Here is a 55,518-nt window from a genome sequence, read left to right on the forward strand (position 1 = left end):
CGCTCCAGTGCGGCCTTGTCCATGCCGGAGGAGAGAGGCTATAGGAAAGAGAGTGTTCGGATTCGGAGCGCGGCGGAAGGGGAAATTCTACTCGACGGTTATGGGACCGGCGACGTCGAGGCTCACGCCCTCGCGGCGCGCGCGCTCTGCGACCGCGGCCAGCGCGGGACGGACCTTCGACTCGTCGCCCACGCTGTCGAACTCCACCGTCACGGTACTCACGCCGAGGAACGCGGCGGCCCGCACGTACTCGCGCACGCGGTCGGCCTCCTCTTGGGTGGCGAACGAGCAGTCCTCGCCGAAGCAGGCGTCCACGACCACGCGGGCGGCCACGAAGTCGTCGGCGTCGAGTTCGCGCTTGAGTTCGCGGAGGTCGGGGCGGGCGGTCGAGGGGATGGCGTCGGCGTCGAGCGTGACGGGGGTGGCGTCTTCGACGCGACAGCGTTCGATAGCGGTTCGGACGTCGGCGGAACGGGTGGCGCTCATCGTTACCAGCACATACCCGTTACTCATACAAAAAGGTTAGGTAGATGTACCAGAGTAATATTTCGGTGAGAGAGTCGTTTCAGTCTTCTAAAAGTATTTACCGAAACCGACAGCAACGACGGGTATGAACCGCAGACAGGTCCTCGCTCTCCTCGGAAGCGCCGCGGCAGGTGGCTGTCTCGGTGGGTCCGAGTCGCCCCCCGCGACGACGAGTCGGAGTACGTCCAGCGTCGGAACGACCGGACAGACCACGGAGTCAGAACCGGAAACGCGGACCGAGACACCCGACCAGCCGGAACTCGGTGTCCGGAATCCCGAGGGGTGTCCGCCGTTCGACTCGGACGTGAAGCGCGTCGTCTGCGCTTCCGCAGTCGGCGACGACGCGCCGATGACGCTCGGACCCGCCGGACAATCGGGGTCGCTCCCGCGCGCCGAGTTCTCGTTCACGCTGACCAACGGGACCGACGCCGTCTTCACCGTGAACTACCACGCGTGGGAGATTTGGAAGCGAGTGGACGGCGAGTGGTTCCGCATCGCGCCGCGGAGTTGGCCCCAACCCGCGATGTTCTTGCGACCCGGTGGCGCTCACACGTGGCACCTGACCGTGGACAACACCGACCTCGACCGGCCGATACCCCACTCGGGAGGCACCGAGAGCGTCACCGTCGCGGGACTCGGCCCCGGAACCTACGCCTTCGGCACGGACGGGTGGTTCCGAGGGCAGAGTTACGAGAACGCGACCGGGTTCGCCGCGCGATTCGAACTGACTGGTGAATCGCTCGAACTCGCGCCGACCGGAATCGACCGCACGGAGCGCGACGGGGACACGGTGGTCCTCCACGATGACCCGGAGGAGAACGAAGACCGTGCCGCCTACGTCGTCACCCGCGTCGAAAGCGCGCCCGAGGAGTCGCGGCGGATGATAACCGAGCAGGTAATCCGACGGACGCCGCTTCGGAACGCGCTGGCCCATTTCGAGTCTGGCGTCCGGACCGTCCGACTGGAAGCCGGAACGGGCACGTCCCCGGCCTTCGGCGTCAGCGAGGCGCGTTACGTCGAGTACGAGGGGCAGACGTATCGGATAGAAACGGAGAAGTTGGAGGCGAAGACGACCGACTCGTGACTACCACGTGCCGTGGAACGTGTCGAAGCTGAGTTCGTCGAGGGGCTTGTTGCCCACTGCGATTTCGTACTCGCCGGGCGTCAGCATCGGCTTGTGGAACTGCGGGCCGTCGTCGGTCGTGATGCGCGGGCACCCGGTGTTGACGAAGGCGTCCATGTCGAAGTTGCGCAGTCGGTCGGGCGTGACCTCGTCCATCGTGATGAGGTAGGCGTTCTCGTTGTCGTCGAGAATCTCTTGGGCCTGCTCCCAGCGACCCTGTCCGATTTTAGTGCAGAAGATGACGCCCCACTTCTCGGCGTCCATCGCCTTGTGGACCGAGGCGTAGCGCTGTTTCAGGAACTTCTCGGTGTCGGCGACCGTGACGACGTTGTTCACGGGGTCGGCGATGACGACGTTCTTGTCGGGGTGCTCCATGGCGAGACCGAGCGGGTGGAACTTCCCGCCGCCGACGTAGAGGACTTGGTCGGCGTCGATGTCGGCGCTGGCGTAGTTACAGCCCAGCACCTGCCCCTCGTGGGTGAGTCGGTCGTCGCCCCGGCGGGTGTGGACCTCGTAGCCGCGCTCGTCCAACCACGACTTCATCTCCTCGAAGCGGTTCATGTGCTGGGCGGTCGTGACCAGACCGACGTTGGGGTCCTCCTCGGGGTCGGCGAGTTCGTCCAGCGACTCCTCCATGATGGGGAAGACGTCCACGTTCGAGAACAGCGGGACGTAGATGACCTTGTCCGTGTTCTTCATCGGCGAGTGGCCGAAGTGGACGAACACGTCGGTGCGCTTCATCAGGAAGGTGTCGAGGTCGCAGGCCCCGTAACAGGGCTGGCCCGACAGCATCACGGTCACGTCGTCGGGGACGAGTTCGCGGATGTCGTCGGCGACCTTCGGGCCACGTCGCTTCAGTCCCTCGGGGAACTGGAGGCCGACCTTGGTGGCGTCGCGCTCCTCGACCGCCTCCACGATGCGGTCGAGTTCGTAGTCCCACTCCCGGTCGTGCTTGAGGGACATGCCGGTGTTTCGGAGGTCTCCCTCGCTGTACTCGCTGTCTTGACTCATTGGAACTGGTTTGTCGGTCAGGACGTTTAAGGACGGTGTTCTGGGGTGGGTGGATTCGTCGGTGCCACCGCGAGTATTCGGCAGGTCTAAAACGCCACAGTTCCAACCCCGTACGTATGAGCGTCGAAACCGACGTCGACGGTGAGCCGACCGAACTCTCGCGCGTCGAAGAACTCGCAGGCGAACTCGGCGAGGCCATCGCCCAGACGCCGGAGTACCAGCGGTTCGAGGAGACCAAGGAGGCCGTCGAGCAGGACGACGAGGCCCAAGAGAAGGTCCAAGAGTTCGAGCAGTTGCGCCAGGAGTTCATGCTGGCGCGCCAGACCGGCGAGGCGACTCAGGAGGACGTACAGAAGGTCCGCGAGGCCCAGCAAGAGCTTCACTCTCTGCCGGTGATGGACGAGTACCTGCAGGCCCAAGAGGACCTCGAAGCGAAGCTAGAGAACGTCAACAAAGTCATCTCGGAACCGCTGGCCGTTGACTTCAGCGACCAGTCGAGCGGTTGCTGCGAGGACTGACGAACTCGCCTTTCTCCGGTTCATTTTCGAAATCTGGCAAGGACGCCTAAGTCTCCAGAAATTCATTTCTATCACAGTGGGGGAACTATGGTAGACGAAAACCGAACCGAGACAGCCGAGGGCGTAGCACGGGGGAACCAGACCAACATCACGACCGACCGCGAGACGATGCGAACGTGGTTCGAAGAGAGCGGCGTCGAACCCGGTTTCCGACCCACCGAGTCCGGCGAGCGGGAAGTACACGTTCACCATCCCGACGATGAGGTCGAGGACGTCGAGACGGTCTCGTGGGACGAGTTCCACGAACACCTCACCGACAACGAACTCGCGCTCGTTCGACACGCCGACCGGTCGGGCAGCGAGCAGTTCGAACTCATCGACCGGACCGAGGCCGTCGAGCGCGCCACGCTCGACGACGAGGAGGTCGAGAAGGCCCTGATGGAGGGCGAGACGGTCGAGACTCAAATCACCGAGACGAAGGTCATCGAGCGGACCGTCCGGGAGACCGAGACCATCGAGAGCAAAGTTGTCGATAGCGAAATCGTCCGCGACGAGGTCGTCGATAGCGAACTCGTCCGGCGCGAGATATCGAACATCCACCTCGGCGAACGCGAGTCGGGCGTGGCCATCGTCTCGGACTACGAGGCCACGGCGTGGGAGGAGGACGTCGAGGAAATCGAACTCGCCGAACAGGAGGTCATCACGGTGGACGTGGACGAGACTCGGGACGTGACCCGCGAAATCATCGAGCGCAAGCGGGTCGAGAGCCGAGTCGTGGACCGCGACGTGGAGGGGACCGAGACCGTCGAGTCCGACACGTTGGAGAGTCGCGTGGACCTCGAAGGCGTCCAGCGGACCATCCTCGAAAGCGACCTCCTCGGCGGACAGGTCGCCACCGAGGACGTCATCGAGGGCGGACACGTCGAGAGCGAGTTCACCGACGAGGGCGTCATCGAGACCGACCTCTACGAGCGCCGCATCGTCGAGGACGAGGTCGTGGACCGCAAGCGACTCACCTTCGAACTCGTGGACGAGGAACTCGTCAGTAGCGAGACCGTCGAGTCCATCATTGTCGAGACCATGCTCGTCGGGTCCGACGCCACCGTCGAAGCCGTCGAGGGCGAACGCCTCGACGCGGAGGGCGTCCCCGTCGAACACGAGGAGACAGTAGTGAGCGAAGAGGTCACGACCGGCGCGGAGACCGAGACCACCACCGGAACCGTCGAAGAGTCCATTGCGAGGGACGATACCGCGACCGAAGAGGAGATGACGGCCGCCGAGGGAGAGACCGTCACGGACGACGACACCGCCACCGCGAGCGCCGAAACTACGGCCGCCGAGGACGAGACGGCGATGGGCGACACGCCGGACGAAGACGAGACGGTGGCGGACGCGAGCGAGACGATGGTCGAGGACGAGACGGTGGCCGAGGACGAGATGGTCGTACTGGACGACGACGACGTCGGCAAAGACGTGATGGACGCCAACGACGAGAAGGTCGGCGTCGTCACGGAGGTGGACGAAGCCGAGAACGTGATGTACGTGGACCCGCACCCGGGTCTCGCCCAGCGCGTCAAGACTCGGCTCGGGTGGGAGGGTCACGACGACGACGCCTACACCGTCGAACCCGACCGCATCTCCGAAATCGACGACGACCGCATCCGACTCCGCAGCATGTAGTCGCCGCGAAGAACAACACTTACCTCTTTTGTCGGTCCACTGGGCCACATGGCAATCCACAGCGACTGGGGAGACTGGCTCCCGCGCGCGGTCGAAGACGCCGACCCCGAGGGCATCGCGGTCTGGTACCTCGGCTGTAACGGCTTCGTGCTGAAGGCCGCGAACACGACGCTCTACATCGACCCGTACCTCGGCACCGGCGACCCGCCGCGGACGGTCCGGATGGTGCCGGTACCGTTCGACCCCGCCGACGTGGACGAGGCGGACGCGATTCTGGCGACGCACGAGCACACCGACCACGTTCACGGTCCGAGCCAGGCCCCGATTCTCGAATCGACGGACGCCACCTTCCACGCGCCCGACGATAGCCTCGAAGTGGCGCGCGAGGAGGAGAACTGGACCGACGAGTGGGACGTGCGCGACGACCAACTCGAAGCAGTCGCGGAGGGCGACACCTTCGAGGTCGGCGCGTTCACGGTCCACGTCGAACCCGCCCACGACCCCGACGCGACCCACCCTGTCAGCTACGTCGTGGAGTACGACGGCCGGACCTTCTTCCACGGCGGCGACACCAAACCGAGCGACGAGTTCGCCCGCGTCGGCGAGGAGTACGACATCGACCTCGGCGTGCTGGCGTTCGGGAGCGTCGGTCGGATTCCGGACAAGGAGACCGGCGAACCCCAGCGCACGCGGTGGTACAACGACGAGAATCAGGCGGTCGAAGCCGCCAGCGACCTCCGGTTCGACCGCTTCCTGCCCAGCCACTGGGACATGTGGAAGGGGCTGACCGCCGACCCGACCGCGCTCCACGACCACGCGCGGAGTTTCGATTACCCCCAGCAGTTGGAAGTCGTGGAGATTGGCGACCGCGTGGACGTCTGAAATCCGATTTTCGACCCGTTTTATTCTCCTCCGGACTGCAACCCTTCCCGTCCTGCTCTTTCCCGACGAAGGTTCAAATACGAGGACGGGACGAAACCCGCCCGGACGCCTCGTGCGGTCGCCCGGAAGTCGGGGCCGGGGACCGCCAGTCCGACTACCTCGAAAGAGCTGAGCCAATTGAACGAGAGAGCGTCCGCTACACCCAACAGAGCGACGCCACGCCCGCGGGCAGTTCACCCGCCTCGACCCACTCGCCAGAGGCCCGGAGAATCACGCTCCCGCCGTTCGTGCCAGCGAAGACTCGCCCGTCGGCGTCGGCGGTCCACGATAGCACGACTTCCTCGGGCTGGCCCGGATAGGGGACCGATTCGAGGGTGTCGCCGTCGTTCTCGGACTCGAACAGCGCCGCGTCCGCACCGCGCGCGCCCTCCCACGTCCCCGGCGAGGACTGCGCCGCCGCGGCGTAGAGCGTCCCGTCGTGCGCGAAGGCCTCCCGGAAGTACGTTTGGTCCACGTCCGAATCGAGCCGAAGCCACATCTCGCCCGCGTCTCCTGTCCGGTAGAGACCGCCGCCGCAGGAGGCGACGTAGTGGTCCGGCCCGCGCACGAGGACGTGGTGTACGTCGTCGTGGACCCCGGACCGGCGCTCCGCCCAACGCTCGCCGCGGTCCTCACTGACGTGGACGCCGCCGACTTCCACGCCCGCGACCACGCGGTCGGGGGTCTCGGGATGCGCGCCGAGACTCCGGACGTGGGCCTCGTCGCGGTGGCGCGGCGTGTGCCACCGGTCGCGCGACGGGAGGTCCTGAAAGCCCGATAGCTCCCGCCACGTCTCACCCTCGTCTTCCGAGACATACAGATGAGCGGGGTGCGTCCCGGCGTACAGGCGCTTTCCGTCGAGCGAATCTCGACGATGTTCGTCGTCCCCGCGGGATGACTCACCGCCAACAGGGTCGCCGAGAACCGAGTAGACTTCCTCGCGCGGGACCTCCAAGTCCGTCCACGAGTCACCGCCGTCGGTCGAACGGTACAACCCGGACTTCGTCGCGGCGAACACGCCGTCCCAGCCGTCGAATCGGCGGACGCGCACGACGCGCCCGGCGTCCAGCACCCGCTCTGCCGAGTCGAATCGCGGACCGTCGGCGCGGTAGACCCCGTCGTAGGTTCCAGCGAGCAGCATAGCTGTGGGTACGTTCGTCACACGCAAATAGATGCGTACTGTCGGCCATCGTTCGCCTGGAACACGCGGTAAAAGAGTTCTACCGTGGTTTTTGGACACTTCTTCTCGGAACGATTCCGTGCGCCAGACGACGACCAACCGCGTACTCCGCCCGAATTCGGGGAGACTCGGGACTGTTTCGCTCGGTGCGGGCGTGTGATTTATATGGCCGTTCTGGGATGTGAACCGTATGAGTGACAGTATGACCGAGGTGGTGACGACGAACGAGAGTGGCGTCGTCGTAGAGAAGTCGTTCGAGGGGGAGGAGTTCGCGGTCCCCGCTATCAAGTTTGTCGTTCGCTCCGAACGTGACGAGCGCGCGGCCCTCCGACTCGCAGACAGCGTCCCGGAGGAGTTCCCGATGGACAACGTCGGCTTCCACCCCGACTACGAGAACGACAACTGGACCGCGTACAAGGACCACCGCGTGGAGTTCGAGCGCGAACTCGACCCCGGCGAGGAACTGGTCACGGTGTACGGCGTCCGACTCGCCGAGGACGACGACCCGTCGATGTTCCTCGGCGCGCCGACCATCGAGGAAATCGCGCCCGTCACGCTCGACTCCGCGACGACCGACGCGGACGACGCTTTAGATGCCGAACCCGAGGCGGACGCCGCCGGCCCGGACCTCGACGGCGAAGTCGGCGGCCCGGACGGGAACACCATCACCGACATCGTCTCGGAGAAGGACAGCCAACTCGTCCGCGACGTGGTCGCGGGCGACGAGGAACTCGGACTGGACGAGGACGCCGAGGACCCGCTCGCCGGAGATGCCGAGGACCCGCTTGCGGGCGAGAGCGAGGACGACCCGCTGGCCGTGGACGGAGACGCCGACCCCCTTGCCGAGGAGAGCGAAAGCCCGCTCGCGGAGGAGGGAGACGACCTGCTCGGTGGCTCGGAGGACCCGCTCGGCGAACCGACCGACGCCGAGGAAGGCGACCCGTTAGCCGACGACTCGGAGAGCTTCCTCGAACCCGAAGACGAACGCGCCGACGGGACGGCGGCGGGCGAATCGGAGGCGGCCGAACTCGACGACGAGCAAGCCGACGCCGAAGGGACCGACTCGGACGCCGAGGAACCGGCAGTCGCCGACCCCGACGACGAGGAGGACGCGACGGCGCCGTCGGGGACCGCCGACGAGACGGCGACCGCGGACCCCGAGACCTCGCCGCCCAGTCCCGGAAGCGTGGCGGCCGCGCTGGCCGACGAGATTCGCGCGGGCGAGGTGTCCGACGACGACATGCGGGCCATCCAGCGCGAGTTGGACGTGGAGACGCCCGAGAGTACGAACGTGCGCATCCGCCACCTCCAGTCGCGAGTCGAGGACCTCTCGGCGTACACCGAGGCGCTGGAGGAGTTCATCGACGAGAACGGCGTCGCCGAGGACATCTTCGGTGACTTCGAGGACGACATCGCGCAGGTCCGGGCGGACGTCGAGGCGTTCGAGGACGAGGTACAGGCGCTGCGCAGCGGGACCGACGCGACGGACGAGCGCATCGACGAACTCGAAACGGACCTCTCTGACCTCGAAGCCGACTTCGAGGAACTCGACGACCTGCGGAGCGACCTCCGCGACGTCGAGAGCGACCTCCGCGAAGACGTGCGCGAGTTCAAGTCGGACTTCCGCGGGGACGTCGACGACTTGGAGGGCGAAGTCGGCGGTCTCGAAGACGAAGTGGACGACTTGGAGAGCGAAGTGAGCGGTCTCGAAAGCGAGGTCGGCGACTTGGAGAGCGAGGTCGGCGATATCGACGCTCTCCGAGACGAGGTCGCCGAAATCGAGACGCTCCGCGAGGAAATCGAGTCGCTGGAGGCGGTCCGTCAGGAGGTCGATGCGCTCGAAGACCAACTCGAAGACGTCGGCGGATTCGGCGAGGAAATCGAGACGCTCGGAACCCAACTGGCGGAACTCGAAGACCTCGTCGGTGCGAACACCACCGACGTGACGGAAGTGAACGACGAGTTGGAGAGTGTCAACGACGAGATACGGTCGGTTCGCGACGAACTCGGCGAGGTTAGCGACGTTGCCGAGACGGTAGAGGACGTGTCCGAGAACGTCGAGTCGCTGTCCGAGGACCTCGACGCACTGGAGGAGAACCTCACCGCTCGCGTCGAGAGCGTCGAAGGTGACGTCGGCGATATCCACGACGAACTCGAAGGACTTCAGGAGTGGCGTGAACGCATCAACGACGTCTTCGGTAACTGACGGCTACTTTTATGTTCTCGCCGTTAGACGTGTCGGGAGTGTCGCGTTACGCCGTCCGGGTCAGGGAGTGGTCCGTCGCCGGACTCGGCGCAGGGTTGCTCGCGGTCTCGGCGAGTTACTTCGCCGTCGATGGAAGCGTGGCCACGTCGGAGTACGTGCGGTTCGCCATCCCCATCGCGCTCTCGCTGTTCGTGGTCGCGCTGGGACTCTGGCTTCGGGCGGCGGAGCTACCGGCCGACCTCGTGTGCGTCGTCTTCCTCTGGAGTTTCACCGGGAGCGTGGTGATGGGCCTCTTGACGGGATGGATTTCGCTCCTCCAGTCGTTCGAGGGTCGCCCGATGCTCCAACCCGCGTCCATCGTGCTGACGAAGGTGGCGCTCGGCGCACTCGGCGGCGGTCTGCTCGGGGCCTACTACACTCGCCTCCAGCAACGCACCGACGAACTGGCCGAGCAGCGCAATCGCCTCGACGAGTTCGCCAGTATCGTCTCTCACGACCTCCGGAATCCGATGAACGTCGCACAGGGCCACCTCGAACTCGCCCGGGAGACCGGCGAGGACCGCCACTTCGAGGCGGTCGAGGACGCCCACGGCCGTATGGAGCGACTCGTGGACGAGGTGCTGGCGCTCTCGCGGCGCGGCGAGATGGTGGACGACGTGACGCCGGTGAACCTGCGAGTCGTCGCCGAGGAGGCGTGGGACACCGTCGAGACGCCCGGGATGGACCTGCGAGTCGAGACCGACCGCCGCGTCGTCTCGGACGACCGCCGCCTCCGGGCGCTGTTCGAGAACCTCTTCCGGAACGCCGTCGACCACGGCGGCGAGACGGTCACGGTCGGCGCGACCGACGAGGGGTTCTACGTCGCCGACGACGGGCCGGGCATCCCGCCGGAGGACCGCGAACTCGTCTTCGAGGGCGGCTACTCCACACACCCCGACGGCACCGGATTCGGTCTCGCCATCGTCCGGCGCATCGCGGAGGCTCACGACTGGCAGATACGTGTCACCGAGGGCGACAGCGGCGGTGCGCACTTCGAGTTCGTGGGCGTAGACCGCGAGTGAGTGGTTCTACGGCGCAGTAGTGCGAACGCCGTCACGAAACTCGGGACCGAGCGTAGGGGTCCTGTGACCGGATACCGCGAAACGCAACGCGTTTACTCCCGGTTCACCTTTGAACGAACAATGACAGACACGATTGCGGTCGCCGTGCCGCGTAAGGGCCGCCCGCTGGAGGCGGTCCTCCAGCGCGTCGCCGAGGAGACCGGCGCGGAGGAAGTCGCCGACGAAATCGTCTCGACGCTCCGCTACGAGAAGGCCGTCACGAAGGGCGACCAGACGCCCGACCGTGACGTCTACCACCGCCTCGCCGACTACAGCGACCTCGACGACCCCGCGAAACCCGACTTCACGCTCCTGCGCGACGACCGGGCCGGGAAGCCTCGTCGCATCGTCTTCGACAGCGTGACCGTCTCCGCGGGCGGCGTGAACCTCCGACTCGTCGGGCGCGAGGAACCGTTCCGTGCGCTCCGCAAGCACGACTTTGCGCTCGGGTTCGACAGCGCCGACCTCGTGCTGGAGGAGGTCGTGGAACTGCGCCCGGACCCGCTGACCCGCATCGCCGACCTGAACGCCCGCATCGACCCGCACGACACCGACGTCCGGGTCGTCGCCGGGATGGGAGACACGGTGTACCACACGCTGATGGCGACGCCCGAGACGCTCCCGCAGGGGGGCAGTCCCTCCCGCGAGTTCCTGCGGGACTACGAGGGCGAACTCTGCATCTCGCCGCGGTACGAGCGCCTCGTGGAGGCGGTCATCGGGACGCGGAACTCGGACCCCCTCGATTTCGCCTACCCCGGCGAGGACGAGGAGGAGGAAGCCGCTATCGCAGACACTGGCGTCGGCGTCTACCTCACGGTGACCGGTTCGACCGCGCGGGAACACGGACTCGTCGTCGGCGAGGAACTGTTCCCGAGCGAGACGGTGCTGATGGAGAACTACGAGGAGACCGACGAGACGGCCGAGCGCGTCAAGGAACTGTTCGCGCGGGCCGAGACCGAGACCGAGATGGCTATCTACTGAGTCGGCGCGGTCGCCGTCGTTTTCTTCGTGTCGCTCGCGATTCGTTTTCCGGCGTGTGACGTTCAATCACCGTTTTCCGCGAGCAGGTGCGAATCGATGTACGCGTCGAGTTCGCGCCGCGTCGCGCGGATGGCGTCCTCGGCGTCGTCGGTCGTGACTCGTTCGAGCATCGACCCGTTGATGGTCGTCACCAACAGCGCGGCGGTCTGCTCGGGGTCCACGTCGCGAAACGCACCTGTTTCGATACCGTCGCTGACGACGTTGGCGAACTGCTGGCGGAAGAAGCGGTCGTTCCGGGTGAACTGCTCGCGGTAGGCCTCGTCGTGGGGTGCCTGTGCGCGAAGTTCAATCATCGCGCTCGTGAACTCGTAGCGCTCGGCGTCCAGCGTCGGCGGAACGACGTGGTCGAGAACCGCTCGGAGGTGAGCGCAGGGGTCGTCGTACTCCTCCGCCGGGATGTCGGCTTTGTACTTCTCGAGGACGAATCCAAGGAAGTCCACGAGCAGTTCGTCTTTGCTGTCGTAGTGGTGGTACAGGAGCGATTTGCTCTTCTCGAACTCGTCGCCGATACGCTGAATAGTCAGGTTGGCGTAGCCGTGTTCGCAGAGCGCGAGGTAGGTCGCTCTCATGATGGCGGACTTGGTATCGTCCGAGTCGTTCTCGAAGATGTCTAACGCGGACACGTGATTGATTATTTATTCAGCAGCTATATACGTTCGTATCTCCTCCGGTGGAGGTGAAGCGATATCGCCGTAGTTCGAGAACTCATGTCACACCCGGATTCCTCACGTGAAACGGCGGCGCGAGGTACAGCGAGCGAATCCCCACCGACCGAGTCCGCTATCCACACGACGAACCTCAACTTGACCTACGGCGACGGTACGGAGGCAGTACGAGACGTCTCACTCGACGTTCCCGCAGGGGAGTTCTTCGGATTCCTCGGACCCAACGGCGCGGGCAAGACGACGACCATCAAGGTGCTCGCCACGCTGCTGAAACCGACTCACGGCGAGGTGTGGGTAAACGGTTTCGACGCCGCGTCGGACCCCCGAAAGGTCCGCGAGTCCATCGGCTACATGGCTCAGGAGACGAGCGTGGACGAGGAACTCACCGCGCGCGAGAACGTCCGGTTCGCGTGCGAGGCCTACGGCGTCCCGCGAGCGGAGCGCGGCGAGCGCATCGACGAACTCCTCGACCTCGCGGGCCTCGCGGACGTGGCCGACAAGAGAGCCTCGGAGTTCTCGGGCGGGATGAAAAAGCGCCTCGACGCCGCCACCGCGCTGGTCCACCAACCGCCGCTGGTGTTCCTCGACGAACCGACGACGGGACTCGACCCCAAGGCGCGCAACCGCCTCTGGGAGTACTTTCGGCGCATCAACGAACAGGGCACGACCATCTTCCTCACGACCCAGTACCTCGAGGAGGCCGACGAACTCTGCGACCGCATCTCGGTCATCCTCGACGGCGAAATCGTCGCCACGGGGTCGCCCGAGGAACTCAAACGCGAGGTCGGCGGCGAAATCCTCGACATCGACGTCGAGGGCGACGCCGCCGAGAACGAACGCGCGGCGGCGGTGGCCCGGAGCGGAGACCTCTTCGAGACCGACGCCGCGGTCGAAACGACGGACGAGGGTATCACCGTCACCTCGAAGCAGGCCCGCGAGCGCGGAACCGACCTGCTCGTCGCACTCCGCGACGCCGACCTGACGGTCACCGGGTTCAACGTCCGCGCGCCGACGCTCGACGACGTGTTTCTCGCCATCACCGGCGAGCACGTCGGCGACGAAGACGAACTCGGGACCGCAGCCACCGCCGCCGGGCAGGGTCCCGAACGGTCAGCGGACGCCACCGAGAGCAGTCACGAGGAGGGAGACGGATGAGCGCGCCGACCGACTCCGCCGGCGACGCCGAGGGGTCCGACGTTCGGGTCGGCGGGTCGGCCGACGCGACTCGTTCGGGCAACTCGTTCGCTGGCGACTTCTGGGTCAACTTCAAGCGGTGGAACCTGAAGGCGGTCCGCAACCCCTTCGTCCTCGTCGTCTCGCTCGTCCAGCCAATCATCTTCCTCGTGCTGTTCACGCAGGTGTTCGGACAGGTCGCCACGGGTGCCATCAGTCGGGGCGACGCCGGTATCAGCTACGAGACGTACCTCGTGCCCGCCATCGCGGTACAGGTATCGCTGGCCGCCGCGGCCACCTCCGGCGTCGGACTGGTCAACGACATCGAGAGCGGGATGTTCGAGAAGGTGCTGGTGAGTCCGATGAACCGGGCCGCGGTGTTTCTGGGGAAGACCGCCGCAGAGATACTCCGTATCCTGATTCAAATCGGTATCATCCTCGCACTCGGCGTCCTGCTCGGTGCCGAAATCGCCACGGGACTCGTGGGGGCGCTCGGCATCGTGCTCGTCGGCGTCGTCTTCTCGATGTGGTTCGTCTCGCTGTCGAACACTATCGCCGTCGTCACCAAGGACCAAGAATCGACCATCATCGGCGCGAACCTGCTCCAGTTCCCCCTGCTGTTCGTCTCGACCGCGTTTCTCCCGCTTCGACTCCTCCCCGACTGGATTCAGACCGTCGCGACCTACAATCCCATCACCTACGGCGTCGATGCGGCGCGGGCGCTCATGCTCGGCCGCGACGTGATGACGGTCGTGGAGGTGACGCAGTTCGGCGGCGTCTGGAACACCTTAGTCCCGGCGCTGGCGGTTCTGCTCGCGCTCGATGTCGTCTTTGGCGGCGTCGCGGTCTACATGCTCTCGAAGGCGTCGAGTTCCGACGTGCAGTAGGAGGAGACGATATATCACCATACAGTTTATTTGTCTGCCCCCGGGTGCCGATAACGTCAGGTAACTGAACGGAGGCTCCGGAACAGCGCCTCGTCACCTCGCGAAACGCTCTGAGCGCTAGCAGAGACTGTAGACGTTTGCCTCGTAGACCTCGCGCACTCGGTCGCCCCAGTTGTGAGTGTAGGTGTCGATGATGTCCTCGGCCACGTCGCCTCTGAGATACTTCACGATGCCCCTGTCGCCGGTTCTGTCCCGGAGGTGGGTCGTGAAGAAGTGCCGGAAGTAGTGAGGCGTCACGTTCTCGGCGGCGTCGCCGCCCCGACGGTGCCAACCGCGCTCGCCGGCGTGCTTCGTGACGATGTGGTGGACGATGTCGGGCGTGACTCGCTGGCCCCAGTTCTCTCGCGTCGTCGTGAACACCGGGTTCGCGGACGATATCGGGTCCGGGCGCACCGCGAGCCACTGCTTCAGTACGCGCTTCAACTCGTCGTCCACCGGAATCACCGTCTCGCGCTTTCGCTTGTTGGATGCGGGCCGACGCTCGCCGTTGCACTCCTCGCCGACGGTCGGTTCCGGCGAGACGTATATCGAGTCCGCCTTGCCGTCCAACTGCGGTCGGGTCTGGTGGTCGGTGTCGGCCAGCGACACGTCCCGAAGGTCGAGATTACAGAGTTCGCCGGCCCGCATCCCCGTTTTCAGTAGGGTGACGACGACTGCACGGTCCAGCGGGTGGGTCACGTCGGCGACGAACGACACCATCGCGTCAACCGAGATGTCCCGCCGCGTCGGGTTCGTGTCGATTCGCTCGTCCATCTCCTCGACGACCAGCGTCATCGGATTCGAGTCGAACTCCCCCACTTGATTCATGTAGGCGTAGAACCGGTGGAGGTAGGAGGCGTAGGTGGCGACGGTGCTCTCGGCGACGTTCCCGCGGAGTTCGTGAATCCACGCCATGCAGTCGCGCCGCGTCGCCGCTGACGGGGTCTTAGCCGTTCCCATCGGATTCCGGTCGGGCGTACCCAGAAACGCCTCGAACTCTCTGAGGACGCGTTCGTAGGCGTCTCGCGTCCGCTCGGTCTTCCCGTGGTAGGTCATGTCCTGCAGGAAGTACGCTATCGGGTCGTTCGCGCCCTCGTCGCCGTCGGATTGCTGCTCAGTCGCCATCGTTCCCCGTAACGAGCGTGTAGCCGTCTCGGCGACCGCTGTACTGGATTCGGTTCTCGCTCTGGAGGCGCTGGAGCGACTCTTCCAATCTGTCTTCGATGTTGTTCGTCAGTTCGTCCACTAACTCGTCCCACGAGAGATACTCTGAGGCCGAGAGGACGGAGAGGACGTGGTCCGCTAACTCCTCGCCGTCACCTGCTTCGTCTACCTTGGACGCGGAACCAGACTCCGACTCCGCGGTCTCGATGTCGAAGTCGCGCCGACCCGCCTGCACCATCGTCCGCACGAACTCGCTCTGGCTCATGTCGAGTTCGTCTGCGTGTCGTTTCCACTCCTCTTTTTGATACGCGGGGACGAACGTCTTCACAGCCTTCCGAGTCGTATCGACGTTCTCGTCGCTGGCCATGTTCGGGGCGACTCACCCCACCGTTATCAAAGTATCCCAGACTCCAGAATAAACAATCTTATTTGGGAGAGATGGCCTCCTTATCCCGCGCTATATTTCTGTTATTCGCGAATGTAGCACTTCAATTCACCGCTAGTAGTCCTACACTCACGTCTCTAATTTTACCCACGCCCTCGAAGAGAATGGTGTTCTTACTCACATCTTCTCACAGCGAAGTAATGTCTGGATAACAACCAGAATCGAGGTTTCGCGGAGGGTGGTTTCGACACCCTCGACCCCTGGGGTAACGTCCCCGAAACACTCCTTCAGTAGAGGCATAATTCCACCCCAATATTGTTCGTTCTATAACTTGTTCTCGGGTTCTGTCAGCCATCCTGTGTACTCGCGAGACCGTGGGTGGTTAGACTTTCCCGGATGATAGTTGCGACCTCAACCTGACATCTCATTACTACAATCTCCTAGTCTGGCATCAGAATTCGGTGGTCGATTGTCCCCGGACTCTAATTCTGTCACCCTCCCCCTTACTGGATGTAGAGTCAGTCCAGAGTCCTGCGCCACTATCCGAGGGCTACCGCAGTTACTTCGAGAGCACCGGAGAAACGGTGAAGTTCCGTAGCACCTCAGAAAGCGAGGGGAGGGCTGTTGACAGAACCCCGTGACGGGAGCGTACGGACTGCCCGCAGACGGGATGTAGCCGTCGGAGTCCGTCTCGGACACGAATTCGACCGGGACTGAGACCGAGAACCGCGCCCGTGTCGTCAGAAACGAACCGCTAGACCCTTCTGTCCGGACGCGTCGGAGAGCGTCTGCACGCGGGGTCGAACACTTCGACCGAAGTAGAGTGCCACCGCTATCGGGTTTCTGTACGCCGCACGGGACGATACTGTCGGCGACTCCTTTGGGTCGGCGAGGGACGTGGGCGTCCCCGTCCCGTCGTCCGACGGCCGACCTTCACCGACGGCCGAGAAATGGTTCATCGCTGATTCTCGTCGACCAGTCACCCACGACGGCAGGGATTGTTCTCACGGCGTCGTTGGTTTCCTCCGGGACGCGGCCGTCTCGTCCGTACTCTGAGACGGTGGACCGGGCGGAGGTGACGTCAGTGATAATCTCGGTCAAGGGGTCCGGAGAGTCGCCATCGAAGGTCAGTCGAGGCGCTGTCAGAGACGGCGTAAACGGAGATTCGATGTACGGTTATCGACCGAAGTTCTGACTCGCGTGGTCGAATCGGTGGTGTTCGCCTTCGATAGTCGCATCGCTCCCCGGAACGGTGGCGGTGGTCACGTCGGCGCGTCCGACTCCGCTACCTCGTCCGTCGCCGGAGGAACGGTTCCTCGGTAGAGTCCTCCGCTTGGCTTCGCTTCCTCGCTCGGTTCGGGGGAGTTTGTTCGGTCCCGACTGGGCATCGGTCCGCGTTTCGGGGTTTCACGAGGGAGTGTCGGCGCTCCTCGGTGTTTCTCCACGTTTCGGCTCTCGGCTTCACGAGTCATACGCAATCGGTGCGAAAGACGACCTCCAGACTCTCCGGCCGGATGGTGTCGCCGCGTTTTGAGAGAATAACTGGCTGTCAGGTCGTTTCCCGTCAACTTTACTGGTCGAACGTCGCCTCGAGACAGAGTCGTCTCGTTCCGTCGAGCGGTCTCGAGCCGCTTGCCGTCTCCGACGACTCTGGGAAAGCGACCGTAGATGGGACGCCCACGACCGGCAACAGAACCACCGGGACCGACGTAGCGACCGATTTCTTCGTGCTCTCTTCGCGTTTCGCGATGCTGCTGTGCGAGACGAGACCCCCGATGCCGCTCGCCAACCACTCGTCCACTACCGACGGTCGGACCAACTCGTCCTGCGAGGTAACCTGTCGTCTGCCCCGCGAAATTGGAGCATCTGTGGAATGCAGCGCCCTCATTAATGACAGTAAACTGAATAAAACTGAGTGGCGCAATGTCTGGTTCCAGTCTCGTAAATTCTATTTCGATATATGGAAACTACGAGGTACAGGGCGCACTCGCGGCCGACTCGTTTGGGCGAAACGGGCCGTGTACCGGACGCTTCGCTGGATTTGGCTCGAAGAAGTCCGATTCACCCGAAGCCTCTCCACCGCGCTGCCGCTGCAGTCGGTGGGTGCTACGTGATAGTCTCGGGGTCGAATCAGCAAGAGCCGTGAAACGAGGTCCGCCGAGGCGCAACCGTCAATACCCACGCCACCGTTACGTGTTAGGTATGCGCATGGAGTTACGGGTGTGTAAACACTGTTACGAGGGGACCCACGGCAATCCCGAGAAGACGGCCATCACCGAGGACATGGTGGCGCTGGCCGAGCAGATACGGGAGTACAAGGACCTCATCGGCATCGACTCGCTGTACGTGACCCGCGTCGCGGAGGGCGACCCCGGCGGCGAAGAGGTCCTCCCAGCGGTCGTCGCCAGCATCGAGAACGACCGCATCACCCTCACGGACACCCAACTCGTGATGGAGGACGACCAGCAGAACATGCTGGTGTATCCGGAACCCGCCGACATCCTCGACGTGTTGACCCGGAATCTGGACCAGATTCGCGAGCAGACTAGACAGGACGTGACGGTCGAGTTGTCCGAGGAGTCGGCCGACCTAATCGGGTGACGAACTGTCTTCGAAGAGAGTGAGAGACGGTTCTCGGGTCAGTCGTCCCCGCTCCCGTCTGCCATCGGCGTCTCGCGGCGCTCGCGGAGTTGCGCCTCGTAGCGCTTCCGGAGGACGTTGCCGTACATCGAGAGCACCAGACCGACGAACAGGACGAGGATACCGACGTTGATGCCGACCGTCAGGAGCGCGTTGGTCGGCCCGCCGCCGATAGTGAGTTCGCGCGGCACGGGGTACCCTTCGTCGAAGATGCTCCCGACGAGGACGCTCACGATGCCGACGACGGTCAGGACGCCCATCAGGTTCGCGGCCCAGTTCCAACTCGGCGAGAGCGTCAGTTGCTCGATGCCGGTCCCCTCGTGACGTTCCTCCTCGATTCGCTCCTCCTCCGTGACGACCACCTCGTCCTCGACGACTCGGCCCTCCTCGTCGGTGACTACCTCCTCCGTCACGGCCGTCTCCTCGACGACCTTCTCGTCGTGCTGGCCCGGCGTCAAGTCCCGCGGGACGAACGCCTTGAGTTCGACCGGGTAGAACGCCGGGTGGAACCCGTGTTCGAAGATGTGGAACATCACGCCCATCAGCATGATGACCCCGAGCAGGCCGTGGAAGGTGACGAACGCCAGCGCCGCGGTCCGGGTCGCCAGATACTGCATCAGGCCGACCTTGTTCCAGATGAGCAGGCCCGACAGCATCAGCAGGACGAGTTCGATGGAGAATATCCAGACCACGCCCTTCCCGACGTAACTCAGCAGGGGCACCTCGTCCGCGGAGTAGCCTGCGAACTGGCGGGCGTGGGGGTGGCGCTCCTCGGCCCGGCCCAGCGCGAACTTCACGTCCTGAATCGCGGCCTCCACGTCTTTCTTCGAGGGCATCGCCGCCTTGACGCCCCGACGACCGCCGGGCGTGATTATCGTCAGCGTTATCCAGAAGACGACGAGGGCGACCAGTCCCATCCCCGCGAGGCGGTGGACCGCCAGCACGCCGGTGTTGCCCCCCATCAGCGTGACCAGCCACCAGAGTTCGTCGTTGAACATCACGGCGTACCCCGTGAAGAACAGCGCGAACACGTCGAGCGCCAGCAGCGAGTGGAAGATGGTGGTCGTTCGCGTGAACTTGCCGTGGTCGAGGTTGGTCATCGCTCCTCACCTCCGTTTCGCTCGCCGCCGTCGGTGGCGACGGTGTCGCTCGTCCTCCGGTCGGCCGGTCGCCGCATTCGGTCGGAGAGCTGTCGGAACGCCGCCCAGTGGATGAACACCATCACGAGGATGAACACGCCCATGATGGCGTCGGCGGCGTGGGTGATGGCGATGGCCGCGTCGAGCACGGGGACGGTGTTGCCGACCACCCAGTCGGTGCCGACGCCGCCGCCCGAGACGGTGGGCGCGATTCGGAACAGGTTCTCGAAGAACAGTTCCTGCCCGCCGAACCAGTTGTCGGCCCAGAGGTACGCGATAGCGGTCGCACCGAACGCGACACCGGCCGCGACTGCGACCGCAACGCCGCCCGTGAGACCCGACCCGTCGTGACCTTCGGTCTCGCGGTCCGGGTCCCGGTCGGGGTCTTCGGGGGCGGTTCGGGCGTCGTCGCCCGCTTGCGTGTCGTCGCGGCTGGTTCGAGCGTCTTCGCGGTCGGCCTGCGCGGTCTCCGCGTCGGGCCGGGCTTCACCGGTCGCGTCCAAGCGGTCGGACTCGCGCACTCGGTCGTCGGCCGTTCCGTGTTCGGCCGAGCCGCCACGACTGTCACGCTCGGCGGGGTCGCTCATCCGCCGAACACCTCCGCGTCCTCGCCGAAGATGATGTCCATCGCCACGTCGTTGAAGAACACGTCGGCATCGCGGCGTTCGAGTTCGTCCGCTATCTGGTCGGCGCTCCCGACGAGGATGGCGTCGGTCGAACACTCCTCGGCGCAGGCCGGCCCTTTGCCGGTCTCGGACTGGCGCTCCTCGCACATCGTACACTTGTCCATCACGTTCCCGTTTCCGACTATCTGGGCGCTCCCGTCGTCGGACTCGGGGAACTGGGGCGCGCCGAACGGGCAGGCCGACAGGCAGTACTGACACCCGACGCAGAGGCTGTCGCGTACGTCCACGAATCCGTCGTCTTTCTTTATCAGCGAGTCCGTCGGACAGACCGAGACGCACGGGGCGTTCTCGCAGTGGTAACACTGCATCGGGATGGACGTCTCGCCCGGTTTCTTGCCCTCCTTGAGGGCGCGAGCGCTGTTGGCGTTGAGACCCTGTGCGGCCTCCTGACCCTCCATCATCGTGGCGACGCTGATTCGCTGTTCGTCGCGGGGCACGTCCCACGTCCGCTTGCACGCGACCACGCACCCGCCGCAGTCGATGCAGGCCTCCACGTCCGGGAAGATGCGCGCGTCCTCGCCCGTACTCATCACGCCGCTTCGCATGACCTCCTCGCCGGAACCCGACTGGTTCTGTGACTGTTGTTTTGACATTGTGTATCACCTCATTGCGTGGTTTGGTGGTCGCGCACGTCGAAGTCCTTCTGCGTGCCGATGCCCTCCCGGTCCTGCGGGAACTCGGCGTCGAAGCCGACCATCTTGCCGTCTTCCCACATGTTCAGGTCCCTGAGTTTCGACTCGGTCGCCTTCCAGAGTCGCACCATGGCGGGTTTGGTCTCCTGCATCTGGGTCTCGGCGTCGTAGCCCCGCGACGTGACGATGTTCGCGCTGTCGCCGATGGCGAACGGAGCCATCCCGTCGGGATACTTGTCCTCCAGACTCTTGCCGTGGAAGACCCCGCCCCAGTGGAACGGCAGGAATATCTCCCGCTGGTTGGGTCGGTGAGTCACGCGGGCCTTCACCAACACGGACCCGCGGTCGGTGGTCTGGACGACCACGAGGTCCCCGCCGTCCACGCCCGCCGAGACGCCGTCCTGATTCTTGCCTATCTGGGTGGCCTTCTTCGGGTGAATCTCGGCGTACATGTGGGGCTGGAGGTCCGCGAGGAAGACGTTCGAGCGCGATTCGGACCCGCCGCCCTGATGCTCGACCTGCCGTCCGGTCGTCATGATGGTGTCCATGCCCTGCTGGTTGGCCTTCTTGGTCGCCGTCTTCTGAATCGCGGCGTTGTTCTGGTCGAGCCGGTAGAAGTTGGTCTGGGTACCGTTCGCGGGCCACTGCTCGACCAGGTCGGGCCGCGGACTCTCGATGGGTTCGCGGTGGACCGGCACCGTGTCGAGGAAGTTCCACGCCACCCCCCGCGCCCTGCCGCGGCCGGTCGGCGCGTCGGGTTGCTTGGCGTCGTGCTGCTGGTAGTCGGCCGGTTTGATGCCCGACGCCGCGCCCTTCGGCTTGACGGTGCCGTTCTTACGCATCTGCTGGAGTTTCTTCGCGGTGTCGAGGACCGACTTGTCCTCTCGGAGCGCGTACTCGTACGGCACCGAGAGCGCGTCGGGGTTGGTGATGTCCTCGGGCCACACCGTCGAGAAACCGGGGTACTGGGGCACGCCCTGAATCTTCCCCTGTCCGTCCCACCAGTCCGGACTGTAGGGGGCGCGGAGCATGTCCAGTCCTTTCTCGCCCTGTTGCTGGACCGTGTTCTGGAACGGGTACTGCTTGTCGTCCGGGATGTTGCCCGACTCGACCATCTCGTTCCACTCCTTCTTCGTCGGCGCTTTCGTCCCCCAGCGAGCGCGGAAGTCCTGCCCGCCCTCTCTGGGGTCCAAATCGTCGCGCCAGATGATGGGCGTCCCCGGATGGCCCTCGCCCCAGCAGGGCCACGGCAGTTGCCAGTACTCGCCCTCGACCGGCCCGGACTTGCCTTCGAGGTCCTCCGTGCTGAAGGCGTAGTCGTACTCGTACTGGCGCTGGAGTCGCTGGGGGTCCTGCTGGTAGCCGATGGTCCGGACCCCGAGGTTTATCTCCTTCAGGCACTGCTCGTAGGTCGATTTCCCGTTGAACAGTTCCGGCCCGCCGCCCCAGTCGAAGTGTTCGCCGTGGCCCAACTCGGCGGCCAACTCCTGAATTATCTGCATGTCGGTCTTGGAGTTGTGGCTCGGCGGTCGGACCGGGTTGCGCCACTGGACCGACCGGTGGGAGTTGGTCACGGTGCCGTGGTGTTCGTACTGGCTGGAGGCGGGCAGGATGATGACGCCGTCGTCGCGCTCGGCCATCACCGACGCCAGCGACGGGAACATGTCCACGACGACCAGCAGGTCGAGGTTCTCCATCGCTTTCTTCTGCTTGCCCATCTCGCTGATGGAGTTCGCGGAGTGGCCGTCGAACACCGCGGCCCGGAGCTTCGTCGGCTGGTAGAGTTGGGCCTGATTCAGTCGCTCCTCCTTCGGGAGCGCTCCCTCGAACCACCGGGCGACCGTCAGCCCCTTCTGGAACATCATCGACCGACTCGGGACCTTGGCGTCGCCGACGTTGATGAACGCCGAGGTGGCCTCGGCGGCTTGGTCCTGCCACTTCTGCTTGGGCATGTTGTCGTACCGGCTGTTGAGGTCCTTGAACGACGTACTCCCGCTCGTCCACGGACTCTGGTCCCACACGTCCGCCCAGTAGGACCACGACCGGGCGAGGTTACGCTGTAATAGCCCGGGAGGATGTGGCTGTTCGGCCCGAGGTCGGTCGCCCCCTGCACGTTCGAGTGGCCCCGCATGACCTGCAGACCGCCGCCCGACCGGGCGGCCGACCCGGTGGCGAGGCTCAGCATCGCGTACGACCGGATGTGCTGGGTCCCGTTGTTGTGCTGGGTGCCGCCCATCGCCCACTCTATCTGGATGCTGGGCTTGTTCTCGATGACGAGGTCACCGATTTCGCGGATGTCGGCCTTGTCTATCCACGTGATGTCCGAGACGGTGTCGAGGTCGTACCGGTCGAGTTTGGCCTCCACGTCCGGCCAGCCGTTCACGCGCTCGGAGAGCATCTGCTGGTCGAGTTCGCCTTGGTCGCGCAGATAGCGCAGGAGCCCCATCATCAGGGCGGTGTCCGTGCCGGGTCGGAGTCGGTAGAAGTGGTCGGCGTGGGCCGCGGTCTTGGTGAACCGCGGTTCGATGACGACTATCTTCCCCCCGCGCTTCTGGCCTTCGAGGATGTGCTGCATCGCTATCGGGTGGGCCTCCGCGGGGTTCTGCCCGATGATGATGTCGAGGTCGAAGTTCCGGTAGTCGTTGATGGTGTTGGTCATCGCGCCGTACCCCCACGTGTTCGCCAGCCCCGCGACCGTCGTGGAGTGACAGATGCGGGCCTGATGGTCCACGTTGGTCGTCCCGTAGAACGCGGCCAGCTTTCGGAAGGCGTAGGCCTCCTCGTTGGAGTGGTGAGCGCTCCCGAGCCACATCACGCTGTCCGGCCCCGACTCCTCGCGGTACTTGTTCAGCTTCTGGCCGACCTCCGACATGGCCTCGTCCCACGACACCTTCTGCCACTCGCCGTTGACGAGTTTCAGCGGGTGTTTCAACCGCTTGGGCGAGTGTTCGCTGCCGTAGATGCCCGCGCCCTTCGAGCAGAGCGACCCGTTGTTGACGGGATGCTCGTGCCACGGTTCCTGTCCGACGAAGGCGTCGCCCTTGCGCTCGCCCTTGAATCCGCAACCCACCGCGCAGAAGTTGCAGATGGTCTTGACCGTCTCGGTCTGGCCGAGCGCTCCTTCCGGTTCCTCCTCACCCCCGTCGTCCTGCGCGAGTACTTGTCCCGTTGCGCTACCACCGAGTGCGACTGCCCCCGCCAGCGCGCTCGCCTTCACGAACGAACGCCTGTCGAGGTCGAGTGAAACTGGTTCCGTTGGTTCAGTACTCATGGTACCCCCGTCGTGGCCTGTTCCTTGTCAGCACTTGCCAATCCCTAGAGCCGGTTCAATTCTAACAATCATTAAAGTTCGGGTGGTGATGACAACTGTTCATCACTACTCCAGACGGACGAATCGACGTGTGGCGTGTTGACTCTGCGCAAGACCTTTGTCCGAACCGACTGTATCAGTACGAGCATGAAGACGGGGGCGTTCGTCTGCTCGTGCGGGGAAACGTGCGACGTAGACCTCGAAGGGGTACGAGAGGGCGTCGAAGGGGTGGACGTGGTGGCGAGTTCGCGCCTGCTCTGCGAGGACGGACTCGCGGCCATGGAGCAGGTCGTCGAGGAGTACGAACTCGACCAGTTCGTCGTGACCGCCTCGGAGTCGCGCTGTAAGCGGAAGTTCCGCGAGTTCGCGGTCGAGAAGGGACTCCACCCGGAGGCCGCGGCGTTCGTGGACCACCGCGAGGGCGCGGGATGGGTCCACGACGAACCCGCGGCGACCGAGAAGACCGCCAGACTGCTCAACGCGAGGCGGGCCGCACTGGATGAGGAGGCCGTCTCCCGGTCGGTCTCTCGCGAGGCGGGCAACTCGGTCGCGGTCGTCGGCGACGCCGAGACCGCGGCCGCGCTGGCCGACACCGCCGACGTGACGCTGGTCGCGGACGGCCGGGAGTTCGCCGACACCGACGCCGACCTCGACGGCGTGACCGTCGAGCGCGGGCGCGTGGTCGGGGTCGAGGGGCGCTACGGCGACTTCGAAATCGCGCTCGAAGCGCACGTGACCGAGGACTGCATCGGGTGCATGGAGTGCGTCCGGAAAGGTCCCGACGACGGCGTCACCCGATTCCCGGTCGATATCTCGCCGGAGGCCGCGGCCGCGGCGACCGGCGACTCCCCGGCGGGAGAGGACGGCGCGGTCGGGGACGACCCGACCGCCGCCGACGGCGGGACCCCCGAGTGGGTCGAGTGCTGCCCGACCGACGCCATCGAACTCGGGGGCGTCGAGCGGACGATAGCGGCCGACCAAGTGGTGCATCCGGGCGCGGACCGCGAGACGAGGGGCGGGCGCGTCGGGTTCTACACCGGTCCCGTGGACGCGGCGACCGTCGCGGCGGTCGAGGACCTGCTCGGCGGCGTCGAGAAGCCCAAACACCTCGACCTCGACATGGACGTGTGCGCGTCGGGCGAATCGAGCCAGATGGGGTGCAACGAGTGCGTGGAGGCCTGCCCCCACGGCGCGGTCGAGCGCCCGCGAATCGACGAGGTCGAGTTCGACGAGGTGGCCTGTCAGGACTGTGGGGCCTGCACGAGCGCGTGCCCGACGGGTGCGACCAAACTCCGAGAGCCCTCGAACCGCCGCGTCGCGCGCGAAGTCGAGGCCCTGCTGGAGGAACCCGACTCCGGCGGATGGCTGTTCGGCGGGAGCGACCCCATCGGCGAGCAGGTCGTGGCGTTCGTCTGCTCGGAGCGCGCCCGGCGCACGCTCCGACAGTACGGCCGCGACGCGACGGTCGAAGGCGCGGAGTTCGAATATCATCCCATCCTGCCGGTGTCGGTGCCGTGCGCCGACGCGGTGGGCGAGGCCCACGCGATGCACGCGCTGGCGGCCGGTGCCGACGGCGTCGCGGTGGTCGGGTGCGGCGGCGACTGCCGGCACTCCGGGCCGGACCCGAAGGCCGAACTCGTGGCCCGACTGAATCGCGCGTCCGCCGACCTCGGACTCGGCGAGCGCGCGACCTTCCTCGCGCCCGACCCCGACGACGCCGCGGGGTTCGCCGAGTCGCTGGACGAGTTCGTCGACGGTCTCGACGAGTCGCCGATTCCGGCGGGCGAGTACGAGGCGACCGGGGGCATCGACGACGAGGGCCGACCGAACCCCGAGTTCGACAGTCACGGCTGGACCTTAGAGAGCGTCCGGGCGATTCTGGACCACGCGGACCCCGAGCGCGAGGTGATTCGCGGACTCAAGGACTTCGGCCGGATGGCGGTCAGCGACGACTGCGCGCTGACGCCGACCTGCACGAACCTCTGCCCGACCGACGCGATTCGGCGGCGCGAGGGGAATCTGGAGTTCAACCACGAGCGGTGCGTCAACTGCGGCCTCTGCGAGGAGGGGTGTCCCGAGACCGCCATCGAGATGCGGGACGGACTGGACCTGTCGCTCCTGCCGGAGAACCGCGAGCGACCACCGGACGACGGGGACGGCCGACCCGACGACCCAGCGTGGACGACGGTGATGGAGGGCGAGATGCGCGAGTGCGTCCGATGTGGCAAGCCCTTCACCAGCGAGGCGTCGGCCGAGAAAATCGAGGGCGAGGTCGGCGGGATGGTGGCCGGACTCGCGCCGGACTCGGACCACAGCGTCTTCGAATACTGCGGCGACTGCCGCGCCAGACTCCTCTTCGAGGGGTGAGGAACGGACGGACGACACCACGAACGACCAACTGAAGACCCATGGACGAACGCCAACTCTACGACGCGCGCATCGAACTCCTCAACTACGCCATCGACACCTTCTGGGACACCCCGAGGGAGTCGTTCGTGGCGAACCTGCTGGAGGGCGAGATTCGGATACCGGGCGACGAAGTGAATCCCGCGATGGACGAGGGGTTCGCGCAACTGGAACGGTTCGTCGAGGCCAACGAGGGCCGGTCGGTCGAAGACGTGCAGGACGAACTGGCGACCGAGTTCACTCGGGTCTTCGTCGGCCCGCGCCCGCCCGTCCTCGCGCACGAGACGTACTACCGAGAGGACGAGGACTTCCTCGGCGAGGGACTGGCGGCGGTGTCGGCGAGTTACGCCGCGGCCGGGTGGTCGCCGCCGGAGGCGTACCCCGAGGAGGACGACCACCTCGCCGTCGAGTTGGCGTTCCTCCGCTATCTGGTGGACCGCCAGCGCGCGGGCGACGAGGAGACGTTCGGCTACGAGCGCGTCTTTCTGGACGAACACCTCCTGCACTGGGCGGACGCGTTCGCCGAGGACGTGCTGGACGAGACCGACGAACCGTTCTACCGGGCCGGGGCGAACGTCGTCGCGGGCCTCGCCGAGTTCGAGGACGAACTGGTCGCACAGATGGTCTGACGGAGTTGGCTCCCCTGCGGCACGCGAGCCGTGCTTTCTGATACGTAAACAATTTACCACGAACGCGAGAGTCGTGGGTATGGTCCTCGAACCCTCACGGCGGTCTCTGCTACGGTCGGGGCTCGGTCTCACGGCGGTCTGTGCGCTCGCGGGCTGTTCGTCGAAACTGCCCGGTGTCCAAGCCGAGTCGGCCGACGAACCGCCGAACGTCCTCGAACGGGTGCGCGTCGCAAACGAATCCGACACCGACGACCTGTTCAACCTCTCGGTGGTCCGGAACGGCGAGCAGGTCTACTTCGCCCAACTCGACGTCCCGGCAGGTGGGTCGGAACTCGTCGGCGCACAGTGGACCGAAGCGGGCCGGACGTTCGTCGCGGTCGGCGAGTCGAAGTCGTTCTGCAACCACGAGGTGAGGGCCCTCGACGCTGACAGTCAAGGGAGCGGCCAACAGGCGTACGAGGCCCTATTTACGGTGGCATCCTCCGGCGACGTCACCGCTGGCTTCCAGAGCGTCTGACCGTCGGCCGACTTCCGGGGCGCGACCAGTCGCTTACTCCTCCCCGGTCAGAAACACCGCACCGAACAGCGCCACCAGCGAGGCTCCGGAGAGCGCGAGCGCGACCGGCGTCGCCGTCGCCACCGCCTGCTCCATCCGGAAGTACCAGCGCCACGTCTGCTGGGTCTCGGCGACGGCCGCGACCAGTCCCACGCCTGCGACGACGACCAGCAGCGCGCCGACGAGGACGAGCGGGACGACTTGCGCCGCTCGACGTGCGGGAAGTTCACGCATCCGACCACCGCCCGCGAACCGCGACGAAGAGGCCGAACAGCGGGACGAGGACCGCCAGCAGGTACTGGACGAACAGGCCGACGTAGCTCAGGGTCGATTCGAGGTGGATGGACCAGTGCCACGTCCCCTTCACCTCGGCGATGATGGCGATGGTACCGATGACCAGCAGCGAGAGTCCGAGGAGCGCGGTCAGCGCGTACACCGACCGCCGGAGGAGGTGGAGCGCTCGGCGTCTGTAGGGTCGGTCGGTCCTCGCGCGGCCGGGCGAGGACTGGTCGGGCGCGGGTCGGTCGTGCGAACGGTGGTCTCCCTGCATGTGCTACCCCCAGTAGGTCCGATAGGCGTCGTAGACGACGAGACCGAAGACGAGCGCACCGACCGCGAGTATCGCGCTCGCGGCGTCGAGCGCCAGCGGCAGATTCATTCCGGTCCCGCCGTGGAGCGGTCCGATTGCGGCCACTACTCGTGGTATGTGGGTCTTCATCATAAACATTTGCGGCTATATTGAATCGGTGTCCGGGTCGCCGAGCGCGGTGACGGCGGACGGAGAAATCGGGAGCAACGTTTTTGCCCATCGCCGCGCTAGCGCATGCGATTACCACGCATGGCGTCACGACGCCGCCTGCTGGGGAAACTCGCGGGCGCGGCGGCCGCGGCGGGACTCGCGGGGTGTTCGCAGTTCCGGGCGACCGGGGACCGGGAGACGGCACTCGACCTGCCGGAGAACCCGCACGACCTGCCGAGCAGACAGCACGCGTGGAACGCGGTCTCTCGGAGCGACGAACACGGCAACCCCCAGTTGCCGCGCCACCACCTCGTTCTCCTGCTGGACCTCGCGGAGTCGCCCTCGGTCGAGGCCGCCGAGCGCGTCGAGCGGGCGATGCGGACGCTCGAATCGGCCTACGACTGGTCCTCGGACGGACTGCTCCACGCGCTCTCGTGGGGGACTCGGTACTTCGAGCGCGTAGGCGCGCTGGACTCGTCTCCGGTCCGGCGACCGGAGGTGCTGTCGCGGACCGACGACCCCGACCTGCTGGAGTTCGACGCCGCGGTGGTGCTGGCGAGCGACGCCGCCTCGAACCTCCGGGCCGCCGAGGCAGCGATGTTCGAGGAGAAGGACGCGCTGGCCGGGGAGTCAGTGGACGCCCGCCTCGGCGACGCGTTCGACGTGGCCGAGCGCCGGACGGGATTCCGCGGGGCCGGACTGCCCCTCGAACACACCGACGCCGAGGGTATCCCCGAGAATCCGCCTCTCTCGGAACGCGACCGGATGTTCATGGGCTTCAGGTCGGGGTTCGAGGGGACGCAGGCCAACGAGGACCGCGTGACAATCGACTCGGGCGCGTACGCTGGCGGGACGACGATGCACGTGAGCCACCTCCGCCAGTCGCTCGGCAAGTGGTTCCGAGCGTTCGACGACGAGGGGCGAGTCGCCCGGATGTTCTCGCCGGAGTTCTCGCCCGCCGACGTTGCGAACTTCACCGACGACGTTCCGTTTAGCGACGACGTGACGGGCCACGCCAAAGAGTTCGACGTGGTGGGCCATCAGGAGAAGGTCGCCCAGACGCGGAAGGACGGCGAACCGCTCCTCCTGCGCCGGGACTTCAACACCGTGGACGGCGGTCACGCCGGGGTCCACTTCCTCTCGCTCCAGCAGTCGCTGTCGGAGTTCGAGCGCACCCGGAAAGCGATGAACGGGTGGTACGTCCGGGACGACAGTCCCGCCATCACCGACCGCGAGAACAACGGCATCCTCGACTTCGTCTCGGTCCGGTCGCGGGCGAACTTCTACGTCCCGCCTCGCGGGAAGCGGTCGTTCCCGCAGTTGTGACGGTTACTCGTCGTCCAGTACGGCGAGACCCTCTTTCAGTTCCGCGGGGAACTCGATGTCGCCGTCGACCTGTCCGGCGTTGATTTCGTGCGGGCCGATACCGTGGTCCCAGATTTCGTGGCCGCCGTACTCCTCCAGACCGAGGTCCGGCCGCCAGCCTCTGTCCTCGTGCGTCATACGATAGCACGCAACGAGCATCGACTTAGATGTTCTGCCGACCGACGAGGGGTGAATCGTTAAGGTGTTAGAACAACAACGTGAATACATGATTACTCGTCTGTTCGCGTGGCTCCGCTCCCGCGAGTCGTCCACCGATGGCGACGGAACTGTCTGGGACGCGATTCCCTCGTGGCAGTACCGCGGCCGCCACAGCGAGTCCGGCGGCGCGACTCGCTACGAACAGGAGCGCGCCCTCGACGACGTGCAACGTCGTGCGGACGAACTGGACGCCGAACGGCGCTGAGTCGCGGGCCGCCACGCGGCGTCGGGAAATCACGCCGATGTCACTCACGCCGGCGTTACGTGGTCACTCCGGCGGCGCGTTCGGCGGGCGTACGGCGTCGTCCTCGCGGAACGCCCCGGAGAAGAGGTCCACGTGGAGTCGGAGCAGTTCAGACTCGTCGAGTCCGGTCTCCGCGGACTGCTCGGCGAGCAGGGCCGCGAGTTCGTCGCTGGCCTCGTGTCGCACGGTCCGACCCTCCACGTCGAACGACACGTCGGTCGCGCCCGACACGAGGTGTTCGACTTCGAGCAGGGCCTGTTCGGCCTTGGTCTCGACGGCGTCCTCGCGGTCCATCATCCGGTTGTCGCCCCACTCCTCGGCCGCCTCGACGAAGCGGTCGCCGACCGTGAACTCGACGGTCAGAACGACACCCCCGTTCGCTCGTCGGTGAACGCGGTCTTCCAGACGGACTGCTCCTCGCAGACCGGACACTCCCGGTGCAGCGGTCGCCCGTGGGCGTCGGCGAAGTCGGCCAGTTGGCCGCACGCCTCGCACTCGTAGTAGGTCATCTCACCGAACACCGCCGCGTTCGGGCGGGAAGGTGTCCGGCGTCGGTGACGACTCCGAGAGCGCGCCGTACAGCGCGGCCAGCAGGCCGATGAGACCGAGCATGACCAGCAGGCCGACAAGACCGCCGACCCACGTCGGGCCGACGGTACCGCCCCCGCCCGACCAGAAGGACGGAATCGCCTCGAACACCCTGAACACGTTCATCGCGACCCACGCGCCGAAGAGCAGGACGCCAATCAGCAGTAGCGGTGCCTGTCGTCCCGCGGTTCGTAGACTCATTTGAACCCCCGTGCGTCTCGTTACCACGCCGGGGGCTAAAAAACTACTCCGCGGCGTCGGGACTCCGGTCCTCGGCGACCGACCACCCCGCCTTCTCGGCCGCCTCCGAGAGCGGGACGAACTCCCAGTCGGCGGTCTCCGCTATCTCCTCGTCCTCGCCCTCGACGCCGACGACCACCATGCGCTCGGCGTAGAACATCGAGCGCGGACCGATTCGAGCGAGGCGTTCGCCGGGACCGGCGCTCGACCCGTTGAAGAAGTCGAGGTCCACGTTCCGGTCGCGCTGGAACTTGTTGAGGACGTGGGCGGGGACGCGGCCGACGATGCCCACCCAGTCGGCCCACCCGTCGGCGTCGAGCGCGGCCGCGCCGAAGTTCGAGAGGCGCGTCGCGGCCGCGTAGGTGAACGCCAGCGTCATGTCGTCGGCCCCGCCGCCGTGGGGACCGGAGGCCGAGACCGGGTCGGGACCGTGTTCCTCGCTCGCGTCGCTGGACTCGACGCCAGCGCCAGCGCCGCCGGACGCCGTCGGAACGCCGACCGGTTTGTCGTCGTTCTCGCGCGGGACGCGGGGGACGGGGTCAGCGCCGTCCGCCTCCGCACCGTCCGCCTCCGAGTCGGAGGACGACGCCGAATCGGACGTCGATTCGGTCGCCGAGGTCCGGACCTCGGTCACGGCGTCCGGAGCGTCGTCGGGGTCGCCCTCCCCGCGCCAGAACCAGTCGCCGGGGTTCGGGGCGTCCTCGTCGGTCTCGCCTGCGTCGAGTTCGTCCAAATCGATTCTGTCGGTCATGGTCTGGAGTCGCGCCGTGGGGGACGCTATCTAGCCACAGTATCGACGCAGACGGGGTTAAGCCTGTCCCCGAGACGGCCGGACCGGAGTGAACTCGTCGCTCGCCGAGGGGTCAGCGTTTTCACCGATGGCGACGTGTCTCGGACCGAGATGGGTCTGGCCGACCGGAACCGACCGAGGCAGATTCTCGGCGCTATCGCGGGCGGGGTCGTCGGGATGGCCGCGATGTCGATAGCCTTCGCGTTGCTCGAAGTCGAGACGCGCTACGAGGTGGGCATCTTCGCCGGTATCGCGCGGTTCGTGATGCTGCCCGGTAACCTGCTGTTCGGGTTCCTCGTCTTCGTCGCTTTCGGAGCGGTGGTCTGGCCGCTGTTGTTCGTCCTCTTCGAGGACCGCATTCCGGGCGGTCCCGACCCCGCGCGGCGGGGACTGGTGTTCGCCACGCTGCTCTGGGTGCTGTTCGCGCTCACCGGCAGCGGCGAGGTGACCGGCGCGACCCTGCTCATCTACGGCAGTCTGACGCTGGTCGGGCATCTCGCCTACGGGTTCATCCTCGGGGCGGTGTACGGTCGCATCCGCCCGGACTTCTCGGTGTCGGAGGTCCGGGAGAGTCGGGAGGTGCCGTGACGCCCCGTAGAGATACAAAGGTAAACGTCGAACCTCGCCACGAGTCGTAATGTGGGGGTATCTGCTCGGACTCGCGGGAGTCGTGCTCGCGCTCGTCGCCGCCGGACTCGCCGTTCGCCGGGCGAGTTCCTCTCGGCCGATGGCCGACGGCGGATTTCTCACCGGCCGCGGAACCAGTTACGGGAAGGCGTTCGGCGTCGCCCGGTGGCTCACGACGCTCGACCACAAGGACATCGGTCTGCTGTACATCGTCTTCGGCGTGGTCGCGGGGCTGTGGGGCGGCATCGACGCGATGATGATACGGACCGAGTTGGTGACGCCGCCCGCGGACGTCTGGGACGTGGAGACGTACAACGAACTGTTCACCACGCACGGCATCACGATGCTGTTCCTGTTCGTGACGCCCGTGTTCACCGGCATCGCGAACTACTTCGTTCCGCTGCTCGTCGGCGCGGACGACATGGCGTTCCCGCGCATCAACGCCATCGCGTTCTGGCTCCTCCCGCCGTCGCTGCTGTTCATCCGGGCGGGGCTGGTTACGGAAGTGCTGGCGAAGGTCCTGCAGGCCGGGGGACTGGTGGTGGAGGCGCTGTTCGCGCTCGAACCGCCCGCAATCGGGTGGACGATGTACACGCCGATGTCGATAGAGGTGGGGAACCCGCAGGTGGACGTGTTCCTGCTCGGACTCCACCTCTCGGGCGTCGCCACGACGATGGGCGCGATAAACCTCGTCGTCACCGTCTTCACCGAGCGCGCCGAGGACGTCGAGTGGGCCGACCTCGACATCTTCTCGTGGGCCATCGTCACGATGTCGGGTCTCATCCTGTTCGCGTTCCCCATCCTCGGGAGTACGCTCGTGATGCTCCTGCTCGACCGCAACTTCGGGACGACGTTCTTCCTGTCGCCCGGCGGCGGCCCCCTGCTCTACCAGCACCTGTTCTGGTTCTTCGGCCATCCGGAGGTGTACATCATCGTCCTCCCCGCGTTCGGACTGATAAGCCTCATCCTGCCGAAGTTCGTCGGGCGGCGGCTGTTCGGGTTCACGTTCGTAGTCTATTCGACGCTGGCAATCGGCGTCCTGAGCTTCGGCGTCTGGGCGCACCACATGTTCACGACCGGCATCGACCCCCGGATTCGGGCGTCGTTCATGGCGGTCTCCGTCGCCATCGCGGTGCCGAGCGCGGTCAAGGTGTTCAACTGGCTCGCGACCCTCTGGTACGGTCGAATCAGACTCACCGCGCCCGTCATCTTCCTGCTCGGGGGCATCTCCATCTTCATCGTGGGCGGGGTGACGGGGGTCTTCCTCGCGTCGATACCGGTGGACCTCCTCGTCCACGGGACATACTACGTGGTCGGCCACTTCCACCTCATCCTGATGGGCATCATCCCGTTCACGATGTTCGCGGCGAGTTACTACTGGTTCCCGCTGCTCACCGGCCGGATGTACAACCGGCGACTGGCGAGGGTTCAGGCCGTCGTCACCATCGTGGGCGGGTTCGTCGCCTTCCTCCCGATGATGGTCCTCGGGATGGAGGGACTCCCGCGGCGCTACGCGCAGTATCCGCCGGGGTTCACGTTCCTCAATCAGGTCTCGACGCTCGGCGCGTACCTCATCGGCGCGGGCGTCGTGGTCTGGTTGTACAACGTCGCCCAGTCGCTCCGGGTCGGCCCGAGAGTCGAGGACGCCGACGTGTGGGACCTCAAGGAGACCGACCAGTTCAGTCGGGAGTGGCAGTGGTTCGAGCGTCGTCTGGAGGAGCGCCGGGGCGAGTTAGAGGGCGACGACTGAGGCGAAGCTCCGCCTATTTTTGGCGAACCTAAAAGCTCAAATACACGCCGACACAACCGACAGACAGCATGGATAGAGACGTTGCGGACGCGAGTTCGGGCGGGTCCTCGGGGTCGGCGGAGTACACCTTCGACGACGTGAGCGTCGTCATGGGGACGTACAACGAGGAGGCCGCCATCGGCACCGTACTGGACGACGTGGAGCGCGTGACCAGGGGTCGCGCCGAGGTGGTCTGCGTCGATGGCTCGTCCGACCGGACGCCGGAAATCGCCCGCGAGAAGGGCGCTCACGTCGTCGAACAGGAACCGCAGGGCTACGGCGTGGCGGTTCGCGAGGCGCTGCTGACGCCCGACCGGCCGGTTGTCGTGACCACCGACTGCGACGACACCTACCCGATGGAGCAACTGCCGGAGTTCCTCGACTGGATAAACGCGGGTCACGACGTGGTGAGCGGCGACCGACTCTACTGGGGCGCCGAGGCGATGCCGGACCTGAATCGGTGGGGGAACTACGCGTTCGCGGGACTGGCGAGCCTTCTAATGGGGGAACTCGTCCACGACACCACGACCGGGATGCGAGCGTACCGACGGGACGTAATCGAGGACATCGACTGGACAGAGAACACCGGACTCTCGGCGGAACTCCTGATTCGTCCGCTGATGCGGGGCTACGACGTGCGCGAGATTCCCATCGAGTACGACGAGCGCGCGGGCGAGACCAAGCTAAACCCTTTCACCGGCGGTCTCGCCATCGCTAAGTCCATCGTGACGGTCTGTCTCGAAGAGCGCCGGCGTCGAGCGTCCGAACCGCAAGCACCGCGGCGTCGACGGTGACTGCCCGCGTAATCCCTTCGCATCTAACCGGAAGCCCCCAGAGTTATTCCGCCTACTCGGGTATGTTACCGTATGCCGACGGACATTCCCGGTATCCACCACGTCACGGCCATCGCCAGCGACCCCAGCGAGAACCTCGACTTCTACACGCGGACGCTCGGACTCCGATTGGTCAAACAGAGCGTGAATCAGGACGACGTCTCGGTGTACCACCTCTTCTACGGCGATTACGGCGGAAGCCCCGGAACGAGCATGACGTTCTTCCCCTACGAGGGCGCTCAGCAGGGCCGCGTGGGCACCGGACAGGTCGATACGACCGCGTTCCTGATTCCGGCCGACTCGGTCGATTACTGGGTCGAGCGATTGGCAGACGAGGGCGTCGAGACCGAGGACCCCCACGAACGGTTCGGGGACACCGTGATTCCGTTTCGGGACCCCGACGGTCTGCCGCTCGAACTGGTCGCCCGCGAGGACGCCCCCGCGGGCGACCCGCCGGAGGGACCGGTCCCCGAGGAACACGCGATTCGGGGCTTCTTCGGCGTGACGCTCTCGCTGGAATCGGCCGAACCGACCGCCACGCTCCTGCAGACGATGGGATTCCGTGAGACCGAGAGCGAACACGACCGGCGGCGCTACGAGGCCGAGGGCGAACTGGGGTACGTGGTCGATATCCTCGAAGACCCGCAGGCACCACGCGGGCAACCCGGCGCGGGCACCGTCCACCACGTCGCGTTCCAAGTGACCGACGAGGACCAGTCGGCGTGGCGCGACGTGCTGATGGAACACGGACTCCGGCCGACCGAGATAATCGACCGGAAGTGGTTCAGGTCGGTGTACGCCCGCACGAAGGGCGGCGTCCTCTTCGAGTTCGCCACGAAGGAACCGGGATACACGGTGGACGAAGACTTAGAGGAACTTGGCGAACGACTCGTCCTCCCGGAGTGGTTGGAGGACCGCCGCGACGAAATCGAGGCTGGACTTCCGGAGTTGACACCGGACCAGTCGGCCGAGTAGCGGACTGTCGGGGGAATTTGGGGAGCGGCGAGTCGGCCGAACGTTTATATCCGAGAACGGCACGAATCCGGCCCGGACGCATCGCGCGGTCGCTCGGAGTCGGTACCGGGGACCGCCAGTCCGTGTAGCCCGCCGGGGCCGAGCCAAATTCGGGACACGAGAGATAACGTCACGGAAGTAGAACCAGCGTCAGCAGTGTCGGTGCAGAATGTCCGCGTGTTCACACTCGTCGGGCACCGAGTCGAACCACGCGGCGTCGGCTATCTCCGCGTCGTCTCGCCCGAGGTCGTCGCCGAGCGAGGCGTCGTCGGACCGCGCCTCGAAGACCGCGAAGTAGCCGGAGACTCCTGATTTCTCCGCCTCCGACGCCCCGCGGAACTCGTCGGCCACGAACGTCTGCTCGGAGACCTCTAGCGGTCGCTCGACGACCGCGTCGAGACCCGTCTCCTCGCGGACCTCGCGCACGACCGCCTCTCGGAGCGATTCGCCGCGTTCGACGTCGCCACCGGGGAGCACCCAGCCGTCGCTCCACCGGTTCCGGACGAGAGCGACTCGGTCGTCGCCGTCCCGGACGAGCGCGCCGACCCAGCGGTCGGACCCCGCTTCGACGTTTTCGCGCACCGCCTCGAACGCCTCGCTGTCGAGCGGAATCGTCTCCGCGCTGGTCGCAACGTCGTCGCGGTCAGAGAGTCGGTCGAGTTCGTCCATCTGCGGGCGAGTTCTCGTGGACGGGGTTTCAGGTTTCTGCCCCGGACCCGGGACTCGTCCGAACGGTCGCGTTGCCGCTCCCCGCCCCGAGGACCGACTGGTTCGCGCGCAGGGCCGTCTCCATCCGAATGCCGTCGGGCATCGAGTCCTCGACGTAGGCGGCCGCGCCGTTGCAGTCGTCCGGGACGAGACAGACCTCTCGATAGGGCGAGAGCGCGACGACCGACCCCCCAGCCTGCTGTACCGGGAGTTCGAGTCGATAGGAAAACCCGCCCGCGGCGTCGCTGACGAACACCTGCACGACGATTTCGTCCTCGCGGCCGACCGGAACCGTCGCGTTATCGCCGACCGTCGTCACGCCGGGGCCGACGAACCGGGCCGTCCCGTTCCCCACGCGGAGGGCCACCGAGAGGTTCGATGGCGTCCCCTCGACCGCGTAGTAGGCGGACTCGCTCCCCGTGGAGACGCGGGCCGACACGCTCTCGGCGTAGTCGGGGACCGCGAGCGTGGCGTTCAGCGTCAGGCGTTCGCCCCGAACCGCCCGAACTCGGTCGAGCGTCGGGTCCACCGACCCGCCGTAGGCGGGCGTCCACTCGCCGCGGTACCCGTAGCGGTAGTAGGTACGGTTCGGATACGCCGCGACCACGTCGATGTCGTCGGGACCGTCCGACAGCGCGTACACCGTCTCCCCGTCGAATCCGGGGTCGTTCCGGAGGTGCTGGAACGGATGGTTGAGCCAGTCGCCGTACGGCGTCGGGAGGAACACCACTGCGTTCGAGAGGTGGCGCTGCTCGAACGGTTGGTAGGCCCGCTCGTACTCGGCCGTAATCTCGGCGTTCTCCGCGACGGTCGGCGCGAGGACGCCCGCCGTCGCGCCCGCGAGCAGGAGGACGCCCGCGAGCGCGAGCGACCGGCCGACCACCTGCGGGCGCTCGACTCGCTCGCCCGCGAGCGTACGCACGCGGTCCAAGGCGAGGAGCGCGCCGCGGGCCACGAACGCCGCGGTCGGCACGAGCAGGTCGAAGTGGTAGTACGGTCCGAGCGTGGCCACCAGACCGTCGTCGGGGTTCGCCAGCGACCCGAGGAGGTTGAGGTTCCCCCAGAAGTAGACGTTCCCCGCGACGACAGAGAGGAACAGTCCCGCGAGGACGGCCGTCGCCTGCGCGTCGGTGAACTCGGCCGACCAGTCGGGCGAGACGCGGCGGAGGAAGGTGCCGACTCCGACCGCCGCGAGGAGCGCGCCGACCGGACCGCCGACGACCCACTCGGTGAACAGCAGCGTCACTACCTCGGCGTTGGCTCGGAGCGCCAGCGCCGGCGTGTAGTTGCGCGCGTAGCCCAGAATCTCGCGGTGACCGAAGCCGAGACCGTCCCGCGGCGCGAAGGCCTCGTAGGGGAACGTCCACGGCGACCCCGTCACCGCGGCGTTGTACCCGAGGGCGACCGCGACGCCCGCGAGACCGCCGAGCGCGGTCAGCGAGAGTCGCACCGTCCGCACGTCACGCCACGCGCGACGGAGCGACTGGAGGATATTGCCACGCACCACCGAAAAAGGACCGACCGCCAGCGAGTACAGCGCGTGGACGAGGAACGGGACCGCGAACAGCACCGCGGTGTAGGGTCGCGCGAAGAACGCCGCGCCGATTGCGAGACCGGCCAGCAGGGCGTACCCGTACGTCGCACGCGTGCCCCCGCCGGGGTCCGCTTCGGTCCGAGCGCTCCGGAAGTACGCGAACGCGAACAGCAGGTTCCAGAACGTCGTCGGCGCGTAGGGGAGGAACACCGACGAGTCTATCAGGAACAGCGGCGACGCGAGCAGGAGCGTCCCCGCCAGCAGTCCGGTCCGGCGGTCGAACGCCTCGGTGGTGAGCGCAATCGTCAGCGCCACGTTCGCCGCGGCGATTGCGACGAGCGAGAGTCGAGCGCTCCCGAGTAGTTTCCCGACCGCGAACATCGCCGCGGGGACCGGCGCGTACTTCGGATAGAGGCGACCGCCGTCGCTGACGAAGAACCACGGTCGGAACGACTCCGGGACCGGCGGGAACAGCGACAGTTTACCCTCCAGTAGCATCGCTGCCTGTTGGAGGTAGACCGCCTCGTCGTGGTTGGTCGTGTGGTACGGGAACAGTTCCGTGGCGACGAGAAAAACAACGGCCGCCGCCAACGCGGCGAGCAGCGCGGAGAGGAGACGGAATCGCTCGCGGTTCATCGACATCGCCTGCGACGCCGGTTCATCTGGAGCGCGCGGTCTCGGAGACGCGCTCGGTAATCGACTCGCCTTCCTCCTCCGGCGGGTACCACGCCAGCGTGTGGTCGGCGTCGAGCGCCACGCGGACCGGCTTGCCGATGTCGAGTTCCTCGACGTGGTTGTGCTGGCAGTGGACCACGTCGCCGTTGTCGAGTTCGACCCGGTAGACGAAGGAGGGACCGGTGTACTGGCGGTGGATGATGTGACCGTCGGCCTCCGACTCCTCGACCACGGTCGCCCGGAGGTCGTCGGGGCGGACCAGCACGTCGAGGTCGGTCCCCGCGTACTCGGTCGTCAGGCCGTTGAGTCGCTGCGGGGCGAAGTTGCCGATGGGCGTCACGACCGTCCCCTCCTCGTGCCACGCCGAGAGGAATCCGGCCTGTCCGAGGAAGGAGGCGACGAACCGAGACTCGGGATGCTCGAAGACGCTCTCGGGTTTACCGACCTGTTCGACCTGCCCGTCGTTCATCACGGCCACTCGGTCGGAGATAGAGAGGGCCTCCTCTTGGTCGTGAGTGACCGAGACGGCGGAGACGCCCGCCTCCTTCAGGATTCGGCGGACCTCCTCGCGCATCTCGACCCGGAGGCGAACGTCGAGGTTCGAGAAGGGTTCGTCCAACAGGAGGATGTCGGGTTCGGGCGCGAGCGACCGCGCGAGGGCGACGCGCTGTTGCTGACCGCCCGACAACTCGTCGGGCGTGGCGTCGCGGTGGCCCGCGAGGTCAACGAGTTCGAGCAGGTCGTCCACGCGGCGCTCGGTCTCTCGCTCGTCGGCGTCCGTGAGACCGAAGGCGACGTTCTCGGCCACGGTGAGGTGCGGGAACAGCGCGAAGTCCTGAAAGACGAGACCGACGTCTCGGTTCTCGGGCTTGACGTACCGGGTCTCGTCGGCCACTACCTCGCCGCCGAGTCGGACCTCGCCCCCGTCGGGGCGTTCGAGTCCGGCCATCATCCGGAGCGTGGTGGTCTTGCCGCATCCCGAGGGACCGAGCAGGGTGAGGAGTTCGCCCTCGTGGACCGACAGCGACAACGAGTTCACCGCCGTCTCGGCGGCGTACTCTTTGATGACGCCGTCGAGTTCCAGCACCGCCTCCGGGTCGGTCTGGGCCTCGCTCTCGCGTCGCGGTGCAGTCGCCGACGTGGGTTCCGGTTCGGTTGCGTCCATCGTTTCGGGGTCGTCGTGTGTGGATTCGCTACGCATCTTTCCCTCCTTCTTGGCGCACCAGACTACCGTCCTGCTTGAGGAGGACGAGCATCGAGAGCGCGGAGACGCCGACGAGGGCGAGCGCGGGGACGGCGGCCTGTCCGTAGTAACCCGCGTCCTGTACTCGCCAGATGTACGTGACGAGGGTTTCAAAACCTGTCGGACGCACGAGCAGGGTCGCTGGTAGTTCCTTCATCGTGGTCAGGAAGACCAGCGCCGCGCCCGCGACCACGCCGGGCCGGACGAGAGGAAGCGTCACGCGGCGGAACGCCGCGCCCGGCGATTCGCCGAGAGTCCGGGCGGCCTCCGTGAGTTTCGGGTCCACCTGCAGGACCGACGACCGGACGGACCCGACTGCCTGCGGCAGGAATCGGACGACGTAGGCGAACACCAGCAGAGGAATCGTCTGGTAGAGGCTCACCTCGACGCCGAGCAACTCCGGCGTGTTCGACGACGAGAAGTAGACCAGCGCGAGACCCAGCACGACGCCCGGAGTCGCGTAGCCGACGTAGCTCGCGCGCTCGAACAGCGTGGCGAGCGGGGAGTCCGAGCGACCCGAGAGGTAGGCGACGGGAAGCGCCGCAAGCGTCGCGGCCAGCGCGGCCAGCGCCGCGACCCACACAGAGTTCGCGCCGTACACCCACGAGAACCCGAACCCGCCACCGGCGAAGCCCGGACCGCTCCGGGTCAGCCACATGAACAGGATACCGACGGGGACGACCAGACACAGCGTGGCGACCAGCGCGCAGAACAGGAGCGCCGGACCCTTCCAGAGACCGAGCGAGATGCGGACCGTCCCCGACCCGCGAGAGACGTGGGCACCCTCCTCGCTCTCGGAGATGCGGTTTTCGAGCGCGAGGATGACCGCGGCGAACGTGAGCAGTTGGAGCGACAGCAGGGCCGCGTAGTTCGGTTCCCACATCGCCACGTAGATTTGCTGGGTGAACACCTCGAAGTGCATGATGGCCGGGGTTCCGAAGTCCGAGAGCGCGTAGAGCGCGACGAGCAGGCTCCCGGCCGCGATGCCGGGCGCTATCTGGGGGAGCGTGACCTTCCGGAAGGCGGCCCAGCGACCGTGGTTGAGCGTCCGGGCGGCTTCCATCAGCGTGCCGTCGAACGATAGCAGCGCGGCCCGAGTCGTCAGGAAGACGTAGGGGTACGTGAAGAGCGTGAGGACCAGCGTCGCGCCCTCGAACCCGTAAATCGTCGGAATCGACTCGACGCCGAGCGGCGCGAGCAGGTCCGAGAGGACGCCGTGAGGGCCGAAGGCCGAGACGAACGCGAACGCGCCGATGTAGCTGGGCACGACCAGCGGGAGCGAGACCACGACCGTCCAGAACCGCCGAAACGGCAGGTCGGTCTGGACCGTGAGGACCGCGAGCGGGACGCCTATCAGAATCGACCCGAGCGTGACGCCCGCGACGAGCGCCACGCTGTTAGTCACGACTTCGAGCGTCGAGGGTTGGAAGAGCAGGTCGAGCGCCTGCTGGGAACCGATTTCGAGCGACCGAATAACGAGCCACACGACCGGAAACGCGACCGCCGCGGCGACCGCCCCCGCCAGCAGGACCAGCGAGACCGGCGGCGACTCCTCGTCGCCGAGTTTCGCGGTGGCACGCCGGAGACGGTCGCGGGTCGCCATCAGAGAACACCCACCTCGCGCATCAGCTTGAGGGTCGGTTCGAGGTTCGAGAGCTTCGAGAGGTCGAGTTGAGGCGGCTTGAGTTCGTCCACCGTCGGCAGCGGACCGACCGGCGACACCTCGGGGACCGTGGGGTACGCGAACGTCTGGGTGGCGAAGAACTCCTGGGCCTCCGAGGAGAGCAGGTGGCGCACGAAGTCCGCCGCGAGTTCCTTCTGGTCGGTGCTCTTGAGAATCTCACACCCCGAGACGTTGACCAGCGCGCCCGCGTCGTTCTTCGTGAACGCGAGGTCGATGGGGGCGTTCTCTCGGGACGAGATGACTCGCAGCGCGTAGTAGTGGTTGGCGAACCCGGCCTGTATCTCGCCGTCCGCGACCGCGTTCGAGACTTGGAACTCGTCGGGGTAGCGCGAGATGTTCTGGTTCTGCATGCCGCGGAGCCACTGCTTGGTCGCCTCGGGACCCTCCAGCAGGCGCATCGCGGTGACGAACGACTTGAACGCGCCGTAGGTCGGTGCCCACCCCATCGCGCCCTTGAGTCCGGCGTTCTGCGTGAACTTCCCCACCTTGTTCGGGATGTCGGACTCCGAAAGTTCGTCCGTATTGTACGGAATCGACCGCGCGCGCCCGGCGACGCCGACCCACGAGCGGTCGCCGTCCTTGAACCCCTTCGGGACGGGTTTCACGACGCGCTTCGGAAGCTTCGTCGCGATTCCTGCGTCGGCGACCAGACCCAGCGACGTGGAGTCGATGGACCAGAACACGTCCGCGGGACTCTCGCCGCCCTTCTCGACCTCGATGATTTCGTTCGCGAGTTGGGTCGAGGGGGCCATCCGAACTTTGGCGGTGAAGTTGGGGTACTTCCGCTCGACGAGTCGGACGAGGTTCTCGTAGAGTCCCCCCTCGCCGCCGCCGAGATACAGGTTCAACGTTCCTTCGAGGTCCGGGAGGTCGTCCATCGACGTGCCGCCCGGTGCGGAGCGTGATTCGACCAGCGGACCCGACCCGCGGAAGTCCGAAATCGTGAGGTCCGAACCGTTCTCGTCCTGCTGCTGCGTGAACTGACTCAGACACCCCGACAGTCCGGCCGCCGCGCCGACCGCACCCGACGCGAGAAGCCGACGCCGTGTCCATCCGCGACGCTTGCTCATGTTTAGAATTAGGGCGACCTAAAACTCTTATACCTACCGATTCGGGGTTCGTCCGGACCTTCAGTCGTCGGCGGGCGCGGGGGTCGTCTCGACCGGCCGGAGTTCGTCCAGCGCCGAGAGCCAGTCGAGCATGTACTCGCCGACGTAGTTGAAGAACTCGCCGTTCTCGTACGCCTCGAAGTCGCTCTCGGCGAGTTCTCGGGCCATCGCCTCGAAGACGCCCGCGTAGGAGTCGGCGTCGCTCCCCGTCCCGTCCACGACTTCCCAGAGGTGTTCGTTGAGTTCGAGACCGGGCACCTCGTTGTTCAGGTCATCGAACGTCGAGCGCGGGGCCTTGTTGTGCTCGCACAGCGGATAGCCGTTGTAAATCGTCTTGTCCAGCACGTCGCAGGCCCGCTTGAGGAACACGCCCGACCAGATGTCGTCGAACCGGCCGACGTTCCACCGGTTGTCGTCCATCGGCAACTGGTAGAACGCCGGAATCACCTCGCGCTCGAAGGCGAGGTTCATCGAGCAGACGGTGAGGTAATTCCCCCGCGCGGCCACGAAGTCGCCGGTGTAGTCGTCCGTCGTGGTCCGGGTCTGGGCCTGCCCCTGCAGGTCGCCGTCCATCAGGATGCGGACCGCGTCGAGGTCCGGAACGTTGGTCCAGAGTCCCTGCGAGGCCACCACGTCGGAGACCTCCGCAGTGCCGGTCTCGACGTCTCGTCCATCGCGGCGTAGGGGTAGCCGCGGGGGTAGAGACCGTGGTCCTCGAAGTTCTGGTAGAGGACGTTGACCCAGTTCTCGTCGGAGGACACTTCCTCGACTTCGCCCTCGAAGTCCAGATTCCGCATGTGGCGACCGAAGAAGTCGAAGTCCTCGTGGGGCAGGGTATCGTCGTCGATGAAGAAGCCGTAGTCGAACTCGTTGGCCCAGATGTACAGCAGTCCGAAACTCGTCTCCGCGTGACTCGCGGCGGGGACGAGGTGGTCGTACTCCGCGATGCCCTGCGCGTCGTACCACTCCTCTCGCCGACTGGCGTCGAAGACTTCGCCCGAGACGCCCTCCTCGGCGAGCATCTCGGCCATCTCGTCGGTGTCGCAGAAGTCCTCGGTGACCAGCAGGACGTGCAGGCGGTCCAAGTCGAATCCGTGTTCGCGGGCGTTCTCGAAGTAGGCCCGCATGCAGTCGTACTCCCGAACCGTCGGGACGACGACGCAGATGTCCTCGCTCGCGCTCATTCCTTACCACGAGATGGTTTAGGCATGCCTAAAAGGTTGTCTGTTCGCTTCGTCGTCCCGGGCAAACATGTCCGGAGACGGACCGAAGGGAACCGGCGTCGAAGGGACAGGTATGGTTGCTAACGACATGCAATCAAAATTGGGCATCGTACTCCTCGTCCTCGGGGGTATCCTGCTGTTCGGCCCGGTCGCGCTCGGTCTGCCGTTCGTCTACGCGGCGAGCGCAGTCTCGGTCCTCGGTCTCGCGGCCGGTGCGGTGCTAATCGGCACCGCGGAGGACGGACGGCCGGTCTAAGGCGATGCGCCGACCTGCACAGAGACCACCCGGAGCGGCAATCGGACCTAAGTTACCGGCCGGTGATACGACGGACATGGACGACGCCACGCAACTCTGGGGCGGGGTCGGACTCATCGTCGTCGGTGCGCTCGTCCTGTTCGCGCCGCTCGTGTTGGAGTTCACGTACACCACGCTGCTGCTGTCGGCGGCGGTCCTCGTGCTGGCCGCGGGGTCGGTGCTTATCGGACTGTCGCGGCGCGGACGGGCGGTCTGAATCGGGTACTTCGCTGTCCGGACTCCTGTTTTCCTTCGGAAGTAGCCCCGCGTTCAGGTCGGCGATACAATGAAATATCCGCCTGTCGAGATTCCAAGATATGCCTCTCGATTACGAACGCGAGCGCGAGACCTTCGAGTGGGATATTCCGGACGACTACAACATCCCGGCGGTGGTCGAGGACCACGGCGAGTCGTTCGGCGACCGACTCGCGGTCCGGTTCCGCGACGACGAGGGCGGCGAGACCGAGCGGACCTACGCCGACCTGCGCGACGACCAGAACCGGTTCGCCGCCGCGCTGGCCGACCTCGGCGTGGGCGAGGGCGACCGCGTGATGCACCTGTTCCCGCGCCACCCCGACGCGTTCGCCGTCCAGTTGGGGGCGCTCGCGCGCGGCGCGCTGCTGGTCCCCTGTTCGGCCATGCTCAAACCCAAGGACATCGCCTTCAGGGCCAACGACTGCGAGGCCGGGACCGTGGTGGTCCACGAGAGTCTCACAGAGATGGTCGAACCCGTGTTGGACGAGACGCCCCTCGACACCGTCATCGTTCTGGACGCGGACGGCGACCCCGAGCGCGAGAACTGGCACGCCTTCGCCGACCTGCTCTCCGGACGCGACGCCGACCACGACGGGCCGGAACTCTCGGCCGACGACCCGATGTCCATCAACTACACCAGCGGGACGACCGGGCAACCGAAACCGGTCCTCCACCGCCACCGGTGGATGCGGTGCTTCGAACTCGTCAACGCTCCGTACTGGTGGGGCGTGGACAGCGACACCGACTTCTCGGACGAACTGCTCTGGGCGACCACCGGGACCGGGTGGGCCAAGTGGTTCTGGAGTCCCGTGGGCGTGGGACTGACGACCGGCGCCTCGCAGTTCGTCTACGACGGCGACTTCGAAGCCGAGACTTTCCTCGACCTGCTGGAGGAAGAGCGCGTGACGCGCCTCTGCGCCGTGCCGACCCAGTACCGGATGTTCACGCAGGTCGAGGGATTGGGCGAGTACGACCTCGCGCTGACCGAGGCGGTGTCGGCGGGCGAGCCGCTGAACCGCGAACCGATTCAGGAGTTCGAGGAGGCGTTCGGCGTCACGCCGCGGGACGGCTACGGCCAGACGGAGACGGTCGCGCTCGTGACGAACTACCCCGGCATCGACGTGAAGCCGGGGAGCATGGGCAAGCCCGTACCGGGTATCGACGTGACCCTGCTGGACACGCAGGACGAGGAGGAAGTGGACGCGGGTGAGACCGGCGAAATCGCGGTTCCCGTCGGGAGTCCGGCCATCTTCGACGGCTACTACGAGAAGCCCGACTTGGACGAAAAGACGTTCCACGGCGATTACTACCGGACCGGCGACCTCGCCCGACGCGACGAGGACGGCTACTACTTCTTCGAGGGCCGGGCCGACGACATCATCATCTCGTCGGGCTACCGCATCGGCCCGTTCGAGGTCGAGGACGCGCTGGTCGGCCACGACGCGGTCGCGGAGGCCGCCGCGGTCGCCAGTCCGCACGAGGAGCGGGGTAACGTCGTGAAGGCCTACGTCGTCCTCGCCGACGGATACGAGGGAAGCGAGGAACTGACCGACGAGTTGCAGGAGTACATGAAAGCGGAGACGGCCCCGTACAAGTATCCGCGCCGCATCGAGTACGTCGAGGAACTGCCGACGACTTCCAGCGGGAAGATTCGGCGGATAGAGCTTCGGGAACGGGAGCGACAGCATTTCGGCGAGTGACGATTTGTTAGCTATACCTACTTTTATTCGTACGTGTCTATCCAGTGAAGTGATTATCAGCAAGACCTTTCATCTACGGACGTAACGGCGGGAGTATGCGTCGAGAACGAAATCGGTCCGGGGATGCAGACGGAAAGTGGAGTTTGGCCCTCGTCACCGGTCTAGGGTTAGTTTTTCTGCTCGGCTACGTTGGTGAAGTATTGGTGGTCTACGAGTTTCTGAACGTCTTCTCACCGGGGTTCCTCGGCGGGTTCGTCGTCTCGATGATATTCGTCTCGGCGCTCTTGGGGGGCGCGTACTGGCTCGACCGAACCGACATCCCGACCGAGCGGTATCTGCGCATCGCCAAGTGGGTCGTGGGAGGGATGGTGTTCTTCTTCGCTATCAACCTCGTCATCATGGCGATATCGAACACGGACGACCTCGCGTTTCAGTTCTCGTGGGGACGATGGGCGGCGAACGTCGGCGCGGCGGGCGGATTGCTGGTCGGGTACGTCGAGGCGCGCGCCATCCAGCGCGAACTCGAAGCCCAACGGGCCGAGATACGCGCTGAGGAGGCCGAGAGCCAGCGGCGGTGGCTCGACTACTTGAACGGACTCCTCCGTCACGAGGTGCTGAACAGCGCGAACATCATCACCGGATACGCGTCCATCCTGCTCGACGACGACACGCTCGACGACACGACAGAGGCACACCTCGCGACGATTCACCGACAGGGCCGAAACATGACGAACGTCATCAGGGACGTGCAGGTACTGCTGGAGACCACCTCCGAACCCGACCGATTGAAACCGATGAACCTCTCGGACGTACTCGCCGACGAACTCGACCAACTCCGCGACACGTACGAGTCGGTGACGGTCGAGGCGTCGATACCCGACGACGTGACCGTGTTGGCCGACGACCTCTTGGCGCGCGTGTTCTCGAACCTCTTTCGGAACGCGGTCGAACACGACGACTCCGAGCGTCCGGCGGTCCGCGTGACCGTCGAGGAGACCGGTGACACGGTTCTCGTCAGGGTCGCGGACGACGGCCCGGGGATTCCGGCGAACGACCGGGGGACGCTGTTCGAACGCAGCGACAACACCGGGGCCAGTCACGGTCTCGGTCTCTACCTCGTTCGGACGCTCGCGGAACGCTACGACGGCCGAGTCGAACTGACAGAGACCGGTTCCGACGGGAGCGTGTTCACGGTCGAACTCTCTACGACCGACCGGGATACGGACGAGACGGCCCCGGTCGAGGAGCACGACCCGGTCCCGCGACCGGCCCAGTAGTCCGAAACGTATACGGCGATACGACCGTCGCGCTACTGGTCGGTGAAGTACTCGGCGACGTCTTCGCCCGTTCCCGCGCGCTCGACCGCCGCCAGCGCCAGCGCCAACTTCACCCGCGCTTTCCACGGCGCGAGGTCGCCGCCTGGAATCGCGCCCGCGTCCTGAAGCGTCTTGCCGCCGCCCGCCGTCCCGTACACCGCCCCGGTCGTCCCCGCGCCGCAGCGCGAGGTCAGCACGACCGGAACGCCCGCGTCGATGGCGTCCACGACGGCCGCGCCGAGTTCGCCGGTCGTGTTGCCGAGACCGGTTCCGGCGATTACGATACCGTCAGCACCCGCCTCGACCGCGCGCTCGACCTGTGCCCCGTCGACGCCCGCGGCGGAGACGACCATCTCGACTCGGGCGTCCGGCGCTTCGACGGACGCCTCGCCGTCCGCCACTGGAACGTGGACCGACTCGCTGGCGGGGTCGCGGTGGAACCGAACCGCGTCGCGGGTCAGCGTGGCGACCGGGCCGTCGTTCGGCGAGGCGAACGCCGCGAGTTTGTGCGTGTGGACCTTCCGCACGTCGCGCGCGGCGTGGAGTTCGTCGTCGAACGCGAGGTAGACGCCGTCGTCTACTCGTCGGTTGGTCGCCGCGCGCACCGCCGCCAGCAGGTTCGCGGGCGCGTCGGAACTCGGTTCGTCCAGTCGTCGCTGCGCGCCCGTGACGACCACCGGGACCGACAGCGAACAGGTCAGGTCGAGGAAGTACGCCGTCTCGGCCATGGTGTCCGTGCCGTGGGTGACGACCACCGCGTCGGCCCCGTCTTCCACTGCCTCGTGTGCGCGCTCGGCGACCGTCGCCATGATATCGAAGTCCACGTCGAATCCGGGGACCTGTGAGACCGATTCGACGCTCGGGTCTGCGTGGGCCGCGAGGTCCGGAACCGAGTCGAGGAGGTCCTCGCCGTCGAGACTCGGGGCCGCCCCGTCCTCGTCTGGCGTGCTTGCGATGGTGCCACCGGTCGCCACGACGTGTACGTTCGGAAGCATACGCGTATTCAGGTCCGACGACGCCAAGAACTTACGGAATCACGCGTATCCCTCAGTTCCGAGAGGTGTTTCAATTTCTCCCCGGAATTTTATATTTCGGTCCGTCGTACGTGTCCTGTGTTCGGAAGTTTCCCCGCCGAAGCGGAACCTGACGGGGCGGTGTTCGGACCCCATCACTTCTACATCGGCGTCCTGCTGATACTGCTGGTCTGCCTGATGGTGCGCGACCCCGACTCGGAGTCGGCACCGTGGGGCGTCGCCGGTCTGACCCTCTTGTCGGTGTTCTCGTTCGCCCTGACGTGGCCCTACTACCCGGCTGTGGGCGCGTTCGGCGTGCTGGTCCTGCTCGGCGGCGCGACGGCGATTTCGGTCGTCCGGCCGTTCTGGTGGCGCTACGGGTTGTTCGCACGGAGCGTCCTCGTCGTCGGCCTGTTCGTGGCGTGGGACGACGTCCTCAGCCACGCGCTCGGGTGGCGGACGCCGCTCGACGCGCTCTGGATTCGGTATCTCTACCCCTACGTCTCGGACCCGTACGTCCCTTCCGGCGTTCGACTCCCGTCCGACGTGCGATTACCGTCGGAAGTAGAGTTACCCTCGGGGATAGGAATACCGTCGGACGTTCGATTCCCCTTCGACGTGCGGTTACTCGCCGACGTTGAACCCTTCGTCGCGGAGAATCTCCCCGACGCGCTCGCGGTGGTCGCCCTGTAGTTCGATGCGGCCTTCGTCCACGGTGCCGCCGGTGGCGAGTCGGCTCTTGAGCGTCGAAGCGAGGTCGCCGACGTCCACCGACGAGTCGTCGAACCCCTCCACGATGGTCATGGCCTTGCCGTAGGTCCGCTCCTCGACCCGGACCGCGAGTCGTTGCTCGGCCCTGCCGAGGTCCTCGTCGATACCGAGTTCGTCCGGAAGCCCCGAAACGTCGCTGATGTCTTTGTCTTCCCCCATGTCCCGACGTATGGCGTCCGGCCCAATCAGCCTTCCCCGCCGGGGTGTTTCGCAGAGGTGAGTCTGCGAGAACTGACTCGACTTCACGCTCCTGATTCGCGTGACAGTACGTTGGCATCCATCGACGGACTGCACGGTACGGTCCGGCGACGGGATTCCCAGTGCGAATCAGGGAGTACCGCCGAAGTGGAGGAGCGCGGGTGAAATCCACATCGTGGCGTGGACCAGCGTGGGAACGACCAAGTTGTCCGTCCGCTCGTAGGCGGTTCCGAGGACACCGCCGATGAGGGCGGTGACTACCGCAGTCGAGAGGGGGTCCGTCCCGCCACTGTACAGCGCGAGCGGGACGTGCATCGCGCCGAACAGCACGGCCGCCGAGACGACCGCGACCGAGGGGGCGAACTGCTCCCGGAGTCGTCCCTGAACGATGCCTCGAACCAGGATTTCCTCTGCGGGGACCGAGACCAGAAACCACGACGCGAAGACGACGACCCACATCGTCGGCGACCGGGACAGCGCGTCGGTAACGAACCATCCTCCCCTCGGGGCCGACAGGAGGGGGACGAACAGAAGTAGCGCGACCATCCAAGCGACGTCGCGTCGCGTCGGGAGAGAGAACCGGACGTAGCGCCAAGGAGCGTCCCGGACGAGGAGATAGCCGACCGAGATAACGAGGTATCCGAGTCCCACCTGTCCGTATCGGACGATGGACAGTATCGTACTATCGCCCAGACCCCCGAGGTCGGCAGCGAAACCCAGTCCGTCGCTCACGAGAAGTGCGGCGACGACGCCGAAGGCGGTCACTCCGAGGACTTCGCAGACGACCAGGAGGTTGTTCCACCGAACCTCGAACGTTGACATCTATCGGTGTTGTCACAGTAGGCACCTGTTATTTTACTGATTTCATCGACCGGGGACGCTCGCTTTCCACTCAGCTATCGGTCGGCTGAAAGCTCTCCTGTGCCATCCCCGAGTTATAAACCCCTACTCCGCCTTCGCAAACGCATGGACCGCGTAGCAATCATCGGGGCGTCGATGACCGAGTTCGGCGAGCGCGACGCGTGGCTGCGCGAGTTGCTCGCGCAGGCCGGGCGCGAGTGCCTCGCCGACGCCGGAGCGTCCCCCGACGACGTAGACCACCTGTACGTCTCGAACATGGCCAGCGGGGAGTTCGAGGGCCAGACCGGCGTACCGAACGCGCTGGCTCACGACCTCGGCGCGCTCCCCGCCTACACCCAGCGAGTGGACCAGACCTCCGCCTCGGGCGGGGCGGGCATCTACGCCGCGTGGCAGTCGGTCGCCTCCGGAGCGAGCGACCTGACCCTGCTCGTCGGCGGCGAGAAGATGACCCACAAGACGACCGCCGAGGCGACCGACGTTATCGCCTCGCTCACCCATCCGGTGGAGTACAAGCACGGTGTCACGCTCCCGAGTTTCGCGGGGCTCACGGCGCGTCGGTATCTCCACGAGTACGACGCGCCCCGCGAGAGTCTGGCGAAGGTCGCGGTGAAGAACCACGAGAACGGGCTCGACAACCCCCACGCACAGTTCCGGAAGGAAGTGAACTTGGAGACCGTGATGGAGTCGCCAATCGTGGCCGACCCCCTGCGACTGTACGACTTCTGTCCCATCACCGACGGGAGCGCGGGCCTGCTGTTCTGTCCGGAGTCCGTGGCCGAAGAGTACGTCCCCGAGGACGAGTACACCGTGGTCTCGGGCATCGGGGGCGCGACCGACACCCACGTCGTCCACGAGCGCGACGACCCGACCGTGATGGGCGGGGCCGTCGAGAGTTCCGACGACGCCTACGAGATGGCCGGGCGCGGCCCGGACGACGTCGACGTGGCGGAACTCCACGACATGTTCACCATCTTGGAGTTCCTCCAGAGCGAGGCAGTCGGCTTCTTCGAGCAGGGCGAGGGCTGGAAGGCCGTCGAGGAGGGCGTCACCGACCGCGACGGGGAGTTGCCCATCAACACCTCGGGCGGTCTCAAGTCGAAGGGCCATCCCCTCGGCGCGAGCGGCGTCGCACAGGCCTACGAGATTCACCAGCAGTTGCTCGGCGAGGCGGGCGACCGGCAGGTCGATTGCGAGGTCGGACTGGCCTGCAACGTCGGCGGATTCGGCAACTGCGTGACCACCACGATTCTGGAGGAGCCATAGATGACGCTGAACGCACACCGCTGTCCGAACGGCCACCTGACGTATCCGGGCCACGAACTCTGCCCGGAGTGCGGCGAGGAACAGACCGACACCATCGACCTGAGTGGCGAGACCGGGGAGGTCGTGACGTGGACGACCAGCACCGCGACCCCGCCGGGCGTCCGCCAACCGAACTCGCTGGCCATCGTGGAGTTCCGTGTCGAGGGCGAGTCGGTGCGCGCCATCGGCCAACTGACCGAGGACACCGAGGTCGAAATTGGCGACGAGGTGCGCCCGGTCTACGCCGAGGAGTTGCGCGACCCCGACGCCGGAATCCGGGAGAAGGAGAGTCAGGAGTGGGATGGGTACAGATTCGAACCGGTCTGAGCGAACGCCCGTGTGAGCGACCCGGTTCAAATCTGCAGGTTCGAATCGGCCTAAGCGAGGGTTAAGACCCGTACGACCTCCAAACCCCAAGCCGAACCACCAGAAGTACGGCAGGTAATTGGAGATATATTTGATGCTGAATGGACCTCATCAGACACTATTGATAGAGAGAACGAGTCCAGATTGTGTCGCGGGTGCACCCATTCGCTATCCGGGTCGAGCGGTCGGCGTGTACGTCGCATCTGTCTGTTTAGATCCATAGGGCTGTTCCGAACAGGGCCATTAGACCGAGATACGGTGATTTTATTATTCGTACATATATCATACCATATACACGATGCCCTCCATCGAGACGCACGGCCTGACGAAATGCTTCGGCGGCGATGTCGTCGCCGTCGACGATCTTAATCTCGCGGTCGATTCCGGGGAAGTGTTCGGCTTTCTCGGGCCGAATGGCGCTGGCAAGTCCACGACGATCGATATGATACTCGATTTCGTCCGGCCAACATCGGGCGAAATCACCGTTCTCGGACACGATCCACAGACGAACCCGCGTGCCGTCCGGGAACGCATCGGTGTCCTCCCCGAAGCAACGGGGTTCTACGATCAGGACACTGCCCGTGACCACCTCCGGTTTGCGATTGCGATGAAACGGACGAATGACGACCCTGATACCCTGCTCGAGCGTGTTGGTATCGCCGATGCTGGCGATCGGTCAGTGGGTGGCTTCTCGAAGGGAATGCGCAAGCGGCTCGGCCTGGCCATCGCTCTCGTCGGTTCTCCTGACTTGCTCGTTCTGGACGAACCGCTCGGCGGATTAGACCCTTCGGGGGCGCGGCTTCTCCGGGATGTAGTCCGCGAAGAACGCGACCGTGGCGCGGCCGTCTTCTTCTCCAGTCACATCATGAATCAGGTGGAGACGGTCTGTGACAGGGTCGGAATCATGCACGACGGTCACCTCGTCGCGGTCGATACGGTCAAATCACTCTATTCGAGTTCAGCGACGCCTGCAACAGTCTCGATTTTGGTCGAGACAGTGCCCGAAGGAGTCACCGACGAACTCGCGGCGCTCAGAGGTGTGTCGGAGGCGACGATCCAGAAGGAATCGATTCTCGTCAGGTGTACCGACCCAGCGGCCAAAACCGACGCAATCGCTCGGTTGGACGAGAAGGGCGTTCCCATCCTCGACGTCGATACCGAGATGCCGTCGCTGGAGGATGTATTCCTGACAATCACCAACGATTCGGATGCAAAGGGTGCGGACCGCACATGAACCGCGTTTTCACTATTGCCCGAGAAGACGCTCGCCGCGCGTTTCGCAGTCGCCTCGTCTGGGGTGCAATCGGACTACTCGCTGTGATGTTTCTGCCGTCCACGGGGTCGAGTGCAACCCCGGATGTCCATCCGATTCTGGAGTATCTTTTACTCCTACCGATAGAATTGATGACCTTCTCGCTCGTGGTCGTTGCTGCCGTCGGATACAGCGCCGTCGTCGACGAACGGGTCACTGGGACACTCCGATTCGTCCTCGGCCTGCCCGCGACGAGACGCGACCTCGTCCTCGGCAAACTCCTCTCCCGGGTCGGAATCGCCGTCACGGCACTGGGTGTAATCCTCGTGATTGCTAACGTCCTCGTCTACCGAGGTTACGGCAGTCCGTACTTGTTCCCGTTCTGGGTGATGGGGGGATGGATGCTCGCCTACGTCGTGGTCTGGAGTCTCGTAACAATCGGCTATTCGGCCGCGTTCGATTCGCCGTATCGGACACTCGGTGCACTCGTCGTGACCCACATCGTATTCAGTTTCAACTTCGGCGTGTGGAGCGTCGTCATCCGGCCGCTGTTCGCGCTCCTGTTCACCGGGTCGCTGAATCCACCGTCGTACGAGACATTGGCCACAGCGCCACTGTGGTTGCGTGTCACGGAGCGGCTCAATCCCCTCGTCGATTTCTGGGCTGCAATGCGCTGGTCTATCGAGTCCGTCGGCCCGGGAACGCCAACTGGCGGACCACTCCCCCACGTGCTCGGCACGTTGGTCTTTCTGTCGTTCGGGATGTTACCATTCGTGCTTGGAATACGTCGGTTCGAGCGAACGGACCTCGGAAGTGAACAGTCGGGTTTCCACACGGGAGACAGACTTTGGCGGTCCCTGTGGAGTGTCCGGGCGGCCGTCGGGGGGAGTGTGTCAATCCCTCGGGCACCAAGGCGGTCAAGTCGGGTCTGGCGTCTCGCTACCGCGGACCTCAGACATACGCTACAGAATTGGGTCGTCGCAGGCGCACTCGTCGTTACCCTCTTGCTCGCGGGACCCTCCCTCTGGAGCCGTATCGGAACTAGCTCCGTTTTCACTAATACGGAAGTGCTCACGCGAATCCACAACCCGTTCACCCTTCCGGTCGTGGTTCTCGGAATCGCTGTCGGACATAACGCTGTCGTTGGTGAACGGTCTTCCGGAACCGGTAGACTCCTCCTCGCGATGCCGGTTACGCGCCGTGACCTCGTCCGGGGAAAACTCCTCTCCCGAGTTGGAATCGTAGTCGCTACGCTTCTTCCGCTCGTGCTCTTTGCCGAGGCGCTGGTTGTGACGCGCCTCGGAAGTCCGTATCCGGGCGCGTTACTCGCTTGGGCAGGATGGACGCTTCTGTACGCGATTACATGGACCGCCGTAACCGTAGGTTTCTCGGCGGCAGTCTCGTCACGGTACCGTTCACTGGCGGTCATATCCGCCACATTTCTCTCGTTCGGTGAATTGTGGGACTCACTGGTTCTTCCCGTAGTGGGATTTGTCGTTACCGGGCGATTTTCGGTGGAAGAGTTCGCACAGGCTGCCAATCCGCCGATGTGGTTCCAGTACGCCGACCACCTTAGCCCGTTCGTCGCACTCGATACTATCAGGGAAGGACTCTTCGAGGCGACCGGATATGGGACTCAGCATACAGATTTGGTCGTGCCGCTCTTCTCGTACAGTATAGTAGTCCTGATCCTGTTCGCAGGCGGGATATTCGTAATCGGTGAGAGACGATTCGACCGAAGTGACTTAGGGTAATCACACGACTGATACGCATTCTGAACCGCGCATCGCGTAGTTGTGAAGGGTCGGACCGACGTTTGGATGAGAAGTATAGGTAGAGTAATCTACGCGTCACTCGGCGCTGTCGTCGGTGACGCGCTCGGCGAACGACGCCACGTCCGACACGACCGCCTCGGCGACGTGATTCTGCTGGAAGTACTCCTCGTTGCC

Annotated in this window: 55 protein-coding genes and 2 pseudogenes (2 of these 57 only partly in view); 28 read left to right on the forward strand and 29 right to left on the reverse strand. The window is 65.6% G+C overall.

Translation table 11 applies throughout. From position 1 onward, the window contains the following. Together FXF75_RS09425 and FXF75_RS09430 are read right to left on the reverse strand one after the other, a co-directional pair. A protein-coding gene (locus FXF75_RS09425) for an METTL5 family protein (RefSeq protein WP_163521628.1) crosses the window boundary here: on the reverse strand, window positions 1-23 show its beginning. The gene continues 616 nt to the left of window position 1, outside the view; only the first 23 of its 639 coding nucleotides appear in the window; it begins with the start codon at window positions 21-23; its stop codon lies beyond the left edge, outside the window. A gap of 64 nt (window positions 24-87) precedes the next feature. After that, window positions 88-486 (reverse strand): hypothetical protein, encoded by a 399-nt coding sequence (locus FXF75_RS09430; RefSeq protein ID WP_163521629.1) that lies wholly within the window; start codon window positions 484-486, stop codon window positions 88-90. A gap of 124 nt (window positions 487-610) precedes the next feature. On the opposite strand from FXF75_RS09430, the gene FXF75_RS09435 reads away from it, so the two are divergent. Next, on the forward strand, window positions 611-1,609 hold the full coding sequence (locus FXF75_RS09435) for a hypothetical protein (RefSeq protein ID WP_163521630.1): 999 nt from the start codon (window positions 611-613) through the stop codon (window positions 1,607-1,609). Here the strand turns inward: FXF75_RS09435 and dph2 are convergent, their stop codons facing one another. Continuing rightward, the gene (gene dph2 / locus FXF75_RS09440; RefSeq protein WP_163521631.1) at window positions 1,610-2,659 is read right to left on the reverse strand and encodes a diphthamide biosynthesis enzyme Dph2; all 1,050 of its coding nucleotides are present in this window, start codon (window positions 2,657-2,659) and stop codon (window positions 1,610-1,612) included. It lies immediately after the preceding gene. A 116-nt stretch (window positions 2,660-2,775) separates the two neighbouring features. Between dph2 and FXF75_RS09445 the strand changes: the two genes are divergently transcribed. From FXF75_RS09445 to FXF75_RS09455, 3 genes are all read left to right on the forward strand, one after another. After that, entirely contained in the window at window positions 2,776-3,177 is a 402-nt protein-coding gene (locus FXF75_RS09445; protein ID WP_163521632.1) for a YlbF family regulator, read from the forward strand. A gap of 87 nt (window positions 3,178-3,264) precedes the next feature. Then, window positions 3,265-4,857 carry a hypothetical protein gene (locus FXF75_RS22550; protein ID WP_163521633.1) on the forward strand — a complete coding sequence of 531 codons (1,593 nt, stop codon included), beginning with the start codon at window positions 3,265-3,267 and terminating at the stop codon, window positions 4,855-4,857. A gap of 48 nt (window positions 4,858-4,905) precedes the next feature. Beyond that, entirely contained in the window at window positions 4,906-5,739 is an 834-nt protein-coding gene (locus FXF75_RS09455; RefSeq protein ID WP_163521634.1) for an MBL fold metallo-hydrolase, read from the forward strand. 196 nt (window positions 5,740-5,935) lie between these two features. On the opposite strand, the gene FXF75_RS09460 is transcribed toward FXF75_RS09455, so the two are convergent. After that, complete coding sequence (locus FXF75_RS09460; protein WP_163521635.1) at window positions 5,936-6,919, reverse strand: glycosyl hydrolase; 984 nt, start codon at window positions 6,917-6,919, stop codon at window positions 5,936-5,938. 229 nt (window positions 6,920-7,148) lie between these two features. Between FXF75_RS09460 and FXF75_RS09465 the strand changes: the two genes are divergently transcribed. From FXF75_RS09465 to FXF75_RS09475, 3 genes are all read left to right on the forward strand, one after another. Continuing rightward, complete coding sequence (locus FXF75_RS09465) at window positions 7,149-9,164, forward strand: AAA family ATPase (protein ID WP_163521636.1); 2,016 nt, start codon at window positions 7,149-7,151, stop codon at window positions 9,162-9,164. A gap of 38 nt (window positions 9,165-9,202) precedes the next feature. After that, on the forward strand, window positions 9,203-10,225 hold the full coding sequence (locus FXF75_RS09470; RefSeq protein WP_163521637.1) for a HAMP domain-containing sensor histidine kinase: 1,023 nt from the start codon (window positions 9,203-9,205) through the stop codon (window positions 10,223-10,225). Between the two features lie 120 nt (window positions 10,226-10,345). Continuing rightward, on the forward strand, window positions 10,346-11,245 hold the full coding sequence (locus tag FXF75_RS09475; RefSeq protein ID WP_163521638.1) for a hypothetical protein: 900 nt from the start codon (window positions 10,346-10,348) through the stop codon (window positions 11,243-11,245). A 62-nt stretch (window positions 11,246-11,307) separates the two neighbouring features. On the opposite strand, the gene FXF75_RS09480 is transcribed toward FXF75_RS09475, so the two are convergent. After that, complete coding sequence (locus FXF75_RS09480; RefSeq protein ID WP_309221785.1) at window positions 11,308-11,928, reverse strand: TetR/AcrR family transcriptional regulator; 621 nt, start codon at window positions 11,926-11,928, stop codon at window positions 11,308-11,310. An 84-nt stretch (window positions 11,929-12,012) separates the two neighbouring features. On the opposite strand from FXF75_RS09480, the gene FXF75_RS09485 reads away from it, so the two are divergent. Both FXF75_RS09485 and FXF75_RS09490 read left to right on the forward strand, forming a co-directional pair. Beyond that, window positions 12,013-13,125 carry an ABC transporter ATP-binding protein gene (locus FXF75_RS09485; protein ID WP_163521639.1) on the forward strand — a complete coding sequence of 371 codons (1,113 nt, stop codon included), beginning with the start codon at window positions 12,013-12,015 and terminating at the stop codon, window positions 13,123-13,125. Continuing rightward, window positions 13,122-14,030 carry an ABC transporter permease gene (locus FXF75_RS09490; RefSeq protein ID WP_163521640.1) on the forward strand — a complete coding sequence of 303 codons (909 nt, stop codon included), beginning with the start codon at window positions 13,122-13,124 and terminating at the stop codon, window positions 14,028-14,030. Before FXF75_RS09485 ends, FXF75_RS09490 begins: the two co-directional genes overlap by 4 nt. 117 nt (window positions 14,031-14,147) lie before the next feature. Here FXF75_RS09490 and FXF75_RS09495 read toward each other — a convergent pair whose 3' ends face one another. Both FXF75_RS09495 and FXF75_RS09500 read right to left on the reverse strand, forming a co-directional pair. Beyond that, a complete protein-coding gene (locus FXF75_RS09495; RefSeq protein ID WP_163521641.1) occupies window positions 14,148-15,194 on the reverse strand; it encodes a tyrosine-type recombinase/integrase in 1,047 nt (348 codons plus the stop codon). Further along, window positions 15,184-15,600 carry a DUF5805 domain-containing protein gene (locus tag FXF75_RS09500; RefSeq protein ID WP_163521642.1) on the reverse strand — a complete coding sequence of 139 codons (417 nt, stop codon included), beginning with the start codon at window positions 15,598-15,600 and terminating at the stop codon, window positions 15,184-15,186. The genes FXF75_RS09495 and FXF75_RS09500 overlap by 11 nt, the downstream gene beginning before the upstream one ends. Window positions 15,601-17,820: 2,220 nt before the next feature. Here FXF75_RS09500 and FXF75_RS09505 point away from each other — a divergent pair. Next, window positions 17,821-18,219 carry a hypothetical protein gene (locus FXF75_RS09505; protein WP_163521643.1) on the forward strand — a complete coding sequence of 133 codons (399 nt, stop codon included), beginning with the start codon at window positions 17,821-17,823 and terminating at the stop codon, window positions 18,217-18,219. A gap of 38 nt (window positions 18,220-18,257) precedes the next feature. On the opposite strand, the gene FXF75_RS09510 is transcribed toward FXF75_RS09505, so the two are convergent. The 4 genes and pseudogenes from FXF75_RS09510 to FXF75_RS23470 form a co-directional block, all read right to left on the reverse strand. Next, complete coding sequence (locus FXF75_RS09510) at window positions 18,258-19,358, reverse strand: cytochrome b/b6 domain-containing protein (RefSeq protein WP_163521644.1); 1,101 nt, start codon at window positions 19,356-19,358, stop codon at window positions 18,258-18,260. Beyond that, entirely contained in the window at window positions 19,355-19,984 is a 630-nt protein-coding gene (locus tag FXF75_RS09515; protein WP_163521645.1) for a hypothetical protein, read from the reverse strand. Before FXF75_RS09515 ends, FXF75_RS09510 begins: the two co-directional genes overlap by 4 nt. Then, a complete protein-coding gene (locus FXF75_RS09520) occupies window positions 19,981-20,628 on the reverse strand; it encodes a 4Fe-4S dicluster domain-containing protein (RefSeq protein WP_163521973.1) in 648 nt (215 codons plus the stop codon). The genes FXF75_RS09515 and FXF75_RS09520 overlap by 4 nt, the downstream gene beginning before the upstream one ends. A gap of 59 nt (window positions 20,629-20,687) precedes the next feature. Further along, window positions 20,688-23,986: pseudogene (locus tag FXF75_RS23470) on the reverse strand (molybdopterin-dependent oxidoreductase). A 186-nt stretch (window positions 23,987-24,172) separates the two neighbouring features. Here FXF75_RS23470 and FXF75_RS09530 point away from each other — a divergent pair. From FXF75_RS09530 to FXF75_RS09540, 3 genes are all read left to right on the forward strand, one after another. Next, window positions 24,173-26,392, forward strand: a complete 2,220-nt coding sequence (locus FXF75_RS09530; protein WP_163521646.1) for a hydrogenase iron-sulfur subunit — start codon at window positions 24,173-24,175, stop codon at window positions 26,390-26,392. Between the two features lie 41 nt (window positions 26,393-26,433). After that, window positions 26,434-27,060 (forward strand): molecular chaperone, encoded by a 627-nt coding sequence (locus tag FXF75_RS09535; protein ID WP_163521647.1) that lies wholly within the window; start codon window positions 26,434-26,436, stop codon window positions 27,058-27,060. 79 nt (window positions 27,061-27,139) lie between these two features. Beyond that, window positions 27,140-27,577 carry a twin-arginine translocation signal domain-containing protein gene (locus FXF75_RS09540; RefSeq protein ID WP_163521648.1) on the forward strand — a complete coding sequence of 146 codons (438 nt, stop codon included), beginning with the start codon at window positions 27,140-27,142 and terminating at the stop codon, window positions 27,575-27,577. Between the two features lie 33 nt (window positions 27,578-27,610). On the opposite strand, the gene FXF75_RS09545 is transcribed toward FXF75_RS09540, so the two are convergent. Genes FXF75_RS09545 through FXF75_RS09555 form a run of 3 tightly spaced genes read right to left on the reverse strand, consistent with a single transcriptional unit; the run spans window position 27,611 to window position 28,310 of the window. Then, window positions 27,611-27,850 carry a hypothetical protein gene (locus FXF75_RS09545; RefSeq protein WP_163521649.1) on the reverse strand — a complete coding sequence of 80 codons (240 nt, stop codon included), beginning with the start codon at window positions 27,848-27,850 and terminating at the stop codon, window positions 27,611-27,613. Next, complete coding sequence (locus tag FXF75_RS22565; protein WP_240334591.1) at window positions 27,843-28,166, reverse strand: hypothetical protein; 324 nt, start codon at window positions 28,164-28,166, stop codon at window positions 27,843-27,845. The genes FXF75_RS09545 and FXF75_RS22565 overlap by 8 nt, the downstream gene beginning before the upstream one ends. 3 nt (window positions 28,167-28,169) lie before the next feature. Further along, entirely contained in the window at window positions 28,170-28,310 is a 141-nt protein-coding gene (locus FXF75_RS09555; protein ID WP_163521650.1) for a hypothetical protein, read from the reverse strand. A 129-nt stretch (window positions 28,311-28,439) separates the two neighbouring features. Between FXF75_RS09555 and FXF75_RS09560 the strand changes: the two genes are divergently transcribed. Then, the gene (locus tag FXF75_RS09560; protein WP_240334592.1) at window positions 28,440-29,681 is read left to right on the forward strand and encodes a hypothetical protein; all 1,242 of its coding nucleotides are present in this window, start codon (window positions 28,440-28,442) and stop codon (window positions 29,679-29,681) included. A gap of 3 nt (window positions 29,682-29,684) precedes the next feature. Here FXF75_RS09560 and FXF75_RS22075 read toward each other — a convergent pair whose 3' ends face one another. Continuing rightward, window positions 29,685-29,858 carry a hypothetical protein gene (locus FXF75_RS22075; protein WP_205427401.1) on the reverse strand — a complete coding sequence of 58 codons (174 nt, stop codon included), beginning with the start codon at window positions 29,856-29,858 and terminating at the stop codon, window positions 29,685-29,687. Window positions 29,859-29,946: 88 nt separating this feature from the next. On the opposite strand from FXF75_RS22075, the gene FXF75_RS09565 reads away from it, so the two are divergent. Further along, window positions 29,947-30,144 carry a hypothetical protein gene (locus FXF75_RS09565; RefSeq protein ID WP_163521160.1) on the forward strand — a complete coding sequence of 66 codons (198 nt, stop codon included), beginning with the start codon at window positions 29,947-29,949 and terminating at the stop codon, window positions 30,142-30,144. 63 nt (window positions 30,145-30,207) lie between these two features. Here the strand turns inward: FXF75_RS09565 and FXF75_RS09570 are convergent, their stop codons facing one another. From FXF75_RS09570 to FXF75_RS09580, 4 genes are read right to left on the reverse strand one after another with little or no spacing between them, the layout of a single operon-like run. Continuing rightward, the gene (locus tag FXF75_RS09570; protein ID WP_163521975.1) at window positions 30,208-30,546 is read right to left on the reverse strand and encodes a hypothetical protein; all 339 of its coding nucleotides are present in this window, start codon (window positions 30,544-30,546) and stop codon (window positions 30,208-30,210) included. Beyond that, window positions 30,543-30,692, reverse strand: coding sequence for a hypothetical protein (locus FXF75_RS22080; protein WP_205427403.1), 150 nt, complete (start codon window positions 30,690-30,692; stop codon window positions 30,543-30,545). Before FXF75_RS22080 ends, FXF75_RS09570 begins: the two co-directional genes overlap by 4 nt. Window position 30,693: 1 nt before the next feature. Then, window positions 30,694-30,972: a hypothetical protein gene (locus tag FXF75_RS09575; protein ID WP_163521651.1), complete on the reverse strand. Its 279-nt coding sequence runs from the start codon at window positions 30,970-30,972 to the stop codon at window positions 30,694-30,696. Between the two features lie 43 nt (window positions 30,973-31,015). Further along, complete coding sequence (locus FXF75_RS09580; RefSeq protein WP_163521652.1) at window positions 31,016-31,762, reverse strand: hypothetical protein; 747 nt, start codon at window positions 31,760-31,762, stop codon at window positions 31,016-31,018. A 150-nt stretch (window positions 31,763-31,912) separates the two neighbouring features. Between FXF75_RS09580 and FXF75_RS09585 the strand changes: the two genes are divergently transcribed. From FXF75_RS09585 to FXF75_RS09600, 4 genes are all read left to right on the forward strand, one after another. Next, the gene (locus FXF75_RS09585; RefSeq protein WP_163521653.1) at window positions 31,913-32,389 is read left to right on the forward strand and encodes a DUF6789 family protein; all 477 of its coding nucleotides are present in this window, start codon (window positions 31,913-31,915) and stop codon (window positions 32,387-32,389) included. Window positions 32,390-32,438: 49 nt separating this feature from the next. Next, window positions 32,439-34,178 (forward strand): cbb3-type cytochrome c oxidase subunit I, encoded by a 1,740-nt coding sequence (locus FXF75_RS09590; RefSeq protein ID WP_163521654.1) that lies wholly within the window; start codon window positions 32,439-32,441, stop codon window positions 34,176-34,178. Window positions 34,179-34,246: 68 nt separating this feature from the next. Next, window positions 34,247-35,011 (forward strand): dolichyl-phosphate hexose transferase, encoded by a 765-nt coding sequence (locus FXF75_RS09595; RefSeq protein ID WP_163521655.1) that lies wholly within the window; start codon window positions 34,247-34,249, stop codon window positions 35,009-35,011. A 72-nt stretch (window positions 35,012-35,083) separates the two neighbouring features. Then, window positions 35,084-36,025 (forward strand): ring-cleaving dioxygenase, encoded by a 942-nt coding sequence (locus tag FXF75_RS09600; protein WP_163521656.1) that lies wholly within the window; start codon window positions 35,084-35,086, stop codon window positions 36,023-36,025. Between the two features lie 189 nt (window positions 36,026-36,214). Here the strand turns inward: FXF75_RS09600 and FXF75_RS09605 are convergent, their stop codons facing one another. From FXF75_RS09605 to FXF75_RS09630, 6 genes and pseudogenes are all read right to left on the reverse strand, one after another. Then, window positions 36,215-36,733, reverse strand: coding sequence for an NUDIX hydrolase (locus FXF75_RS09605; RefSeq protein ID WP_163521657.1), 519 nt, complete (start codon window positions 36,731-36,733; stop codon window positions 36,215-36,217). Between the two features lie 28 nt (window positions 36,734-36,761). Beyond that, window positions 36,762-38,942, reverse strand: a complete 2,181-nt coding sequence (locus FXF75_RS09610; protein ID WP_240334593.1) for a glycosyltransferase family 39 protein — start codon at window positions 38,940-38,942, stop codon at window positions 36,762-36,764. 22 nt (window positions 38,943-38,964) lie between these two features. Further along, window positions 38,965-40,182, reverse strand: a complete 1,218-nt coding sequence (locus FXF75_RS09615) for an ABC transporter ATP-binding protein (RefSeq protein WP_163521658.1) — start codon at window positions 40,180-40,182, stop codon at window positions 38,965-38,967. Continuing rightward, window positions 40,175-41,827: an iron ABC transporter permease gene (locus FXF75_RS09620; RefSeq protein WP_163521659.1), complete on the reverse strand. Its 1,653-nt coding sequence runs from the start codon at window positions 41,825-41,827 to the stop codon at window positions 40,175-40,177. Before FXF75_RS09620 ends, FXF75_RS09615 begins: the two co-directional genes overlap by 8 nt. Further along, complete coding sequence (locus FXF75_RS09625; protein WP_163521660.1) at window positions 41,827-42,978, reverse strand: extracellular solute-binding protein; 1,152 nt, start codon at window positions 42,976-42,978, stop codon at window positions 41,827-41,829. The genes FXF75_RS09620 and FXF75_RS09625 overlap by 1 nt, the downstream gene beginning before the upstream one ends. A gap of 60 nt (window positions 42,979-43,038) precedes the next feature. Next, a pseudogene (locus FXF75_RS09630) lies at window positions 43,039-44,201 on the reverse strand (alpha-1 4-glucan-protein synthase). 67 nt (window positions 44,202-44,268) lie between these two features. Here FXF75_RS09630 and FXF75_RS09635 point away from each other — a divergent pair. From FXF75_RS09635 to FXF75_RS09650, 4 genes are all read left to right on the forward strand, one after another. Then, entirely contained in the window at window positions 44,269-44,496 is a 228-nt protein-coding gene (locus FXF75_RS09635; protein WP_240334594.1) for a hypothetical protein, read from the forward strand. A 76-nt stretch (window positions 44,497-44,572) separates the two neighbouring features. Further along, a complete protein-coding gene (locus FXF75_RS09640) occupies window positions 44,573-44,752 on the forward strand; it encodes a hypothetical protein (RefSeq protein WP_163521661.1) in 180 nt (59 codons plus the stop codon). 100 nt (window positions 44,753-44,852) lie between these two features. Continuing rightward, entirely contained in the window at window positions 44,853-46,490 is a 1,638-nt protein-coding gene (locus tag FXF75_RS09645) for an acyl-CoA synthetase (protein ID WP_163521662.1), read from the forward strand. A 203-nt stretch (window positions 46,491-46,693) separates the two neighbouring features. Continuing rightward, a complete protein-coding gene (locus FXF75_RS09650) occupies window positions 46,694-47,767 on the forward strand; it encodes a HAMP domain-containing sensor histidine kinase (RefSeq protein WP_163521663.1) in 1,074 nt (357 codons plus the stop codon). A 32-nt stretch (window positions 47,768-47,799) separates the two neighbouring features. Here the strand turns inward: FXF75_RS09650 and FXF75_RS09655 are convergent, their stop codons facing one another. Then, a complete protein-coding gene (locus FXF75_RS09655; protein ID WP_163521664.1) occupies window positions 47,800-48,801 on the reverse strand; it encodes an asparaginase in 1,002 nt (333 codons plus the stop codon). Window positions 48,802-48,918: 117 nt separating this feature from the next. Between FXF75_RS09655 and FXF75_RS09660 the strand changes: the two genes are divergently transcribed. Beyond that, window positions 48,919-49,512, forward strand: coding sequence for a hypothetical protein (locus FXF75_RS09660; protein WP_163521665.1), 594 nt, complete (start codon window positions 48,919-48,921; stop codon window positions 49,510-49,512). On the opposite strand, the gene yciH is transcribed toward FXF75_RS09660, so the two are convergent. Then, the gene (gene yciH, locus FXF75_RS09665) at window positions 49,444-49,749 is read right to left on the reverse strand and encodes a stress response translation initiation inhibitor YciH (RefSeq protein ID WP_163521666.1); all 306 of its coding nucleotides are present in this window, start codon (window positions 49,747-49,749) and stop codon (window positions 49,444-49,446) included. The genes FXF75_RS09660 and yciH overlap by 69 nt on opposite strands. 168 nt (window positions 49,750-49,917) lie before the next feature. Continuing rightward, window positions 49,918-50,610 carry a CPBP family intramembrane glutamic endopeptidase gene (locus FXF75_RS09670; protein WP_163521667.1) on the reverse strand — a complete coding sequence of 231 codons (693 nt, stop codon included), beginning with the start codon at window positions 50,608-50,610 and terminating at the stop codon, window positions 49,918-49,920. Window positions 50,611-50,754: 144 nt separating this feature from the next. On the opposite strand from FXF75_RS09670, the gene FXF75_RS09675 reads away from it, so the two are divergent. The 4 genes from FXF75_RS09675 (at window position 50,755) to FXF75_RS09690 (ending at window position 55,323) form a co-directional block, all read left to right on the forward strand. Beyond that, the gene (locus FXF75_RS09675; RefSeq protein ID WP_163521668.1) at window positions 50,755-51,912 is read left to right on the forward strand and encodes a thiolase family protein; all 1,158 of its coding nucleotides are present in this window, start codon (window positions 50,755-50,757) and stop codon (window positions 51,910-51,912) included. Then, window positions 51,913-52,278, forward strand: a complete 366-nt coding sequence (locus FXF75_RS09680; protein WP_163521669.1) for a Zn-ribbon domain-containing OB-fold protein — start codon at window positions 51,913-51,915, stop codon at window positions 52,276-52,278. Between the two features lie 337 nt (window positions 52,279-52,615). Then, complete coding sequence (locus FXF75_RS09685; protein ID WP_163521670.1) at window positions 52,616-53,551, forward strand: ABC transporter ATP-binding protein; 936 nt, start codon at window positions 52,616-52,618, stop codon at window positions 53,549-53,551. Then, window positions 53,548-55,323, forward strand: coding sequence for an ABC transporter permease (locus FXF75_RS09690; protein WP_163521671.1), 1,776 nt, complete (start codon window positions 53,548-53,550; stop codon window positions 55,321-55,323). The genes FXF75_RS09685 and FXF75_RS09690 overlap by 4 nt, the downstream gene beginning before the upstream one ends. Window positions 55,324-55,419: 96 nt before the next feature. On the opposite strand, the gene FXF75_RS09695 is transcribed toward FXF75_RS09690, so the two are convergent. After that, a protein-coding gene (locus FXF75_RS09695; protein WP_163521672.1) for an alpha/beta fold hydrolase crosses the window boundary here: on the reverse strand, window positions 55,420-55,518 show its final stretch. It continues 1,338 nt past the right edge of the window; only the last 99 of its 1,437 coding nucleotides appear in the window; its start codon lies beyond the right edge, outside the window — the gene reads right to left on this strand; it ends in the stop codon at window positions 55,420-55,422.

The organism is Halorussus sp. MSC15.2 (genome assembly GCF_010747475.1).
In the GTDB taxonomy this organism is placed as follows: domain Archaea; phylum Halobacteriota; class Halobacteria; order Halobacteriales; family Haladaptataceae; genus Halorussus.

Coding starts and splice junctions, on each gene's coding strand:
- FXF75_RS09430 (WP_163521629.1), bottom strand. CDS start 486: ATGAGCGCCACCCGTTCCGCCGACGTCCGAACCGCTATCGAACGCTGT.
- FXF75_RS09435 (WP_163521630.1), top strand. CDS start 611: ATGAACCGCAGACAGGTCCTCGCTCTCCTCGGAAGCGCCGCGGCAGGT.
- dph2 (WP_163521631.1), bottom strand. CDS start 2,659: ATGAGTCAAGACAGCGAGTACAGCGAGGGAGACCTCCGAAACACCGGC.
- FXF75_RS09445 (WP_163521632.1), top strand. CDS start 2,776: ATGAGCGTCGAAACCGACGTCGACGGTGAGCCGACCGAACTCTCGCGC.
- FXF75_RS22550 (WP_163521633.1), top strand. CDS start 3,265: ATGGTAGACGAAAACCGAACCGAGACAGCCGAGGGCGTAGCACGGGGG.
- FXF75_RS09455 (WP_163521634.1), top strand. CDS start 4,906: ATGGCAATCCACAGCGACTGGGGAGACTGGCTCCCGCGCGCGGTCGAA.
- FXF75_RS09460 (WP_163521635.1), bottom strand. CDS start 6,919: ATGCTGCTCGCTGGAACCTACGACGGGGTCTACCGCGCCGACGGTCCG.
- FXF75_RS09465 (WP_163521636.1), top strand. CDS start 7,149: ATGAGTGACAGTATGACCGAGGTGGTGACGACGAACGAGAGTGGCGTC.
- FXF75_RS09475 (WP_163521638.1), top strand. CDS start 10,346: ATGACAGACACGATTGCGGTCGCCGTGCCGCGTAAGGGCCGCCCGCTG.
- FXF75_RS09485 (WP_163521639.1), top strand. CDS start 12,013: ATGTCACACCCGGATTCCTCACGTGAAACGGCGGCGCGAGGTACAGCG.
- FXF75_RS09490 (WP_163521640.1), top strand. CDS start 13,122: ATGAGCGCGCCGACCGACTCCGCCGGCGACGCCGAGGGGTCCGACGTT.
- FXF75_RS09495 (WP_163521641.1), bottom strand. CDS start 15,194: ATGGCGACTGAGCAGCAATCCGACGGCGACGAGGGCGCGAACGACCCG.
- FXF75_RS09500 (WP_163521642.1), bottom strand. CDS start 15,600: ATGGCCAGCGACGAGAACGTCGATACGACTCGGAAGGCTGTGAAGACG.
- FXF75_RS09505 (WP_163521643.1), top strand. CDS start 17,821: ATGCGCATGGAGTTACGGGTGTGTAAACACTGTTACGAGGGGACCCAC.
- FXF75_RS09510 (WP_163521644.1), bottom strand. CDS start 19,358: ATGACCAACCTCGACCACGGCAAGTTCACGCGAACGACCACCATCTTC.
- FXF75_RS09515 (WP_163521645.1), bottom strand. CDS start 19,984: ATGAGCGACCCCGCCGAGCGTGACAGTCGTGGCGGCTCGGCCGAACAC.
- FXF75_RS09520 (WP_163521973.1), bottom strand. CDS start 20,628: ATGCGAAGCGGCGTGATGAGTACGGGCGAGGACGCGCGCATCTTCCCG.
- FXF75_RS09530 (WP_163521646.1), top strand. CDS start 24,173: ATGAAGACGGGGGCGTTCGTCTGCTCGTGCGGGGAAACGTGCGACGTA.
- FXF75_RS09535 (WP_163521647.1), top strand. CDS start 26,434: ATGGACGAACGCCAACTCTACGACGCGCGCATCGAACTCCTCAACTAC.
- FXF75_RS09540 (WP_163521648.1), top strand. CDS start 27,140: ATGGTCCTCGAACCCTCACGGCGGTCTCTGCTACGGTCGGGGCTCGGT.
- FXF75_RS09545 (WP_163521649.1), bottom strand. CDS start 27,850: ATGCGTGAACTTCCCGCACGTCGAGCGGCGCAAGTCGTCCCGCTCGTC.
- FXF75_RS22565 (WP_240334591.1), bottom strand. CDS start 28,166: ATGCAGGGAGACCACCGTTCGCACGACCGACCCGCGCCCGACCAGTCC.
- FXF75_RS09560 (WP_240334592.1), top strand. CDS start 28,440: ATGCGATTACCACGCATGGCGTCACGACGCCGCCTGCTGGGGAAACTC.
- FXF75_RS22075 (WP_205427401.1), bottom strand. CDS start 29,858: ATGACGCACGAGGACAGAGGCTGGCGGCCGGACCTCGGTCTGGAGGAG.
- FXF75_RS09565 (WP_163521160.1), top strand. CDS start 29,947: ATGATTACTCGTCTGTTCGCGTGGCTCCGCTCCCGCGAGTCGTCCACC.
- FXF75_RS22080 (WP_205427403.1), bottom strand. CDS start 30,692: ATGACCTACTACGAGTGCGAGGCGTGCGGCCAACTGGCCGACTTCGCC.
- FXF75_RS09575 (WP_163521651.1), bottom strand. CDS start 30,972: ATGAGTCTACGAACCGCGGGACGACAGGCACCGCTACTGCTGATTGGC.
- FXF75_RS09580 (WP_163521652.1), bottom strand. CDS start 31,762: ATGACCGACAGAATCGATTTGGACGAACTCGACGCAGGCGAGACCGAC.
- FXF75_RS09585 (WP_163521653.1), top strand. CDS start 31,913: ATGGGTCTGGCCGACCGGAACCGACCGAGGCAGATTCTCGGCGCTATC.
- FXF75_RS09590 (WP_163521654.1), top strand. CDS start 32,439: ATGTGGGGGTATCTGCTCGGACTCGCGGGAGTCGTGCTCGCGCTCGTC.
- FXF75_RS09595 (WP_163521655.1), top strand. CDS start 34,247: ATGGATAGAGACGTTGCGGACGCGAGTTCGGGCGGGTCCTCGGGGTCG.
- FXF75_RS09600 (WP_163521656.1), top strand. CDS start 35,084: ATGCCGACGGACATTCCCGGTATCCACCACGTCACGGCCATCGCCAGC.
- FXF75_RS09605 (WP_163521657.1), bottom strand. CDS start 36,733: ATGGACGAACTCGACCGACTCTCTGACCGCGACGACGTTGCGACCAGC.
- FXF75_RS09610 (WP_240334593.1), bottom strand. CDS start 38,942: ATGAACCGCGAGCGATTCCGTCTCCTCTCCGCGCTGCTCGCCGCGTTG.
- FXF75_RS09615 (WP_163521658.1), bottom strand. CDS start 40,182: ATGCGTAGCGAATCCACACACGACGACCCCGAAACGATGGACGCAACC.
- FXF75_RS09620 (WP_163521659.1), bottom strand. CDS start 41,827: ATGGCGACCCGCGACCGTCTCCGGCGTGCCACCGCGAAACTCGGCGAC.
- FXF75_RS09625 (WP_163521660.1), bottom strand. CDS start 42,978: ATGAGCAAGCGTCGCGGATGGACACGGCGTCGGCTTCTCGCGTCGGGT.
- FXF75_RS09635 (WP_240334594.1), top strand. CDS start 44,269: ATGTCCGGAGACGGACCGAAGGGAACCGGCGTCGAAGGGACAGGTATG.
- FXF75_RS09640 (WP_163521661.1), top strand. CDS start 44,573: ATGGACGACGCCACGCAACTCTGGGGCGGGGTCGGACTCATCGTCGTC.
- FXF75_RS09645 (WP_163521662.1), top strand. CDS start 44,853: ATGCCTCTCGATTACGAACGCGAGCGCGAGACCTTCGAGTGGGATATT.
- FXF75_RS09655 (WP_163521664.1), bottom strand. CDS start 48,801: ATGCTTCCGAACGTACACGTCGTGGCGACCGGTGGCACCATCGCAAGC.
- yciH (WP_163521666.1), bottom strand. CDS start 49,749: ATGGGGGAAGACAAAGACATCAGCGACGTTTCGGGGCTTCCGGACGAA.
- FXF75_RS09670 (WP_163521667.1), bottom strand. CDS start 50,610: ATGTCAACGTTCGAGGTTCGGTGGAACAACCTCCTGGTCGTCTGCGAA.
- FXF75_RS09675 (WP_163521668.1), top strand. CDS start 50,755: ATGGACCGCGTAGCAATCATCGGGGCGTCGATGACCGAGTTCGGCGAG.
- FXF75_RS09680 (WP_163521669.1), top strand. CDS start 51,913: ATGACGCTGAACGCACACCGCTGTCCGAACGGCCACCTGACGTATCCG.
- FXF75_RS09685 (WP_163521670.1), top strand. CDS start 52,616: ATGCCCTCCATCGAGACGCACGGCCTGACGAAATGCTTCGGCGGCGAT.
- FXF75_RS09690 (WP_163521671.1), top strand. CDS start 53,548: ATGAACCGCGTTTTCACTATTGCCCGAGAAGACGCTCGCCGCGCGTTT.